The 47,932-nt window shown below is 73.8% G+C and carries 43 protein-coding genes and 1 pseudogene (1 of these 44 running past the window's edge); 11 read left to right on the top strand and 33 right to left on the bottom strand.

The features are described 5' to 3' along the window. Positions 1-125: 125 nt before the first annotated feature. Positions 126-1,589 (bottom strand): PLP-dependent aminotransferase family protein, encoded by a 1,464-nt coding sequence (locus tag AB0910_RS12285; RefSeq protein ID WP_366744472.1) that lies wholly within the window; start codon positions 1,587-1,589, stop codon positions 126-128. Here AB0910_RS12285 and AB0910_RS12280 point away from each other — a divergent pair. Together AB0910_RS12280 and AB0910_RS12275 are read left to right on the top strand one after the other, a co-directional pair. Further along, a complete protein-coding gene (locus tag AB0910_RS12280; RefSeq protein ID WP_366744471.1) occupies positions 1,588-2,484 on the top strand; it encodes a DMT family transporter in 897 nt (298 codons plus the stop codon). The genes AB0910_RS12285 and AB0910_RS12280 overlap by 2 nt on opposite strands. Before the next feature lie 169 nt (positions 2,485-2,653). Further along, positions 2,654-3,526 (top strand): 3-hydroxybutyryl-CoA dehydrogenase, encoded by an 873-nt coding sequence (locus tag AB0910_RS12275; protein WP_366744470.1) that lies wholly within the window; start codon positions 2,654-2,656, stop codon positions 3,524-3,526. A 61-nt stretch (positions 3,527-3,587) separates the two neighbouring features. Here AB0910_RS12275 and AB0910_RS12270 read toward each other — a convergent pair whose 3' ends face one another. The 10 genes and pseudogenes from AB0910_RS12270 to infC all read right to left on the bottom strand — a co-directional run bounded on the left by AB0910_RS12270 (position 3,588) and on the right by infC (position 14,512). Beyond that, complete coding sequence (locus tag AB0910_RS12270; RefSeq protein WP_366744469.1) at positions 3,588-4,898, bottom strand: amidohydrolase; 1,311 nt, start codon at positions 4,896-4,898, stop codon at positions 3,588-3,590. Positions 4,899-4,918: 20 nt separating this feature from the next. Next, a complete protein-coding gene (locus tag AB0910_RS12265) occupies positions 4,919-6,568 on the bottom strand; it encodes an AbgT family transporter (protein ID WP_366744468.1) in 1,650 nt (549 codons plus the stop codon). Positions 6,569-6,672: 104 nt separating this feature from the next. Beyond that, a pseudogene (locus AB0910_RS12260) lies at positions 6,673-6,944 on the bottom strand (hypothetical protein); the annotation flags it as partial. Between the two features lie 125 nt (positions 6,945-7,069). Continuing rightward, the gene (gene pheT / locus AB0910_RS12255) at positions 7,070-9,598 is read right to left on the bottom strand and encodes a phenylalanine--tRNA ligase subunit beta (protein ID WP_366744467.1); all 2,529 of its coding nucleotides are present in this window, start codon (positions 9,596-9,598) and stop codon (positions 7,070-7,072) included. After that, positions 9,598-10,728 carry a phenylalanine--tRNA ligase subunit alpha gene (pheS, locus tag AB0910_RS12250; RefSeq protein WP_366744466.1) on the bottom strand — a complete coding sequence of 377 codons (1,131 nt, stop codon included), beginning with the start codon at positions 10,726-10,728 and terminating at the stop codon, positions 9,598-9,600. Before pheS ends, pheT begins: the two co-directional genes overlap by 1 nt. A 147-nt stretch (positions 10,729-10,875) precedes the next feature. After that, positions 10,876-11,964: an ATP-binding protein gene (locus AB0910_RS12245; protein WP_366744465.1), complete on the bottom strand. Its 1,089-nt coding sequence runs from the start codon at positions 11,962-11,964 to the stop codon at positions 10,876-10,878. Positions 11,965-12,092: 128 nt separating this feature from the next. Further along, positions 12,093-12,920, bottom strand: a complete 828-nt coding sequence (locus tag AB0910_RS12240; RefSeq protein ID WP_366744464.1) for an RNA methyltransferase — start codon at positions 12,918-12,920, stop codon at positions 12,093-12,095. A 105-nt stretch (positions 12,921-13,025) separates the two neighbouring features. Beyond that, complete coding sequence (rplT, locus tag AB0910_RS12235; RefSeq protein ID WP_345645979.1) at positions 13,026-13,412, bottom strand: 50S ribosomal protein L20; 387 nt, start codon at positions 13,410-13,412, stop codon at positions 13,026-13,028. Positions 13,413-13,511: 99 nt separating this feature from the next. Further along, positions 13,512-13,706 (bottom strand): 50S ribosomal protein L35, encoded by a 195-nt coding sequence (gene rpmI / locus AB0910_RS12230; protein WP_345645982.1) that lies wholly within the window; start codon positions 13,704-13,706, stop codon positions 13,512-13,514. A 128-nt stretch (positions 13,707-13,834) separates the two neighbouring features. Next, positions 13,835-14,512, bottom strand: a complete 678-nt coding sequence (gene infC, locus AB0910_RS12225) for a translation initiation factor IF-3 (protein WP_366744463.1) — start codon at positions 14,510-14,512, stop codon at positions 13,835-13,837. A 326-nt stretch (positions 14,513-14,838) separates the two neighbouring features. On the opposite strand from infC, the gene AB0910_RS12220 reads away from it, so the two are divergent. After that, complete coding sequence (locus tag AB0910_RS12220) at positions 14,839-15,216, top strand: DUF1844 domain-containing protein (protein ID WP_345645988.1); 378 nt, start codon at positions 14,839-14,841, stop codon at positions 15,214-15,216. A gap of 30 nt (positions 15,217-15,246) precedes the next feature. On the opposite strand, the gene AB0910_RS12215 is transcribed toward AB0910_RS12220, so the two are convergent. The 3 genes from AB0910_RS12215 to AB0910_RS12205 form a co-directional block, all read right to left on the bottom strand. Next, positions 15,247-15,996, bottom strand: coding sequence for an SseB family protein (locus AB0910_RS12215; protein WP_366744462.1), 750 nt, complete (start codon positions 15,994-15,996; stop codon positions 15,247-15,249). A 163-nt stretch (positions 15,997-16,159) separates the two neighbouring features. Continuing rightward, a complete protein-coding gene (mycP, locus tag AB0910_RS12210; RefSeq protein WP_366744461.1) occupies positions 16,160-17,356 on the bottom strand; it encodes a type VII secretion-associated serine protease mycosin in 1,197 nt (398 codons plus the stop codon). Continuing rightward, positions 17,353-18,333 (bottom strand): hypothetical protein, encoded by a 981-nt coding sequence (locus AB0910_RS12205; protein ID WP_366744460.1) that lies wholly within the window; start codon positions 18,331-18,333, stop codon positions 17,353-17,355. The genes mycP and AB0910_RS12205 overlap by 4 nt, the downstream gene beginning before the upstream one ends. A gap of 260 nt (positions 18,334-18,593) precedes the next feature. Between AB0910_RS12205 and AB0910_RS12200 the strand changes: the two genes are divergently transcribed. Together AB0910_RS12200 and AB0910_RS12195 are read left to right on the top strand one after the other, a co-directional pair. Then, complete coding sequence (locus tag AB0910_RS12200) at positions 18,594-19,796, top strand: amino acid deaminase/aldolase (RefSeq protein ID WP_366744459.1); 1,203 nt, start codon at positions 18,594-18,596, stop codon at positions 19,794-19,796. A 176-nt stretch (positions 19,797-19,972) separates the two neighbouring features. After that, entirely contained in the window at positions 19,973-20,761 is a 789-nt protein-coding gene (locus AB0910_RS12195; protein WP_366744458.1) for an SAM-dependent methyltransferase, read from the top strand. 55 nt (positions 20,762-20,816) lie between these two features. On the opposite strand, the gene AB0910_RS12190 is transcribed toward AB0910_RS12195, so the two are convergent. The 3 genes from AB0910_RS12190 to AB0910_RS12180 form a co-directional block, all read right to left on the bottom strand. Beyond that, positions 20,817-21,632 (bottom strand): 3-oxoacyl-ACP reductase, encoded by an 816-nt coding sequence (locus AB0910_RS12190; RefSeq protein ID WP_366744457.1) that lies wholly within the window; start codon positions 21,630-21,632, stop codon positions 20,817-20,819. A 4-nt stretch (positions 21,633-21,636) separates the two neighbouring features. After that, positions 21,637-23,034, bottom strand: a complete 1,398-nt coding sequence (locus AB0910_RS12185) for an aldehyde dehydrogenase family protein (protein WP_366744456.1) — start codon at positions 23,032-23,034, stop codon at positions 21,637-21,639. A gap of 64 nt (positions 23,035-23,098) precedes the next feature. Then, positions 23,099-24,463 carry a glutamine synthetase family protein gene (locus AB0910_RS12180; protein WP_366744455.1) on the bottom strand — a complete coding sequence of 455 codons (1,365 nt, stop codon included), beginning with the start codon at positions 24,461-24,463 and terminating at the stop codon, positions 23,099-23,101. Positions 24,464-24,576: 113 nt separating this feature from the next. Between AB0910_RS12180 and AB0910_RS12175 the strand changes: the two genes are divergently transcribed. Together AB0910_RS12175 and AB0910_RS12170 are read left to right on the top strand one after the other, a co-directional pair. Next, the gene (locus AB0910_RS12175) at positions 24,577-25,440 is read left to right on the top strand and encodes an FCD domain-containing protein (RefSeq protein WP_366744454.1); all 864 of its coding nucleotides are present in this window, start codon (positions 24,577-24,579) and stop codon (positions 25,438-25,440) included. Next, positions 25,428-26,117, top strand: a complete 690-nt coding sequence (locus AB0910_RS12170; protein WP_366744453.1) for a gamma-glutamyl-gamma-aminobutyrate hydrolase family protein — start codon at positions 25,428-25,430, stop codon at positions 26,115-26,117. The genes AB0910_RS12175 and AB0910_RS12170 overlap by 13 nt, the downstream gene beginning before the upstream one ends. Positions 26,118-26,226: 109 nt before the next feature. On the opposite strand, the gene AB0910_RS12165 is transcribed toward AB0910_RS12170, so the two are convergent. The 4 genes from AB0910_RS12165 to AB0910_RS12150 form a co-directional block, all read right to left on the bottom strand. Next, positions 26,227-26,970, bottom strand: a complete 744-nt coding sequence (locus AB0910_RS12165; RefSeq protein ID WP_366744452.1) for a helical backbone metal receptor — start codon at positions 26,968-26,970, stop codon at positions 26,227-26,229. Between the two features lie 13 nt (positions 26,971-26,983). Next, a complete protein-coding gene (locus AB0910_RS12160) occupies positions 26,984-27,544 on the bottom strand; it encodes an XRE family transcriptional regulator (RefSeq protein ID WP_366744451.1) in 561 nt (186 codons plus the stop codon). A gap of 203 nt (positions 27,545-27,747) precedes the next feature. After that, entirely contained in the window at positions 27,748-30,390 is a 2,643-nt protein-coding gene (locus AB0910_RS12155) for an ABC transporter permease/substrate binding protein (protein WP_366744450.1), read from the bottom strand. Further along, on the bottom strand, positions 30,383-31,537 hold the full coding sequence (locus AB0910_RS12150) for a glycine betaine/L-proline ABC transporter ATP-binding protein (RefSeq protein WP_366744449.1): 1,155 nt from the start codon (positions 31,535-31,537) through the stop codon (positions 30,383-30,385). Before AB0910_RS12150 ends, AB0910_RS12155 begins: the two co-directional genes overlap by 8 nt. A gap of 245 nt (positions 31,538-31,782) precedes the next feature. On the opposite strand from AB0910_RS12150, the gene AB0910_RS12145 reads away from it, so the two are divergent. The 3 genes from AB0910_RS12145 (at position 31,783) to AB0910_RS12135 (ending at position 35,090) form a co-directional block, all read left to right on the top strand. After that, entirely contained in the window at positions 31,783-32,736 is a 954-nt protein-coding gene (locus tag AB0910_RS12145; RefSeq protein ID WP_366744448.1) for a 5'-3' exonuclease, read from the top strand. 56 nt (positions 32,737-32,792) lie between these two features. After that, entirely contained in the window at positions 32,793-33,641 is an 849-nt protein-coding gene (locus AB0910_RS12140; RefSeq protein WP_366744447.1) for a siderophore-interacting protein, read from the top strand. An 81-nt stretch (positions 33,642-33,722) separates the two neighbouring features. Next, on the top strand, positions 33,723-35,090 hold the full coding sequence (locus tag AB0910_RS12135; protein ID WP_366744446.1) for a deoxyribodipyrimidine photo-lyase: 1,368 nt from the start codon (positions 33,723-33,725) through the stop codon (positions 35,088-35,090). Between the two features lie 66 nt (positions 35,091-35,156). Here AB0910_RS12135 and AB0910_RS12130 read toward each other — a convergent pair whose 3' ends face one another. From AB0910_RS12130 to AB0910_RS12080, 11 genes are all read right to left on the bottom strand, one after another. Then, a complete protein-coding gene (locus tag AB0910_RS12130) occupies positions 35,157-37,994 on the bottom strand; it encodes a DEAD/DEAH box helicase (protein WP_366744445.1) in 2,838 nt (945 codons plus the stop codon). 130 nt (positions 37,995-38,124) lie between these two features. After that, positions 38,125-39,069 carry a twin-arginine translocase subunit TatC gene (tatC, locus tag AB0910_RS12125; RefSeq protein WP_366744444.1) on the bottom strand — a complete coding sequence of 315 codons (945 nt, stop codon included), beginning with the start codon at positions 39,067-39,069 and terminating at the stop codon, positions 38,125-38,127. Between the two features lie 73 nt (positions 39,070-39,142). Continuing rightward, entirely contained in the window at positions 39,143-39,418 is a 276-nt protein-coding gene (gene tatA, locus AB0910_RS12120) for a Sec-independent protein translocase subunit TatA (protein WP_366744443.1), read from the bottom strand. 261 nt (positions 39,419-39,679) lie between these two features. Continuing rightward, positions 39,680-39,877: a hypothetical protein gene (locus AB0910_RS12115; protein ID WP_366744442.1), complete on the bottom strand. Its 198-nt coding sequence runs from the start codon at positions 39,875-39,877 to the stop codon at positions 39,680-39,682. A 23-nt stretch (positions 39,878-39,900) separates the two neighbouring features. Then, positions 39,901-40,233: a hypothetical protein gene (locus AB0910_RS12110; protein WP_366744441.1), complete on the bottom strand. Its 333-nt coding sequence runs from the start codon at positions 40,231-40,233 to the stop codon at positions 39,901-39,903. A gap of 17 nt (positions 40,234-40,250) precedes the next feature. Continuing rightward, entirely contained in the window at positions 40,251-41,351 is a 1,101-nt protein-coding gene (locus AB0910_RS12105) for a WYL domain-containing protein (RefSeq protein ID WP_366744440.1), read from the bottom strand. Positions 41,352-41,367: 16 nt separating this feature from the next. Further along, complete coding sequence (locus AB0910_RS12100) at positions 41,368-42,324, bottom strand: WYL domain-containing protein (RefSeq protein ID WP_366744439.1); 957 nt, start codon at positions 42,322-42,324, stop codon at positions 41,368-41,370. Positions 42,325-42,436: 112 nt separating this feature from the next. After that, entirely contained in the window at positions 42,437-42,808 is a 372-nt protein-coding gene (locus tag AB0910_RS12095) for an FKBP-type peptidyl-prolyl cis-trans isomerase (protein WP_366744438.1), read from the bottom strand. Positions 42,809-42,859: 51 nt separating this feature from the next. Then, positions 42,860-43,846, bottom strand: coding sequence for an FKBP-type peptidyl-prolyl cis-trans isomerase (locus tag AB0910_RS12090; protein ID WP_366744437.1), 987 nt, complete (start codon positions 43,844-43,846; stop codon positions 42,860-42,862). A gap of 162 nt (positions 43,847-44,008) precedes the next feature. Continuing rightward, on the bottom strand, positions 44,009-45,370 hold the full coding sequence (gene pafA / locus AB0910_RS12085; RefSeq protein ID WP_366744436.1) for a Pup--protein ligase: 1,362 nt from the start codon (positions 45,368-45,370) through the stop codon (positions 44,009-44,011). 9 nt (positions 45,371-45,379) lie between these two features. After that, positions 45,380-46,642, bottom strand: coding sequence for an MFS transporter (locus AB0910_RS12080; RefSeq protein WP_366744435.1), 1,263 nt, complete (start codon positions 46,640-46,642; stop codon positions 45,380-45,382). A 114-nt stretch (positions 46,643-46,756) separates the two neighbouring features. Between AB0910_RS12080 and AB0910_RS12075 the strand changes: the two genes are divergently transcribed. After that, complete coding sequence (locus AB0910_RS12075; protein ID WP_366744434.1) at positions 46,757-47,767, top strand: LacI family DNA-binding transcriptional regulator; 1,011 nt, start codon at positions 46,757-46,759, stop codon at positions 47,765-47,767. 63 nt (positions 47,768-47,830) lie between these two features. Here the strand turns inward: AB0910_RS12075 and prcA are convergent, their stop codons facing one another. Further along, on the bottom strand, positions 47,831-47,932 hold the end of the coding sequence (prcA, locus tag AB0910_RS12070) for a proteasome subunit alpha (protein ID WP_366744433.1). The gene runs 684 nt beyond the window's last position; only the last 102 of its 786 coding nucleotides appear in the window; its start codon lies off the right edge, out of view — the gene reads right to left on this strand; it ends in the stop codon at positions 47,831-47,833.

Below are 47,932 nucleotides of genomic sequence, written 5' to 3'. Positions count from 1 at the left end.
GCAGGCGTGCGGGCTCGGCCGACCGGCGGGTCGCCGCCTCGGTCTGACGCCGCGCGCCGGGGCCACCGTCGCCCCGCGGCCCACCCCCCGGCCGTGGGCGCCCTCGACGGGCCCGGCGCCCGCGGTCAGGCGGCGGCCGCCTCCTCGTACGCCCGCCGGAGCCGCTCGACGCCCTCCGTGATCTCCGCGGTGCTCGACACGCCGGCGAAGCTGAGGCGGACGTGCGGGCCCGGCGGCTCCGTGCCGAAGTACGGGCGGCCGGGCGCGACGGCGACGCCCGCGCGCAGGGCGGCCGCTGCGAGGTCCTCCTCGGCGGTGCCCGCGGGCAGGCCGAGCCACAGGTGGTAGCCGCCGCACGGCACGTGCGGGAGCGCGAGTCCCGGCAGCTCCCTGCGCAGCGCCGCGGCCAGCGCCTGGCGGCGGGCGGCGAGTTCGGCGGCGACCGCCTTGAGGTGGCGGTGGAAGGCGGCGGCGCCGACGAGTTCGAGCGCCGCCTCCTGGAGCGGCCGCGGCACGAAGAAGGTGTCGACGACATGGAGGGCGCGCAGCCGCTCGCGCGCGGGCCCCCTGGCGGCGAGCGCCGCCACCCGCATGCTCGGCGAGGTGGCCTTCGTCAGAGAGTTGACGTGGACGACGACGCCGTCCGGGTCGTCGGCGGCGAGCGGGCGCGGCAGCGGGCCCGCGTCCCGGTGGGCGAGGCGGCGTACGAAGTCGTCCTCGACGACGAAGGCACCGTGCTCGCGCGCGACCCGCACCACCTCGGGGCGGCGGGCGGCGGAGAGCACCGCGCCCGTCGGGTTCTGGAACAGCGGCTGGCACACCAGCACCCGCGCGCCGCTGGCCCGGAACGCGTCGGCGAGCAGGTCGGGCCGCAGCCCCTCGGCGTCGACCGGCACCGGTACGGGCCGCAGCCCCGAGGCGCGGGCGGCGGCCAGCAGCCCCGGGTAGGTCGGGGACTCCACGAGGACGGGCGCGCCGGGCGGCGCGAGCGCCCGAAGCGCGGTGGTCAGCGCGGCCTGGCCGCCGGCGGTGACCAGCACGTCGGCGGCGGTCCAGGTGTCGCCGACGCCGCGGGCGAACCACTCGCGCAGCTCGGGCAGCCCGTCGGCCGGGGGCCTGCCCCAGGCTCCGGGGCGGCGGCCCGCGCGGGCGAGCGCGGCGGCCAGCGCCTGCTCGGGCTGGAGCGAGGGGTGCAGATAGCCGCTGTTGAACTCGATCACGCCGGGCGGCGGAGCGGCGAGCGTGGCCAGCACGCCCGAGGCGTCGACGGCGCGCGGCACGCCGTCCGCCGCGGCGTCGGCGCTGAGCGCGACCTCCTGCCATGAGGTGTCGCCCGGGCGCGGCGGTGCGGCCCGGCCCGGTGCGCGGAAGGCGCCCGCACCGGGCCGGGTGACGACAAGGCCCTCGGCGACCAGCCGGGCGAGCGCGCGGGAGACCGTGACGGGTGAGACGCGGTGGCGTTCCACCAGCTCCCTGCTGGACGGCAGCTTTCCCCCGATAGGATAGCGGTCGAGCTCCCGCCTGAGCGCAGCGGCCAGGGAATCCACGCTGCTGGGCTCGGCCGCTGCCGCACTGCTACGCTCATACATGACAGTAGAGAATAGCGCTATTGCCACGGCTCCGATATCGGTACGCGGCGGACTCCTCCAGGCGGCCGCCGGTGTCGCGACCTTCTCCCTCACCCTCCCGTCCACCGCCTGGGGCCTGGAGAGCTTCGGCCCCTGGACGCTCGCCGCGCTGCGGACGGTCCTCGCCGCGCTGATCGCGCTCGCCTTCCTCGCGGGGCGCAGGGTGCCGCTGCCCGTACGGCGGCACTGGGCGCCGCTCGCGGTGGTGGCGGGCGGCACGGTCATCGGCTTCCCGCTGCTCACCACGCTCGCGCTCGGCACGTCGAGCACCTCGCACGCGGCCGTGGTGGTGGGGCTGCTGCCACTGACGACCGCCGTGTACGGGGCGGTGCGCGGGCACCGCTCCCCCTCGCGGACCTTCTGGTACGGGGCGTTCGCGGGCGCCGCCGTGGTGATCGCCTTCGCGGTGCAGCAGAGCGGCGGCGGGTTCTCCACCGCCGACCTGTACCTCTTCTGCGCGCTGCTGGTCTGTGCGGCGGGCTACGCGGAGGGCGGCAGGCTGGCGCGCGAGCTGCCCGGCTGGCAGGTCGTGGGGTGGGCGCTCGCCGGCTCGCTGCCCCTGGCCGTCGCGGGCGGCGCGGTGGCGCTCGCGTACGAGCCGGTCCACCTGACGGCGCACGGCGTCGCAGGCGTGGTCTGGGTGGCCGCGGGCTCCACCTTCTGCGGCCTGTACGTCTGGTACCGGGGGATGGCGGCGATCGGGGTGGCGAGGGCCAGCCAGCTCCAGTTGGCGCAGCCGCTGCTGACGCTCGTCTGGTCGGTGCTGCTGCTGGGCGAGCACCTGGGCCCTGTCGCCGTCGTGGCCGCGGTGGCCGTGCTGGTCTGCATCACGGTCACCCAGCGGGCCCGCGCCTGACGGGCCGGGGGCCGCCGCGCACATGCCCGCGCCCGACGACCGGCGCATATGCGGCCGCGCGCGCCCCCTCCCCGAGCCGCCGCGCGCCGGAGTGCGGGGTAACGTCTCCGGGGCGCCCCCGGGCAGGACGCGGCGGGCGGCTCAGACACCGATCAGTGAGGGGCTCGACGTGACCGACACAACGACCGACATCTCCCGCGTCGGGGTGGTGGGCTGCGGGCAGATGGGGGCCGGCATCGCCGAGGTGGCCGCGCGCAGCGGCCTTGCGGTGATGGTCGCGGAGACCACGGGAGAGGCCCTGGAGATCGGCCGTACCCGGATCGTCTCGTCGCTCACGAAGGCCGCGGAGCGCGGCAAGATCACCGAGGCCCAGCGGGACGACACGCTGAGCCGCCTCACCTACACCACGGACCTCGGCGAGTTCGCCGACCGGGACCTGGTGATCGAGGCGGTGGTGGAGAACGAGCAGGTCAAGACGGAGATCTTCCGGGTGCTCGACCAGGTGGTGACGCGCCCGGACGCGATCCTCGCGTCGAACACGTCCTCCATCCCCCTGGTGCGCCTCGCCGTCGCGACCTCGCGCCCCGACCAGGTCATCGGCATCCACTTCTTCAACCCCGCGCCCGTGCAGCGCCTGGTCGAGCTGATCCCCGCGCTGACCACGTCGGACGAGACGCTGGCACGCGCCGAGGCGCTGGTCGGCGGCGTGCTCGGCAAGCACGCGATCCGCGCCCAGGACCGCTCGGGCTTCGTGGTGAACGCCCTGCTGATCCCGTATCTGCTGGCCGCGATCCGGATGTTCGAGTCGGGGACCGCCAGCCGCGAGGACATCGACAACGGCATGGAGCTCGGCTGCGCCCACCCCATGGGCCCCCTGAAGCTCAGCGACCTCATCGGCCTCGACACGGTCGCCTCGGTGGCGGACTCGATGTACACGGAGTTCAAGGAGCCGCTGTACGCCGCTCCCCCGCTGCTCCAGCGCATGGTCGACGCGGGCCGCCTCGGCCGCAAGACCAACTTCGGCTTCTACTCGTACACCTGAGGCGCCGCAGGGCCAGGCGGCCGCACGCCCGGGCCCTGGGCGCGCCGGGCCGCCGCTCCCCTCACCCGGCCAGCGCCCGGCGCACCAGGTTCTCCAGCAGGGCGACTCCCAGCGGCAGCGCCGCCTCGTCCAGGTCGAAGGCCGGGGTGTGGTGCGGGGCCGCGAGGTTCGCGCCGATGCCGATGTACGAGGCCGCGCCGCCGCGCTCCTGTACCCGGCGCATGAACGCGGTGGCGTCGTCGCTCGCCACGCCGTCCTCGGCGCGCGCGGCGACCAGCCGCAGCCCCTCGGCCGCTGCCGCCGCCTCGACCAGCTCGACGGCGGCGCGGTCGGCGCGCGCCGTGGTGACGCCGCCGATCAGGTCGACGTCCACGGTGAGGCCGTAGGTCGCGGCGGCGCCGTGCAGCGCGGTGCGCACCCGCGCCTCCAGGTCCTCGTTGACGGAGCCGTCGTCGGCCCTGGTCTCCAGCAGCATCTCGGCGCGGTCCGGCACGATGTTGCTCGACGTGCCGCCGCTGATCCGGCCGACCGCGACCCGTGTCTCGTGGCCGGGGACCCGGGGCACCGCGTGCACGGCGAGGGTGGCGGCCGCGGCGCCGAGCAGGGCGCTGCGCCCCTCGTGCGGGGCGAGCGAGGCGTGCGAGGCCACGCCGTGGAAGACGGCGCGCATCTTGGAGTTGGCGAGCAGCCCGTCGAGGGACGGGGCGAGCGTACCCGTGGGCAGGTTGAGCCCGAGGTGGGGCGCGATCAGCAGGTCGATGCCGTCGGCGGCGCCGGCGGGGACCATGGCGCGCGCTCCCCTGCCGCCCTCCTCGGCGGGCTGGAGCAGCAGGGTCACGGCACCGGCCGGGGGCGGGTCCGCGGTCAGGCGCTCGGCGAGTTCGACGGCCATGCCGACATGGCCGTCGTGCCCGCAGGCGTGCATCACTCCGTCGTGCGCGGACCTGAACCCCTCGCGGGCCGGGAGGTGGGATCCGGCGGCGGACTCGGTCAGCGGCAGCGCGTCCAGGTCGGCGCGCAGCCCGACATGGGGTCCCGGCGCGGCCGCGCGCCAGGTCGCGACGACGGCCGTGCTGCCGCCCTCCATCGCGGGCAGGAACCGCTCGTCCGCGCCCTCGGCCGCGGCCCGCCGGTAGGCGGCGTCGAGCTCGTCGCCCGACGGCACGCCGAGGCGGTGGCCGGGCGAGAGGGCGTCGGCGCCGGTGCGTACCTCCCAGCCGAGGTCGGCGAGCGCGCCGGCCACCCGGCTCGCCGTGCGGAACTCGGTGAAGCCGACCTCGGGGTGGCGGTGCAGGTCGCGCCGCCAGCGCACGGCCGTGGCGCCGGGCGTCGCCGCCGGGTCCGTGGCGGAGCGGTCGTCGTCGTGCGGCATGGCGTACGCCTTTCTCACGGTCACAGGTGCGTCGGGACGCCGGGGCCGAAGGGGATGCCCGCGAAGTAGAACAGGGCGAAGATCCCGGCCCACAGCACGGCGACCGGCACCACGAAGAGGCTGAGCCGCGCGAACAGGGCGCCCAGGGTGAAGCCGGGGTCGTACCCGCGCGCCGACAACTCCAGCATGTACACGTACGGGTTCAGCGGCGACACGGGATGGGTCACGGAGTCCCCGACCCGGTACGCGGCCTGCACGACGCCGGGGTGGAAGCCGAGCCCGACGAAGATCGGGACGAGGACGGGCGCGAGGACCGTCCACAGCGAGGCGCCGGAGAAGATCACCAGTGAGAGCAGCCCGCTGAACGCCATCATCAGCAACAGCGCCCAGAAACCGGTCACATGGGCGGCCCGCAGCCCGTCGGCGCCCCGCACCGCGAGGTAGTCGCCGAGGTGGCTCCAGTCGAAGAGGGCGATGAACTGCCCCGCGGTGAAGGCGATCACGATGTAGCCGAGCATCGACTGGAGCGCCTCCCCCATCATCCGGGGCACGTCGGCGGGCCGCCGCACCGTCCCCGCGGGGATGCCGTACGCGGTGCCGCAGACCAGGAACGACAGCATCACGAGCGGCACGATGCCGTCGAAGAACGGCGACTTCACCAGCGCGCCGCCCGGCCCCTGGAGCGGCCCGCCGGGCACGAGCCAGCAGCAGAAGGCGGCGGCGAGGAAGGCCGCGAGCGCGAGGGTGGCGACCAGGAGGCCGCGCCGCTGCTCGGGCGTGGCGGACGCGGCGGACACGGCGGACGCGGCGGGCTCGGCGGGCGGCGTCGCAGGCCCGGCGGACGCGGCGGCTCCCTGGGGCCCCACGCCCCCGGCCCCGGCCTCGTCCCGCTCGGACTCCGGTGCCCGGGGCGGCAGTTCCGGCAGAGTCGGCTCGACCCAGCGGACCAGGATGAAGCCGGTCAGCAGCGGCAGCACGAGCCCGGCCGCGGCCTGGAAGAAGTAGTTCATGACGACGGAGGTGGCGACGGGCACGCCGTGCGGGACCACGGACGCCGTGATCGTGGAGAGGTTCGCGTCCAGCGCCCCGATCAGCACGCCGGAGGCGTACCCCACCGAGGTGGAGGCGAAGCTGCCGATCATCCCGGCGATCGGGTGGCGGCCCACCGCGCGGAACGCCAGCGCGGCGAGCGGCGGCAGGATCACCATCGAGGCGTCGCCCATCACATGGCCCTGGGCCGCGATGCAGGTGACGGCGTACGGCATGAGGCCGCGCGGCACCTTCGTCAGGACCACGGCGACCACCGTGCCGAGGAACCCGGCGCGCTCCGCGACCCCGACGCCGAGCAGCACGGCGAGGACGACGCCGAGCGGCGGGAAGCCGATGAAGTTGGGGACCAGGGTGTCGAGGAGGTTCTGCAGGCCCGCCACGGACAGGATGTTGCGCACAGGCTCCGCCTTCGCAGTGCCCGGCACCTGGGCCGTGGCGTGGCAGGCGGCGAGGATCGCGGACGCGACGGCGAGCGCGATCAGCAGGTAGAGGAAGAGGAGGAACGGGTGCGGGATCCGGCGGCCGATCCGGTCCACGACGGCGAAGAAGCGGCCGAGCCGGGTGCCGTGCGCGGGCTCCCCGCGGCCGGTGGCCTTCTGGTCGGGCTGCGCGCTCGGCATCGGGGTCCTCGTCCTGTGGAGTCGGTCCCGCCGGTGGGGCGGAGGGGCGATGCCGAGCACATCAACCGATGATCGGCCCGTCAAGGGCCCGTCCCTTTCTCCCCTCATCGACCCGCCCTTTCTCCCCTCATCGAAGTGGGCGGCGAGGGCCGCCCGCCCGCCGCGGGGACCCGGCCCTCGGCGATCGGCCCCGGCACCCGGGCGAGCGGCACCCAGGAGCGGCGGGACGACTCGAAGGCGTCGGCCGGCTGCCCGATGAACGCGGCCTCGTGCGACCGGTACAGGTGGTGGCGCGCGTCGGACAGCCCGTTCGACAGCTCGACGGTCAGCGGGTGCCGCAGCGGCCCCGGCCGCCGGCCGGTCCCTCCTCCATCTCGCACACCGCGCCGACCTGCCCGATTGCCCCGCGGAGGCCCGCACGAGCCGGGGAGACGGCAGCGGGGCCGTCCCGCGTGGCAGGACCACGCGGGACGGCCCCGCTGCGCGGCGGGCGCGGCGCTCTCAGGCGCCGCGCAGCACGGCCCCGGTGCGCTCGGCGGCCAGCGCGACCGCCGCGTCGCGCGCCGCCGTCGCCTCCTCGACCGTCAGCGTGCGGTCGCCCGCGCGGAACCGCAGGGCGTACGCGAGCGAGGTGCGGCCCGCGCCGATCTGCTCGCCCTCGAAGACGTCGAACAGCCGGACCGACTCGAGCAGCATCCCCGCGCCCTCGCGCAGCGCACGCTCCACGTCCGCCGCCGGCACCCCGCGGTCGACGACGAGCGCGACGTCCTGCGTGGCGACGGGGAACGTCGAGATCCGCGGCGCGGTCAGCGGCCCCGTGCCGGCCCGCTCGACCAGGTCGAGGTCGATCTCGGCCGCACAGGTGCGCTCCGGCAGGCCGAGCGCCTTCACGGCCCGCGGGTGCAGCTCGCCCGCGTGGCCGACGAGCCTCTCCTCGCCGTCCACGGTCGCGAACAGCGCGGCGCAGCGTCCCGGGTGCCAGGGCTCGTACTGCCCGGCCCGCACGGTGAGTTCGACGCCCGCCTCGCGGGCCGCGGTGCGCGCGGCCTCGACGGCGTCCGCCCAGTCGGCCGGGCGCCCGCTCCCCCACCAGCCGGCCTGCTCGCGGGCGCCCGCGAGGACGACGGCGGCGTGCCGCGGCTGGTGCGGCAGCGCCGCGTCGAGCGCGGCGAGCTGCTCGTCCGCGGGCCTGCGGTCCACGGGCAGCCGCTCGGCCACGCGCTCCTCGCCTGTGGGCAGGAAGACGAGGCCCGTCTCGAACAGCGCGAGATCGTGCGAGCCGCGCCCGTCGTTGCGGCGCAGCGCGCCGAGCAGTCCGGGCAGCAGCGTGGTGCGCAGCCCGGGCTCCTCGTCGGAGAGCGGGTTGACGAGGGCGACCGTCTCGCGGCGGGCGTCGTCGGCGGGGACGCCGAGCCGGTCGAGCACGCCGTGCCCGATGAACGGGTAGTTCAGCGCCTCCACGTACCCGGCGCCCGCGAGCGCGCGGCCGACGCGGCGGTGGAGCCGCTGCCGCTCGGTCAGGCCCCGGCCCGAGGGCGGGGTGGGCAGCGTCGACGGGAGGTTCTCGTACCCTTCGAGCCGGATGACCTCCTCCGCGAGGTCGTTGGGCTCGCGCAGGTCGGGCCGCCAGGACGGCACGGTGACGATCAGCTCGTCCTGCCCGTACACGTCGCAGCCGACCTGCTGGAGCCTGCGCACGACGGTCTCCCTGCCGTACGCGACGCCCGCGACGCGGTCGCAGTGGTCGGCGGGCATGGCGACGGTGTGCGGCGCGGAGGGCGCGATGATCTCGGTGACGCCCGCCTCCGCCGAGCCGCCGGCGAGCAGCACCAGCAGGTCGACGGTGCGCTGCGCGGCCGCGGGGCCCGCCAGCGGGTCGACGGCGCGCTCGAAGCGCTTGGACGCCTCGGACGACAGCTTGTGGCGGCGTGCCGTGCGCGCGATGGAGACCGGGTCGAAGTGGGCGGCCTCGATGACCACGGCGGTGGTGCCGCTGGTCTCGCCGGTCTCCGCGTCGGTGGCCGTGTCGGCGATCTCGGTGTGCGCGCCGCCCATCACGCCGGCCAGGCCGATGGGGCCGCGGTCGTCGGTGATGACGAGGTCCTGCGCGTCGAGGGTGCGCTCGGTGCCGTCGAGGGTGGCGAGCTTCTCGCCGGGCGCGGCGCGGCGCACGCCGACGGGGCCTTCGAGCGTGCCGCGGTCGTAGGCGTGCAGCGGCTGGCCGAGTTCGAGCATCACGTAGTTGGTGATGTCGACGGCGAGCGAGATGGCGCGCATGCCGGCCTTCTGGAGGCGCCGCTGGAGCCAGATCGGCGAGCGGGCCTCGGGCTGGATGCCGGTGACCGTGCGCAGGGTGATCCGGTCGCAGCCGATCGGGTCGGCGACCTGCGCCGGGTAGCCGTACGAGTTGGGCGCGGGCACGTCGAGCAGCGCGGGGTCGCGCAGCGGGAGGCCGTAGGCGGTGGCGGTCTCGCGGGCGATGCCGCGCATCGAGAGGCAGTAGCCGCGGTCGGGTGTGACCGCGATGTCGAGGACCTCGTCGACGAGTTCGAGCAGCTCGATGGCGTCGGTGCCCGGCTCGTACTCCGGCGGCAGCACGATGATGCCGTGGGAGTTGTCGTCGCCCATGCCGAGTTCGTCGGCCGAGCAGATCATGCCGTGCGAGACCTTGCCGTACGTCGTGCGCGCGGCGATCTCGAAGCCGCCGGGCAGGACGGCGCCCGGCAGCACCACGACGACCTTGTCGCCGACGGCGAAGTTGCGGGCACCGCAGACGATCTCCTGGAGCTCGCCCGTCTGGTTGGCGCTCCCCACGTCGACGTGGCAGAAGCGGATCGGCTTCTTGAAGCCGTCGAGCTCCTCGATGGAGCGGACCTGCCCGACGACGAGCGGGCCCTTGAGGCCGGCGCCGAGCTGTTCGACCGTCTCGACCTCCAACCCCGCGGACACCAGTCTGGCCTGCACGTCGCGGCCGGTCTCGGTGGCGGGGAGCTCGACGTACTCCCGCAGCCAGGAAAGCGGGACCCGCATCAGATCTCCATCCCGAAGGGCCGGGTGAACCGGACGTCACCCTCGACCATGTCTCGCATGTCTTCGATGTTGTGGCGGAACATGAGCATCCGCTCGATGCCGAAGCCGAAGGCGAACCCGCTGTACTTCTGCGGGTCGACGCCGCACGCGGTCAGCACGTGGGGGTTGACCATGCCGCAGCCGCCCAGCTCGATCCAGCCCTCGCTGCCGCAGGTGCGGCAGGGCCTGTCGGGGTTGCCGACGGACGCGCCGCGGCACACGTAGCAGACCATGTCCATCTCGGCGGACGGCTCGGTGAACGGGAAGTAGTTCGGCCGCAGCCGGGTGCGCAGGTCGGCCCCGAACAGCGCCTGCACCATGTGGTCGAGGGTGCCCTTGAGGTCCGCCATGGTCAGGCCCTCGTCGACGGCGAGCAGCTCGATCTGGTGGAAGACCGGGGTGTGCGTGGCGTCCAGCTCGTCGGTGCGGTAGACCCGGCCGGGGCACACCACGTAGACCGGGGGCTTGCGCTCCAGCAGGGCGCGGGCCTGCACGGGCGAGGTGTGGGTGCGCAGCACCACGCCGGACTCGCCCTCGGCCGCCGCGCCGTCGGTGCCGCGCACGAAGAAGGTGTCCTGCATCTGGCGCGCCGGGTGGTCGGGCAGGAAGTTCAGCGCGTCGAAGTTGAACCACTCGGCCTCGGCCTCGGGGCCCTCGGCGATCTCGTACCCCATCGCGACGAAGACGTCAGCGACCCGCTCCATGAAGGTGGTCAGCGGGTGGCGGGCGCCTGCGGGCGTGCGGTCGTAGGGGAGGGTGACGTCGACCGCCTCCTCCACCAGGACCCGCGCGTCGCGCTCGGCCTCCAGCTCCGCCTGGCGGGCGGCGAGCGCCTTGTTCACGGCACCGCGCGCCTGGCCGACGCGCTTGCCCGCCTCTGCCTTGGCCTGCGGCGGGAGCGCGCCGATCTCGCGGTTGGCGAGGGCGAGCGGCGAGGTGCCCGAGGTGTGGGCGGTCTTCGCGTGGGCGAGCGCGTCAAGGTCGCCCGCGGCGGCGAAGGCGGCGAGCGCCTCGTCCCGCATGCGCTCGATCTCTTCCGGTTTCAGTGCCTCGACCTCGACTGGGTCGTACGACTTGTTGGGTGCCGACATCTCTTCCCGTGCTTCCGATTGGCTGGCGGAACGACCATGCCGGAACGACGCGGCGCGACCGCCCGATCGCTCCCGATCGCAGAGGGCGCGAAGGCGCCAGGGACCGAGTCTAAAGGTCCGGTGAAGGTGGCAGGGCCCGCGGGCCGCTCACGCCAGGAAGGCGGGCGTGCCCACGGGCAGGACAAATCGGAACTCGGCGCCGCCGCCAGGGCCCCTGCCGACGGTGATGGTGCCGCCGTGCGCCTCGACGATGCCCTTGACGATGTAGAGGCCGAGCCCGGTGCCGCCGCGCTTGCTGCCCCGCCAGAAGCGGGTGAAGACGCGGTTCATCGACTCCTCGGGGATGCCGGATCCTTCGTCGCACACGGTGACCGCCGTCCCCTTCTCCGTCGCCCCTGGGTGCTCGGCGCCCTCCGCCCCGCCGGTGCGCAGCTCGGCGGGCGCCACCTCGATCGTGACAGTCCCCCCGCCGTGCCGCACCGCGTTTTCCAGCAGGTTGCCGAGTATCTGGTCGATCTTGTCGGGGTCGGCCCACAGCTCGGGCAGCGGCTGCTGTATCCGCACGAGGAACCGGTCGGGCGGCTGGCCCGCGGCCGTGTACGCCTGGACGTGGCGCCCCACGGCGGCCGCGATGTCGACCGGCTGCCTGCGCACCTCCAGGCGGCCCGAGTCGATCCTGGAGATGTCGAGGAGCTCGGCGATCAGCCGGGTGACCCGGTCGGCGTCGGCGTCGACGGTCTCCAGCATGAGCCGCTTCTGGTCGTCGGTGAAGCGCTCCCACTTCGCGAGCAGGGTCGCGGTGAAGCCCTTCACCGAGGTGAGGGGCGAGCGCAGCTCGTGGGCGACGGTCGCGATCAGCTCCGCGTGGCTCAGCTCGGTGCGGCGCCGGGCCTCGGTGCCGCGGATGCAGATGACGACACGGCTGAGGGGCCCTGTGGGCCGGGTGCGCACGTACCGCGCGGAGACCAGCACCTCGGCACCGCCGGGCAGCAGCAGGTTGCGCTCCGGCTGCCCTGCCCGGATGGTGAGGCCGCCGTACGGGTCGGTCAGCGCCCACCAGCGGCGGCCCTTGAGGTCTTCGAGGGGCAGCGCCTGGTCGAGCGGCCTGCCGAGCGCGGTCTCGGCCGGCAGGCCGGTGATGCGCGCGGCCGCCGCGTTGAAGCGGACCACCCGTCCGCTCTCGTCGGCGACGACGAGTCCGTCGGGCAGGTCCTCGGGGTCCACCCCGCCAGTCATCCCCCTGTGCCCCTTCCCCGATTCGGCACGCGGGTGCCGAGGGCGCAAGAGTACTAGGGCCTGACTTTCCGTCGAAATGGTTCGGCGGCGCGCTTGCGCCCAGGGTGCGGCGGGGCGTAAGGCGCCTGCTACGGGGTGCGCTGGGCGCGCGCGGAGGCGTAGAGGCAGACTGCGGCCGCGGTGGCGAGGTTCAGGCTCTCGGCCCTGCCGTGGATCGGGACCCGCACCACGGCGTCGGTGAGGGCCCTGGTCTCCGCGGGCAGGCCCCAGGCCTCGTTGCCGAAGACCCAGGCGGTGGGGGCGCCCATGGTGCCCGCGTCGAGTTCGGTGTCGAGGTCGGCGTCGCCCGCCCCGTCGGCGGCGAGCACCCGCACCCCGGCGGCGCGCAGCCCGGCGACGGCGCGCTCCACGGGGACGCCGACGGCGACCGGCAGGTGGAAGAGGGAGCCGGCGGAGGCCCGTACGGCCTTCGGGTTGTACGGGTCGACCGAGGCATCCGTGAGGACCACCGCGTCGGCGCCGGCGGCGTCCGCGCAGCGCAGCACCGTCCCCGCGTTGCCGGGGTCGCGTACGTGGGCGAGCACGGCGACCAGGCGCGGCCCCGCGGCCAGGACGTCGTCGAAGGGCGTGTCGAGGAAGCGGCAGACGCCGAGCAGGCCCTGCGGGGTGACGGTGTCGGCGAGGTCGGCGACGACCGCGTCGGACGCGTGGTGGATCAGGGCGCCGGACGCACGGGCCGCGGCGACCAGGTCGGCGTGGCGGCAGGACGCGTCCGCGGTGACGAAGAGTTCGAGCAGGGTGGGGCGCCCGTCCGCGGTGTGCGCGACGGCCTCCCGTACGGCCTGCGGCCCCTCGGCGAGGAACCTGCGCTCCTTGGCGCGGAAGGAGCGCTTCGCGAGCCGCCGTGCGGCCGTGACGCGCGCGGAGCGCGGGGAGATCAGCTCGGGGGTGGCCATCGGCTGCGGCTTCTCACTTCTCGGTGCGTAAGGGGCGGGAACGCACGGGACCCGCAGGCGCGGTGCCTGCGGGTCCTGTGCGGTGAAGCGGGTGGCGCCGCCGGGTCAGGCGGCGGCCTTCGGCGCGTTGACGTCGCTCGGCAGGGCCTTCTGCGCGACCTCGACCAGCGCGGCGAACGCGTTGGCGTCGTTGACGGCGAGCTCCGCGAGGATCTTGCGGTCCACCTCGACGTTGGCGGCCTTCAGACCCTGGATGAAGCGGTTGTACGTCATGCCGTTGGCGCGGGCGGCGGCGTTGATGCGCTGGATCCACAGCTGCCGGAAGTCGCCCTTGCGCTTCTTGCGGTCGTTGTAGTTGTAGACGAGGGAGTGGGTGACCTGCTCCTTCGCCTTGCGGTACAGGCGCGAGCGCTGCCCGCGGTAACCGCTGGCCTGCTCCAGGATCGCCCGGCGCTTCTTGTGGGCGTTGATTGCCCGCTTGACGCGTGCCACGTGTCAACTCCTTGTAGCGGGGCCGCGGTCACTGCACACGGCCCGAAAGTGGTGGGTCCCGGTGGTCCGAGGCGCGGTCCCCTGGCGGGGACCGCGGCCTCACATGCCGAGAAGCTTCTTGATCTTCTTGGTGTCCGCCGGGGCCATCTCGGCGTTGCCGCTGAGACGACGCGTCACCCGGGACGACTTGTGCTCCATCAGGTGGCGCTTGCCGGCCCGCTCGCGCAGCACCTTGCCGGAGCCGGTGACCTTGAAGCGCTTGCTGGCACCCTTGTGCGTCTTGTTCTTCGGCATGCGCCGTTGTCTCCTCGTCAGTGGCGCCTCCCGGCCGGCGGCGTGCCGGCGCGCGGAAGCGTCATTCTTCGGTATGGGGCTCCGGGAGGAACCCGGAGCCGGAGGCAGCCCTGTGGAGCGGCCGCGGATCACGCCTCGGCGGATCCCTCGGCGTCCTCGTCGGCCTCCGCGGTGAGCTGGCCACCACCCTGGCGTTCGGCCTTGCGGGCGGCCTGCGCCTCCCTGGCCTCCGCCATGGCCTCGGTCTTCTTCTTGTGCGGGCCAAGCACCATGATCATGTTGCGGCCGTCCTGCTTCGGGTTGGACTCGATGAAACCGAGCTCCTCGACGTCCGAAGCGAGACGCTGGAGCAGTCGGAAGCCGAGCTCCGGCCTGGACTGCTCGCGACCACGGAACATGATCGTGATCTTGACCTTGTCGCCCTGCTTGAGGAACCGCACCACGTGACCCTTTTTGGTGTCGTAGTCGTGCGGGTCGATCTTCGGCCGGAGCTTCATCTCCTTGATGACCGTGTGCGCCTGGTTCTTGCGCGCCTCACGGGCCTTCATGGCCGACTCGTACTTGAACTTCCCGTAGTCCATGAGCTTGCACACGGGCGGCCGGGCGTTCGCCGCGACCTCGACGAGGTCGAGGTCGTACTCCTGGGCCAGTTCCAGGGCCTTGGCAAGCGGCACGATGCCGACCTGCTCGCCGCTGGGACCGACGAGTCGTACTTCGGGAACGCGAATCCGGTCGTTGATGCGGGGCTCGGCGCTGATGGATCCTCCTCGGTTAGGACTGACCGGCTGTCTGGCAGACAGCCGCATCACTTGGTGCGTGTGTGGACCAACCGCGGCGGAACACGAAAAATGCCCCGGACGGACACAGGCGGGAGCTCCAAGGAATACCGGAGCACCGCCGCGTCGCCGCGGGGCGCATCGGGCGGCTCCATCGTCCGTACGGAACGATGGGGACCGCCTGACCGGTGACCCGCCGCCTCGGGGGCGGCCAGGTGGGAGATCGGAGCCTCCACTTGTGGGCCGGAGGCATGCGCTCCCGGCCGGTCGTCACACAAGGTTAGCACTCCGCGCGCGTACCGGGCGAACCGGCCGCTCGTCGAGAGGCGCGCCGGGGAGCGCCTAGGGTGTGCGGCATGAGTGACGCGACGCCCGCAGCCGGTCAGGCTGCCCCCGAGCAGCCCGACTACGACGCCCTGACCCGCGACATCGCGGAGGTCCCGGCCGTCGAGGTGATCGTCACGGTGGCGGTCAACCTGATGAGCGCGGCCGCGGTGAAGCTCGGGCTGACCGAGGAGGGCGAGGCCCACAAGGACCTCGACGAGGCACGCAAGCTGATCCACTCCCTGGCGGGGCTGCTGGACGCGAGCGCGACGGAGATCAGCTCCTTCCACGCCTCGCCGCTGCGGGACGGCCTGAAGTCGCTCCAGCTGGCGTTCCGCGAGGCCTCCGTCGTCAAGGACCAGCCGGGCCAGGGGCCGGGCGAGAAGTACACGGGCCCCGTCTACGGCTGAGGGCCCCGGCCGCGCACCGGCCGGGGCGGCTCACGCGCCGCGTACGTGGAGGGGCTCGCCCGGCGGGGCCGCGCCGGGCGGCAGCAGGGCCAGGTCGAGGCCGCGCACCAGGCGGGCCCGCAGCGTCTCGTCGGCCGCGAGCGCCTCGGCGACGGAGCGCGCGGCCGCCGCGGGGTCGCGAGCCCCGGGGTCGAGGACGAGTGCGAGCAGGCCGTCCGCGCTGCCGGGCCCGAGGTGGGCGCTGAGCACGGCGGGTTCGGCCGCGACGACCCGGCGCACGGCGCCGGTGACCGCGGGGTCGGCCAGCGGGTCGCCCGAGCCTCCTCCCTCGGCGAGCGCCCGCAGTGCGGGGCCCGTCAGCTCGTAGGGCACAGGTCCTGCGAGGTCGAGCACCACCGTGTCGGCCCGCTCGTGCGCCGCCGCCTGCAGCGCCTGGTGCAGGGGCACGGCGACGGGCCGTGCCGCGGGGTCCCAGGCGGCGAGCGCCGCCGTCGAGGTGAACGCCGGCAGGGCCCGCCGGTCGCCCGCGGTGAGCGTCGGCACTGCCATGTCGCTGGTCTTCTCCCTGCGCAGGCCCGTCGGGTCGCCCGGGCCGCCCTCCTCGGCCTCGCCGAGCACCGCGACCACCGGCACGAGGAGCCTGGCCGTGCGCAGCGCGGCGAGCACCCGGGGCTCCGCCGACCTGTCGGCGGACCAGGCGGTGAGCGCCGCGGCGAGTTCGGGTGCCGCGCTGCCGTCGTCGTCGGCGAAACCGGGGTCAGGGATGTTCTTCAGGGCCACGCCCCGAGCTTAGAAGGACCGCGCGCCGGGCCAGGAGGGACCCCGCCCCGGCTTCGAGGACCCGGCCGTTTCAGGTACGCGCCCCAGGCGAGGAGGATCCGGCCGAGGACCGCGCCCCGGCCTGGGGCACCTGGTGCCGGTCAGGAGTCGCGTCCTGCTGCCGTCAGGCCCGGGCGCGCGCCGCGCGGCGGCGGCCCGTGCCCCACGCCGCGCCCGCGGCGAGCAGCAGCAGGCCGCCCGCGCCGCCCGCGAGCGGGGCGGGCCAGGCCGCGGGGCCCGTGGAGTGCGGCGTGTCGCCCGGCCCGTGGCCGAAGTAGCGCCTGGTGTACCCGGCGGGGGCGCCGTGCGGATCCGCGGCGGCGATCCGGTCGGCGTCGGAGAGCGCGGCCGCCGGATCGATCACGCCGTATCCGGTCGCGTCGTCCCTGCCGCCCGCCGAGGCCGCGTCCTTCGGAGTGTCGGCCGTCTTCTCCAGGAGCGTCTTGATCTGCGCCGGGGTGAGGTCCGGGTGCGCGGCGCGCAGGAGGGCGACGGTGCCGGAGACGAACGCGGCGGCGGCGCTGGTGCCCCAGCCCTCGTAGTAGTGGCGGTCGGGGTCCGCTATCACCACGTCGACCCCGGGCGCGCCGACGTCCGCGTACCAGCGGCGGGTGGAGAAGTCGGCGGGCGTGCCGTAGCGGTCGACGGCGGCCGCCGCGATCACGCCGGGGTAGGCCGCAGGGTAGGAGATGTGGTCGCCCTTCTGGCCGCCGTTGCCCGCGGAGGCGACGACGGGCACGCCCTTGGCGAGCGCGTACTGCACGGCCTCGTCCTCGGCGCGCTCGGGGTGGGCGGCGGCGCTGTCGTCGCCGAGGGAGAGGTTGATGACGTCCGCGCCGTGGTCGACGGCCCAGCGGATGCCGTCGGCGAGGGCGTCGCCGCGGCTGGTGCGGGCGCGGTCCCTGGCCGGGTCGGTGCCTTCGAGGATCACCCGCACCGGGAGGATCTTCGCCTCGGGCGCGAGGCCGAGCACGCCGTCCCCGCCACCCGGCCCGTGCCCGTGGCCCGCGATGATGCTCGCCATGGCGGTGCCGTGGCGGGCCCAGGAGCGGTCGCCGCTGCGGGCGCCGAAGCCGATGAGGTCTTTGCCCGCGAGCACCTGTCCCGTGAGGTCGGGGTGGGTGGCGTCGACGCCGGTGTCGAGGACGGCGACGGTGACGCCCCGCCCCTTGGTGGTCTGCCACGCCTGCTGCGCGTGCAGCTGGGTGAGCGCCCACTGCTGGTCGCGGATGGTGTCGGCGCTCGCGGGCCACGCGGGCACCAGCAGCAGGAGGGAGACGGCGGCGAGCGTCGCTGCGGTGTGCCGCCGCGGCCGCCTCACCCTCCCTCCATGGGGCTCGGGGCGGCGAGGGCGCGTACGGTGTGGCCGACGCGGTCGGCCAGGCCCTTCGCCTCGTAGCCGAGCCCGGCCTGCCCCGCGGGGCTGGTGTCGTGCGCCCCCTCGGCGGCGGCCGCGGGCTCGGGGGCCGTGACGGCGCGCCCGTCGGCGAAGCCGGTCACCGCGTAGACGACGACCGGCGCCTGGGCGAGCACGTCGATGCTCCACGTGGCGCGCTGCGGGCCGCCGAAGGACGCGGCGGCAGTGCCGGGCACCGGGTAGGCGGCGGGCAGCAGCCGCGGATCGGCCGCGAGGCGCCGCTGGCTGAAGGCGGTGCGCAGGGTGGCGGTGCCGGCGAGGCCGGCCCGGGTGAAGACCAGGCCCACGGTGGTGACGTCGCTCGACGTGGCGTCGCGGTAGGTGGCCCGTACGACGCGCAGGCACCCCGCGGCGCGCAGGGCGGTGACCAGGTCCGGGTCGAGGGCGGCGGCGCAGCCGCTGTCGGGGGCGACGCCGAGCCTGGTCCAGGTGCGGTCGGCGCCGTCGGGTCCCGCGCCCGTGCCGTCCACGACGGGCGGGAAGAGGGTGTCGACCGGTGTGGTGTGCCACAGCTGCCTGGCCGTGTCGAAGCGGTCGGCCGCCGCGTGCGCGGGGTCCTGGTCGAGCAGCCAGCTCCCGGTGACCGCGCCGCCGATCAGGCCGAGCCCGAGGACGAGGAGCGCGACGGTGAGGGCGGTGCGCCGGGTGCGCCGCCGCGGTCCCTGCGCAGGCGCCGGGGGCCGCGGGTACGTGCCGTGCGGGGGCAGGGGCGGGAGCGGCGGCAGCGCCGGCGGCCGGACCGGCGGCGCGAGGGTGTACGAGGCCGGTGCGGCCGCGGGGCGGCCCGGCACCGCGCGGGTCCCTGCGGGCGGCGCGGCGGGCCGCGGTGGCACCGGAGCCGCGGGCCGCGGTGCGCCGGAGCCCTGCGCCTCGATGGTCATCCGCCCTCCGGGTCCTGGTCTCGCCGCCTGTCCTGGCGGGGCACGCGTGTCCGGCCGCGGTGCGGATCACCGTACGGGACAGGCGCGTTCGCCTGAAGTCCGGACGTCACTCTACGGGTTCGCCGGGGCCCGCGGTCCCGCCGCGTGCAGGTCCCGTACGGTGGCGGGCGCGCGCCGTGCGCGCCCCGCCGCCCGCGGCCCGCCGCCGGTGGGGCGCGCACGTCTACCGCCCGGTAATCAGCTCTGGCAAGCTCGGTCCCATGACTCCCCTCGCCTCCGACAGGGCACGGTACGACCGGGCCACCGCGCACCTCGAAGCGCCCCTCGCCGTCGTGGACCTGGACGCCTTCGACGCCAACGCCGACGACCTCGTCCGCAGGGCGGGCGGCAAGCCGATCCGGGTGGCGAGCAAGTCCGTCAGGTGCCGTGCCCTCCTGGAGCGGGTCATGGCCAGGGACGGCTTCCGCGGCCTGATGTCGTTCACGCTGGCCGAATCGCTGTGGCTGGCGCGCGCGGGCTTCGACGACGTGCTGCTCGCCTACCCGTCGGCCGACCGGGCCGCGTACGCGGAGCTCGCCGCGGACCCGAAGCTGGCGGGCGCGGTCACGGTGATGGTGGACGACCCGGCGCAGCTCGACCTGATCGACGCGGCCCGCGACGGGGGTCGGGAGGAGATCCGGGTCTGCCTCGAACTGGACACGTCACTGCGGATGCTGGGCGGCAGGGTGCGGATCGGCCCGCTGCGCTCACCGCTGCACGACCCCGCCCAACTGGCCGAGCTGGCCAGGTCGGTGGCGCGCAGGCCCGGGTTCAGGGTGGTGGGCCTGATGGCGTACGAGGGCCATGTGGCGGGCGTGGGCGACGCGGTCGCCGGCCGGCCGCTGCGCTCGCGGGCGATCCGCCTGATGCAGGCGGCGGCGCGCAGGGAACTGGCGGGCAGGCGCGCGGCGGCGGTGCGCGCGGTCCGTGCGGTGGCGCCCGGTCTCGCATTCGTCAACGGCGGCGGCACGGGCAGCGTGCAGCACACGGCGGCCGAGGACGCGGTCACGGAGATCGCCGCGGGCTCGGGGCTGTACCAGCCGCGCCTGTTCGACAACTACACGTCGTTCTCCGGCCGTCCGGCCGCGCTGTTCGGCCAGCCCGTGGTGCGCAGGCCCGGCGTGGGCGTGGTGACGGTGCTGGGTGGCGGCTATCCGGCGTCCGGCGTCGCGGGCGCCGACCGGCTGCCGGTGCCGTACCTGCCCGAGGGGCTGCGCTACGACGCGCAGGAGGGCCCGGGCGAGGTGCAGACGCCGCTGCTCGGCTCGGCCGCCGACGACCTGCTGATCGGCGACACGGTGTGGTTCCGGCACGCGAAGGCCGGGGAGATGTGCGAGCGGTTCGCCGAGCTGCACCTGATCGAGGGCGACCGGGTCGTGGCGACGGTGCCGACGTACCGCGGCGAGGGGCGCACGTTCCTGTAGGTGCACGCCGCGCCGCCGGGGTGTCCCGCGACGCCCCGGCCCCCGCGCGGCAGATGACGGTTCGTCCGGTTCCGTTCCCGCGCGTGTCGCGGCGGCGGGCGCCGGTGTGGCAAGGTCCCTGCGTACGGCTGCCGTACGGCAGGACGACGACGGCCGGACCCCGAGGAGGCCCTCCGATGGCATCAGGCAAGCCCGCTCCGCGCATCGACACCAGCAGGCCGCACCCTGCGCGGATCTACGACTTCCTGCTCGGGGGAAAGGACAACTACCCGGTGGACCAGGCTGTGGCCGAGCGGCTGCCGGTCGAGGCGCGCAACGGAGCCGCCGCGAACCGGGCGTTCATGCGCAGGGGCATCGCGTGGACGGCCCGCGCGGGCATCGACCAGTTCCTCGACGTGGGCACGGGCATCCCGACCGAGCCGAACCTCCACCAGATCGCCCAGGACGTGGACCCCACGTGCCGGATCGTGTACGTCGACAACGACCCGATCGTGCTGCGGCACGCGGAGGCGCTGCTCGTCAGCAGGCCCGAGGGGCGCACTGCCTATGTGCAGGCGGACGTCCTCGATCCCGAGACCATCCTCGAACAGGCCCGCGAGACGCTGGACTTCGGCAGGCCCGTCGCGCTGTCGCTGATCGCGCTGCTGCACTTCGTGCCGGACGACCGCGACCCGTACGGCATCGTCAGGACGCTGCTCGCGCCCCTCGCGCCCGGCAGCTGCCTGATCCTGTCCCACCTGAGCATGGACCTCCTCACGCCCGAGCAGGACCGCACGGAGGAGTACCGCACGGCGGGGATCGACCTGCGGCCGCGCACGCACGCGGAGGTGCTGCGGTTCTTCGACGGGCTCGACCTGGTGGAGCCGGGGGTCGTGCCGTGCTGGCACAAGGGCTCGCCGCGCCCGGCCGACGCGGACCTGCCGGGCGCCGAATCCGCCTATGCCGGGGTGGGGTTCGTACGCTGACCGGGTGCGGCGCGCCGCCGCACCCGGCCCTCCGCGGGGCGCCGGGCCGCGTCGCCTACAGCGGTGTCACGTAGGCGCCGGAGATCCCGCCGTCCACCAGGAAGTCCGACGCGTTGACGAACGAGGCGTCGTCGCTCGCGAGGAACGCGACGGCCGCGGCGATCTCGGTGGCCTCTGCGAACCGGCCGAGCGGGATGTGCACGAGCCTGCGGGCGGCGCGCTCCGGGTCCTTCGCGAACAGCTCGCGCAGCAGCGGGGTGTTGACGGGCCCCGGGCACAGCGCGTTGACCCGGATGCCCTCCCTGGCGAACTGCACGCCGAGTTCGCGGGAGAGCGCGAGCACGCCGCCCTTGGACGCGGTGTAGGAGATCTGGGAGGTCGCCGCGCCCATCCTGGCCACGAAGGACGCGGTGTTGATGATGGAGCCGCGGCCCTGGCGGCGCATGTAAGGGATGGCGGCCTTGCAGCAGAGGTAGACCGACGTGAGGTTGACCTCCTGCACCCGGCGCCACGCGTCGAGGCCGGTGTCGAGGATGGAGTCGTCGTCGGGCGGTGAGATGCCCGCGTTGTTGAAGGCCACGTCGACGCTGCCGTACGTGTCGTGCGCGGCCTGGAACACCGCCTCGACCTGCTCGGGGTCGGTGACGTCGACCCGCACGAAGAGGCCGCCCGCCTCGTCGGCCGCGGCCCTCCCCGTGGTCTCGTCGATGTCCGCGCAGACGACGTGGGCGCCCTCGGAGGCGAGCCTGCGCACGGTGGCGAGGCCGATGCCGCTGCCCGCTCCCGTGACGACGGCGGTGCGGCCGACGAGGCGGCGGCAGACGGGGGCACCGCCTGCCTGGTCCTGGGGCGCGGGGGTGGGTGTGCTCATGCGGTCAGTCCTCCGTGCTGATGAAGACGTTCTTGGTCTCGGTGAAGGCGGCGAGCGCGCCGGGGCCGAGCTCGCGGCCGATGCCGGAGCGCTTGTAACCGCCGAAGGGGGTCCAGTAGCGCACGCTGCTGTGGGAGTTGACGGAGAGGTTCCCGGCGGCGACGGCGCGCGAGACGCGCAGCGCCCGGCCCACGTCCCGGGTCCACAGGGAGCCCGAGAGGCCGTAGGGGGTGGCGTTGGCGAGCCGTACGGCGTCCTCCTCGTCGGTGAACGGGAGGACGGCGGCGACCGGTCCGAAGACTTCCTCGGTGGCGGCGGGGGCGTCGGGCGCGAGTCCTGTGAGGACCGTCGGCGGGTACCAGAAGCCGGGGCCCTCGGGGGCGCCGCCGCGCAGCGCGGGGGCGTCGTCGGGAACGTAGGACCGGACGCGCTCGCGGTGGGCGGCGGAGATCAGCGGGCCCATGTCGGTCGCCTCGTCGGCCGGGTCGCCGACGGTGACGGCGGCGATCGCGGGTTCGAGCAGGGCGAGGAAGCGGTCGTACACGTCGCGCTGGACGAGGATGCGGGTGCGGGCGCAGCAGTCCTGGCCCGCGTTGTCGAGGAAGGACATCGGGGCAGCGGCCGCGGCCCGTTCGAGGTCCGCGTCGGCGAAGACGATGTTGGGGCTCTTGCCGCCGAGTTCGAGGGTGACCCGCTTCACGGCGGTGGCGCACTTCGCCATGATCGAGGTCCCGACGGCGGTCGACCCGGTGAAGACGATCTTCGCGACGCCCGGGTGGGTCACCAGCGCGTCGCCCGTGACGGGGCCGGCGCCGGGCAGCACCTGGAAGAGGCCCTCGGGCAGGCCGGCCTCCAGGGCGAGTTCGGCGAGCCGCAGGGCGGTCAGCGGCGTGGTCTCGGCCGGCTTGAGGAGGACCGCGTTGCCCGCGGCGAGCGCGGGCGCCGAGCCCCAGGCCGCGATGGGCATCGGGAAGTTCCAGGGCGCGATCACGCCGACCACGCCGAGGGGTTCGAGGAAGGTGACGTCGATGCCGCCGGGCGCGGGGATCTGCGCCCCGGTGAGGCGCTCCACTCCCCCGGCGGCGTAGTCGAGGAGGTCGCGGACGTTGCCGGCCTCCCAGCGCGCGTTGCCGATGGTGTGCCCGGCCTCGCGGACTTCGAGCCTCGCCAGCTCCTCGATGTGGCCGTCCACGACGGCCGCGAAGCGGCGCAGCAGCCTGGCGCGGTCGGCGGGCGCGGCGGCCGCCCAGCCGCGCTGGGCCGCGGCGGCCGTGCGCACGGCCGCGTCGACCTGGTCCTCGGTGGTGGCGGGGACGGTGGCGACGGCCGCGCCGGTCGCCGGGTCGAGTACGCGGTGCTCCGCGGGGTGCGGCGCTCCGGTGGTGTGGTGGTGCCCTGGCATGCGGCCTGGTCCTTACGTGAGCGGGCGGGCGGGACGTGCGCGGTACGGGCGTACGGGACGTGCGCTAGAGGCGTTCGAAGGAGCGGCGCAGCTCCCAGTCGGTGACGGCGGCGTCGAAGGCCGCGAGTTCGACGCGGGCCATGTTGGCGTAGTGGTCGACGACCTCGTCGCCGAACGCGGCGCGCGCGAGCGCGCTGCCCTGCCACACCTCGGCGGCCTCGCGCAGCGTGGCGGGGACGTGCGCGTAGTCGCCCTCGTAGGCGTTGCCCGCGCAGGGGGCCGGGAGTTCGAGCTCCCGCTCGACACCGTGCAGGCCGGCGGCGACCAGGCCGGCGACGGCCAGGTAGGGGTTGACGTCGCCGCCTGGCACCCGGTTCTCGAAGCGCAGCGAGGGGCCGTGCCCGACGACCCGCAGCGCGCAGCTGCGGTTGTCGTGGCCCCAGGCGACGGCCGTCGGCGCGAAGGACCCCGGCTGGTAGCGCTTGTACGAGTTGATGTTCGGCGCGTACAGCAGCGCGAAGTCCCGCAGCGCGGCGAGCTGTCCCGCGAGGAAGTGCCGCATCAGCGCCGACATGCCCCCGGGTCCTTCGCCCGCCATCGCGGGGCGGCCCGCGGCGTCGCGCAGGGAGAGGTGGATGTGGCAGGAGTTGCCCTCGCGCTCGTCGTACTTCGCCATGAAGGTGAGCGAGACGCCCTCCTGCGCGGCGATCTCCTTGGCGCCGGTCTTGTAGACGGCGTGGTGGTCGCAGGTGGTCAGGGCCTCGTCGTACTTGAAGGCGATCTCGTGCTGGCCGGGGTTGCACTCGCCCTTCGCCGACTCGACGGTCAGGCCTGCGCCCGCCATCTCGTTGCGGATGCGGCGCAGCAGGGGCTCGACGCGGCCGGTGCCGAGGACGGAGTAGTCGATGTTGTACTGGTTGGCCGGGGTGAGGCCGCGGTAGGCCGCGTCCCAAGCCTGCTCGTAGGTGTCCTTGAAGACCATGAACTCCAGCTCCGTACCGACGTGCGCGGTGAGCCCGCGCTCCGCGAGGCGGTCGAGCTGGCGGCGCAGGATCTGCCGGGGCGCGGCGGCGACGGGCGTGCCGTCGGCCCAGGCCAGGTCGGCCAGGAGCAGCGCGGTGCCGGGGTGCCAGGGCACGCGGCGCAGGCTCGCGGGGTCGGGCCGCAGCGCGAAGTCGCCGTAGCCGCGGTCCCAGGACGCCATCGCGTAGCCGTCGACGGGGTTCATCTCGGTGTCGACGGCGAGGAGGTAGTTGCACCCCTCGGCTCCGTGGTCGAGGACGTCGGAGAGGAAGAAGGGCGCGGCGAAGCGCTTGCCCTGGAGCCTGCCCTGCATGTCGGGGAAGGCGAGGACGACGGTGTCCACCTCGCCCGCGCCGACGAGGCGCGCGAGGTCGCCGGTGGCGAGCGGGGGTGTGCGGTCTGCCACGGGGGTATGGCCTCCTTCGGTCAGCCGGAAGCCTTAAGGTATAACCGCTTACCTTTGAGAGGGAAGCACGAGGGACGACGGGCCGTGGCCGCGGCCCTGCGAGGGGAAGGCACATGGCTCACGCGCCGCAGGACGGCGTGCGCCCCGCCGCGGGGGCGGACGCGCTGGCGCCGGTGCTGCGGCCGGTGCACGCGGGCAACGGCTTCGAGGAGGCGCTCGAACAGATCCTCCAGGTGCTCAGGCTCGGCCTCGTACCGCCCGGCGGGCGGCTGCCCGCCGAGCGCGAGCTCGCGGGCCGGCTCGGCGTCAGCCGGGTCACGCTGCGCGAGGTGCTGAAGGTGCTCGCGGACCACGGCGAGGTGGAGAGCAGGCGGGGGCGGTACGGCGGGACGTTCGTGCGCCCGCGCCCCGCACCCGGCGCGGTACCGCACGCGGGCGGCGCAGAGCTGCGGCGCCGGGTGGCGCGCGCCGACCTCGACGACGTGCTGCGCTTCCGCGAGGTGCTGGAGTCGGGCGCCGCCGGGCTCTGCGCGGAGCAGGGCCTGGCCGACGGCGCGGCCGAGCGGCTGCGCGCCGCGCTCGCCGCGACGCACGAGGCGCCGCTCGGCGACTACCGCAGGCGGGACACGCTGCTGCACCTCGCCCTCGCCGAGCTCGCGGGCTCCCCCTCGCTCACGGCGCAGTACGCGGGGGTGCGCGCCCGGGTGAACGGCCTGCTGGACTGCATCCCCCTGCTGGTGCGCAATCTGGAGCACTCCCAGCGCCAGCACGCGGCGCTGGTCGGCGCGGTGCTCGACCGGGAGGCGGACGCGGCGCGCGAGATCGCGCGCGAGCACTGCGCGGGGACGGCGGCGCTGCTGCGCGGCTTCCTCGCCGACGGCGGCACCGTCGATGCACTGGACCACGAATGGTACGAACACAGACCTTTGGCCGGTCGTCGGCCCGGACTCGGGGAGGAGACGCGATGGCGCCGCTGATCGGCATCAGCACCTACTGGGAGGACCCGGCCGCCTGGGGGCCCTGGCGGATGCGGGCCGCGCTGCTGCCGGCCGGCTACTCCGGCCTCGTCCAGCGCGCCGGCGGCCTCGCCGTGATGCTGCCGCCGGGCGACCCGGGGACGGCTGCGTCCGTGGTGGCGCGGCTCGACGGCGTGGTGATCGCCGGCGGCTCCGACGTGGAGCCGGTGCGGTACGGGGCGGGGCCGCACCCGCGGACCGGGCCGCCCGCACGCGAGCGCGACGCCTGGGAGTTGGCGCTGATCGGCGCGGCGCTCGACGCGGACACCCCGCTGCTCGGCATCTGCCGGGGGCTGCAACTGCTGAACGTCGCGCGCGGCGGCACGCTCGTCCAGCACATCGAGGGCCATGTCGGCGAGGTGGCAGGGCAGTTCGGCGCGCATCCCGTGACGCCGCTGCCGGGGACGCGCTATGCGGGACTGGTGCCGGAGGAGTGCACCGTGCCGAGCCAGCACCACCAGTCGGTGGACCGCCTCGGCGACGGCCTGACCGTCTCGGCCGTGGCCCCGGACGGCACGGTGGAGGCGGTCGAACTGGCGGGCAGGCGCTGGGTGCTCGGCGTCCAGTGGCACCCCGAGATGGCGGACGACACCCGCGTCATGGCCGACTTCGTCCGCGCGGCGGCGGCCACCGCCTGAGCCGTACAGAGCCACCGCCCGAGGCGTACGGACACCGTCTGAGGCGTACACCCCCGGCGCAGGCGCCCGCACGCACCGGCGCACCCGCGCGGCCCCCCAGCCGCTGCCCTCAGCGCGGCCGCAGGGGTGAGCGCAGCGCCGCGGCGAGCGAGGCCGGTGCCTGTTCGAGGGACGGGCCGTACCAGGTGAGCATGCGGCCTTCGACCAGCGCGGCGGAAAGGCCGGGGAACGCCTCGGGGCCGTCGTCGGCCGTGAAGCGGTACGGCTCGTCGGGCAGGACGGCCAGCTCGGCGCCGGCCGCCCGCAGCTCGTCGAGCGGCACGCGCGGATAGCGCTCGGCGTGCCCCGCGTACACGTTGCGCACTCCGAGCCGGGACAGCAGGTCGCCGGCGAAGGTGTCCCGGCCGAGCACCATCCACGGCCTGCGCCACACCGGGACGACCGCGCGCGTCCGGCCGCCCGCAGGGGGCGGCACGGCGGCCCAGGCGGCGCGTGCCCGGTCGAGCCAGGGCGGCGGCGCCGCGAGGCCGCAGCCGCCGACCAGGACGCGGGTCAGCTCGGCGAACGCCTGCCCGAGCGTCCTGACCTCGGTGACGAGCACCTCGGCTCCGCCCGCGCGGAGCGCTTCGAGGTCGGCGGGGCGGTTCTCCTCCTCGTTGGCGACGACCAGGTCGGGGCGGAGCGCGAGGACGGCGGCCGTGTCGGGGCTCTTCGTGCCGCCGATCCTGGCCACGTCGAGGCCCGCGGGGCGCACGCACCAGTCGGTCGCGCCCACCAGTAGCCCGGGGGCGCTCACCGCGACGGCCTCGGTCAGCGAGGGGACGAGGGAGACGACCCGGGGGCGGGCGGCCACGGCGGCGCCCCGCTCAGCGGTCCCGGTCGAAGGTCGCGTCGATGTGCTCGGCGACGGCGACGACCAGGATGCGCGTGCCGGGCTCCGTGGTGCGCCAGCGGTGCCTGACCCCGCCGGAGAGGTAGAGCGTGTCGCCGCGCTCCAGCAGGTAGGAGCGGCCCTCGGCCTCGACCTCGACCGCACCGTCGGCGATGTACATGATCTCGTCGTTGCGGTGCTGGTACTCGCGCCCCGTGTCCTGCTCGCCGCTGTACTCCTTGGCGGCGAGCTGGTGGCCGCCGCGCACCACCCGCCGGATGCCGGGGGCCGAGGCCCCGGCGCCGCAGTCGCCGCGTACGACGTCGACGGTGCGGGCGGAGTCCGCCGCGGCGCGCAGCGCGGCGGGCGTGGTCTCCAGGGCGTCCGCGACCCGTTCGAGTGAGCGGGTGCTCGGCCGGGCACGCTCGTTCTCGATCTGGCTGAGGAAGGGCACCGACAGGCCGCTGCGCGCGGCGACCGCCGCCAGCGTGAACCCGAGCGACCTGCGCCGCCTGCGGACGGCCGCGCCCACTCTCAGCGCTTCCTTGTCGTCCATGTCTGGGCTCCCTCCCGGCCGGACCGCCATCTTCTCAGAGGTCACGCCCTGACAAGACTTGTCGTTTCCGAGCCGAGAGGGAACCGGAAAGGGGGTGAGCCCCGTCACAACGGGTGCTCACCCCTCGACGCAGCGTTTCCGGCCGCCGCTCACCGTGCCGGGCGACGGGCCTCCCGGGTGCGCCGGGAGGCCCGCACACCGTGCTACATCGGGGCCATCCTGTCCACGATGCCGGGGTTCTTGGCCATCCACGCCTTGACGGCGTCCTCCTCGTGGCCGGTCCCCGCCTTCTTGATCTGGCTCTCCAGACCGCCCAGCTCCGCGTCCGACATGTGGAAGTCCTTCAGCCACTTGGTCAGCTGCGGGTACTGCTGGGGGAACTTCTTGCTGGCCACAGTGGTCAGCTTGTCACCGGTGCCGAACGCCTTCTGCGGGTCGGCGAGCTTGGTCAGCTTGTACGTGCTGTACGCCCAGTGCGGGGACCACAGCACGACGGCGACCGGCTTCTTCTGTGCGTAGTCGCGCTTGAGCTCGGCGAGCATGCCGGGCGTCGAGCCGTCGACGACCTTGTACTCCTTGTCGACGCCGTACGTCGGCAGGACCTTGTGCTTGAGGAGGTTCATCTCCTCGGTGCCCGGCTCGATCCCGATGATCCGGTTGCCGAACTCCTTGCCCTTGCCCTTGAGGTCGCTGTACGACTTCACGCCCTTGACGTAGCTGGGCACCGCGACCTCCAGGGAGGTCGGCCCGTACCAGTACCCGATCTTGGTCAGGTCCTTGTGGTACTTGTCCCAGTACGGCTTCTGCGTGTACGGCAGCCAGCCGTCGAACTGCACGTCGAGCTGGCCTCTGGCGAGCGCCGTGTACATCGGGCCCACGTCGAACTGCTTGAGGTTCATCGTGTAGCCGCGCTTGGCCAGCACCTCCTTCCAGAGGTAGGTGGCCGCGACGTCCTCGTCCCAGGGGAACCAGGCGACGTTCAGCGGGCGGCCGGCCTCCTTGGCGACGGCCGCCGCGACCGCCTTGTTCTGCTGGGGCACGGGGGCCCACTTGTCGACCACGCCCGGGTTGGCCTTGAGCCAGGCCTTGACCGCCTCGGGCTCGTGGCCGGTGCCGTACTTCTGGATCTCCGCCTCGAGGCTGCTGAGCTGGGTCTCGCTCATGTGGAAGTTCTTCAGCCAGCCGGCCACGGCCGGGTTGTCGGCGGTGAAGCCCTTGCGGGCGAGCGCGTGGATGCTGTCGCCCTTGCCCCAGGCGTTCTTGGGGTCGGCGAGCTTGGTGAGCTTGTACGTGCTGTACGCCCAGTGCGGGGACCACAACACGACGGCCACCGGCTTCTTCTGCGCGTAGTCGCGCTTCAGCTCGGAGAGCATGCTCGGCGTGGAGCCGTCGGTGACGGTGTACTCCTTGTCGAGGCCGTACGCCTTGAGCACCTTCGTCTTGAGCAGGCCCATCTCACCGGCGCTCGGCTCGATACCGATGATCCGGCCGCCGAACTCCTTGCTCTTGCCCTTCAGGTCCGCCATGGACTTGACGCCCTTGACGTACGACGGGACGGAGACCTCGAGCGAGGTCTGGTCGTACCACTTGCCCATGTCCTCCAGCTTGCTGCCGTACTTCTTCCAGTAGGCGGCGTGCGTGGTGGGCAGCCAGGAGTCGGTCTGCAGGTCGATCTGGCCGTTGGCCTGGCCCTGGTAGAGCGCGCCGGCGTCGTACTGCTTGACGTCGGCCTTGTAGCCGCGCTCCTGGAGCATCTCCTGCCACAGGTACGTGGTGGCGATGCCCTCGTCCCACGGGATGTATCCGATGCTGACGGACTTGCCGTGGCCGACGTCCCGCGTGTCGGCGACCTTGGCGGTGCCGGAGTCGGAGCCGCCGAAGAGGCCGATGCCACCTGCGGCGAGCGCCAGGACCACGACGCCGACGAGCGCCACGACGGGCTGCGGCCGGTGGTTCCAGACCTTGAGCCCCGCGACCCCGCTGGCCATCTCCCGCGCCTTGGCGAGGGTGCGGCGGCCGAGCGGCGAGACCTGCTGGCCCAGCGCGCCGGTCATCCGGTCGAGGTAGATCGCCACGATGACGATGGAGATGCCGGCCTCGAAGCCGAGGCCGATGTTGACGTTGCCGATGGCCTGGAAGACGTCGCCGCCGAGGCCGCCGCCGCCGACCATGCCTGCGATGACCACCATGGAGAGCGCGAGCATCACGTTCTGGGTGACACCGGCCATGATCGTCTGCATGGCGAGGGGCAGCTGCACCCGCAGCAGCGTCTGGCGCGGGGGCGTGCCGAACGCGTCGGCGGCCTCGACCAGCTCCTCGTCGACCTGGCGGATGCCCAGCTCGGTCATGCGCACGCCGGGCGGCAGGGCGAAGACGATCGTCGCGATGATGCCGGGCACGACGCCGACGCCGAAGAAGATGACGCCGGGGATCAGGTAGACCATGGCGGGCATGGTCTGCATGAAGTCCAGGATCGGCCGGAACACCGAGCTGACGGTCTTGGACCTGGCGGCCCAGATGCCGAGCGGCACGCCGATCACCAGGGTCAGGACCGTGGCGACCAGGACGAGCGACAGCGTCTGCATCGAGTGGTCCCACAACTCGATGGAGTCGATCAGTGCGAAGCCGATGAAGGCGAGCACACCTGCGGACAGGCTCCGCAGCCACCAGGCGATGACGGCGAAGATGCCCGCGAGCAGCAGCGGCTGCGGGGCCGACAGGACGTCGAATATCCAGTCGTAGAGGTGGTTGACGAGCCAGGACACCGCGTCGAACAGCCAGGACAGGTTGTCCTGGAGCCAGTTCACCGCGCTGTCGACCCAGTCGCCCAGCGGGATCCTAGGCACTGGCCACCGCCTTGCCCGTGGCGGAGTCCGCGTCGGCGGCGGCGCCCTCGGCGCCCGCCCCCTCGTCGGAGTCCGGCGGGGTCATGGGCTCGCCGAGCACGGCGAGCAGCCGGGACCGCGGCACGACGCCGACGAGCCCGCCGTCCTCGCCGGTGACGGCGACCGGGGCCGCGCTGGTCGAGCAGGGCGTGAACAGCTCGATGATCGGCGTGTCCTCGGAGACCGTGGCGGGCGCGGCGGCGAGAACGTCCTCGGCGGTGCGCAGCTCCTTGCCGGAGTCCGTACGGGTGCCGAAGGCGGCCTCGGGGTCGGCCATGATGGCGCCCGCGGTCAGCACGCGGGAGCGGTCGACGTCCTGGGTGAAGGACGCGACGTAGTCGTTGGCCGGGGTGACCAGGATGTCCTGCCCGGTGCCGAGCTGAACGATCTTCCCGTCGCGCATCACGGCGATCCGGTCGCCGAGGCGCATGGCCTCGTTCAGATCGTGCGTGATGAAGACGATGGTCTTCTTCAGCCTCTTCTGGAGCGTCAGGAGCTGGTCCTGCATGTCACGGCGGATCAGCGGGTCGAGGGCGCTGAACGACTCGTCCATGAGGAGCAGGTCCGCGTCGGTGGCGAGCGCGCGGGCGAGGCCCACGCGCTGCTGCATGCCGCCGGACAGCTCGTCGGGCCAGGAGTCCTCCCAGCCGCCGAGCCCCGCGAGCTCCAGGGACTCGCGGGCCTTCGCCTCGCGCTGCTTGCGCGGCACGCCCTGGACCTCCAGGCCGTAGGCCGCGTTCTCCAGCACGCTGCGGTGCGGGAAGAGGGCGAAGTGCTGGAAGACCATGCTGATCTTGGTCGACCTGACGGAGCGCAACCCCTCCTTGGACAGGGCGGTGAGGTCCTGCCCGTCGAAGAGGACCCGCCCGTCGGTCGGTTCGAGCAGGCCGTTCAGCATGCGCAGCAAGGTGGACTTGCCGGAGCCCGACAAGCCCATCACCACGAAGATCTGCCCCGGCTCGACTGTGAAGGATGCGTCGATGACGGCGGCCGTCGTTCCGTCCGCGCGAAGCTCCTCGCGGTCCGCGCCTTCGCGGAGCTTCGTCACGGCCTCATCGGGTCGTCTGCCGAACACTTTGTACAAGTGCTCGGCTTGCAGCCTGGACACATAAACCTCACGGGTCGAACCGGAAAACGGCCCGCCACCCCCGCCGGGCGAGCCGTGGAGCGGCACGGGGTCTGCCCGCTTCGCCGGCCGTCCGGCCGCCTTGGGCCGGAGGCTGGTCCGCTCCGGCTGCGCGCCTGCCCTCACTTGTACAGACCAAACAATTATGTGATTTACATCATACTAATCGGGCGCCTCGCTCTTGCACGCGGGACATCCCGGGTGTTCACGGTCAACCCCGGCTGTCGGTGCCGTACGGCATCATCGGCGGCGTGACGCGACGCCTGATGCTCCTCGACACCGCCTCCCTCTACTTCCGCGCGTACTACGGCGTGCCCGACTCCGTGCGCGCCCCCGACGGCACCCCGGTCAACGCCGTGCGCGGCCTGCTCGACTTCATCGCACGGCTGGTCCAGGACCACCGGCCGGACGCGCTCGTGGCCTGCATGGACGCCGACTGGCGCCCGCAGTGGCGGGTCGAGCTCATCCCTTCCTACAAGGCGCACCGGGTCGCAGCCGAGGCCCCGGTCGGCGGCGAAGGCACCGATGTCGAGGAAGTTCCCGACACGCTCTCGCCGCAGGTCCCGGTCATCGAGGACGTGCTGGACGCGCTGGGCATCGCGCGCGCCGGCGCCGCGGACTACGAGGCGGACGACGTGATCGGTACGTTCACCGCGCGGGCGACGGGCCCCGTCGACATCGTCACCGGCGACCGCGACCTCTACCAGCTGGTCGACGACGCCCGCGGGGTGCGCGTCCTCTACCCCCTCAAGGGTGTCGGCACGCTCCAGCTCACCGACGAGGCGGTGCTGCGGGAGAAGTACGGGGTCTCCGGCGCGCGCTACGCGGACCTGGCGCTGCTGCGCGGCGACCCGAGCGACGGGCTGCCCGGCGTGCCCGGCATCGGCGAGAAGACCGCGGCCAAGCTGCTCCACGCCCACGGCGACCTCGCGGGGATCCTCGCCGCCGCGGACGACCCGCACAGCGGGCTCACGCCCGCCCAGCGCAAGCGCATCGGCGAGGCGCGCCCCTATCTGGCGGTCGCGCCGCGGGTCGTGCGGGTCGCCTCCGACGTGCCGCTGCCCGCGGTGGACACCGCGCTGCCCGCCGCGCCGCGCGACCCGGAAGCGCTGGACGCCCTGGCGCGCCGGTGGGGGCTCGGCGGATCGCTGACACGGCTCCTCTCCACGCTCGCCCGCTGAGGTGTTAACTTAGGTAAGCCTAATCTGATAGCCCACAACGATCAGGGGAGTTGGCCGTGGCGGAGGAACCGCGCCGCAAGGCACCGACGGTCCGCGAGGCGCGCGTGCTGCGCACCGAGCGCATCACTCCGCACATGGTGCGGGTCGTGCTCGGCGGAGAAGGGCTGGCCGCCGTCGAGTGCGGCGAGTTCACCGACCACTACGTGAAGGTGGTCTTCGGCGCCCCGGGCGTCGCCTACCCCGAGCCCTACGACATGGAGCGCATCCGCGCGGAGTTCCCGCGCGAGCAGTGGCCCACGACGCGCACGTACACGGTGCGCGCCTTCGACCGGGACGCGCTGGAGATGACGATCGACTTCGTCGTCCACGGCGACGAGGGGCTCGCCGGCCCCTGGGCCGCCGGTGCACAACCCGGCGAGACGCTCCGCTTCCTCGGCCCCGGCGGCGGCTACGCGCCGTCCGCGGACGCCGACTGGCACCTGCTCGCCGGCGACGAGAGCGCGCTCCCCGCGATCGCCGCCTCCCTCGAACGGGTCCCCGCGGGGGCCCCGGTGCACGCGTTCGTGGAGATCGAGGGCCCCGAGGAGGAGCAGAAGATCGCCTGCCCCGACGGCGTCGAGGTGACCTGGCTGCACCGCGCAGGCCGCCCGGTCGGCGAGGCACTGGTCGCCGCGGTGCGCGCGCTGGACTTCCCCGAGGGTGCCGTGCACGCGTTCGTCCACGGCGAGGCCGGCTTCGTGAAGGAGCTGCGCCGCCATCTGCGCCACGACCGCAAGGTGCCCGTCGAGCGCCTGTCCCTCTCCGGGTACTGGCGGCACGGCCACGACGACGAGGCGTGGCGCGCCGTCAAGCGCGAGTGGAACGCCCAGGTGGAGCGCGAGCAGGAGGGCCAGGTCCCGGCCTGAGCCCGACCCGCCCGCGCGGCCGCGCCGCGCGGGCGGCCCGAGGTCCGCGCTCCGGGGCCGCGCCCCGCGAGAATGCGCGGCATGACCGTTGCCGTCGCCCTCTTCACCTCCGACCTGCGCGTCCACGACCAGCCCGTGCTGCATGCCGCGCTGCGAGCCGCAGACCAGGTGGTCCCGCTGTTCGTGCGCGACGACGGCATCCACCGCGCCGGGTTCGACGCGCCGAACCGGCGGGCGTTCCTCGCCGACTGCCTCGCCTCGCTCGACGCCGAGCTGCGCGAGCGGGGCGGCCGCCTCGTCGTCCGTACGGGTGAAACCGTCGACCAGGTCTGCCGGGTGGTGCGGGAGACCGGCGCGCACGAGGTGCATGTCGCCGCCGGGGTCAGCGGGTACGCGCTGGGCCGTGAGCAGCGGCTGCGCGAGGCGCTCACCGGCCTGCGGTGCGCGCTGCACGCCCACGACGCCGTGGTCACGGCCCTGCCGCCGGGCCGTGTCACCCCCGCTTCCGGCGACCACTTCGCCGTCTTCACCCCCTACTTCAGGCGCTGGCAGCAGGAGGGCGTACGCACGGCACACGGCGCGCCCAGGTCCGTGGACGTCCCGCGGGTGAAGGGCGAGAAGCCGCCCCGCAGGTCCGACGTCGCCGGCGTCTCCCCAGAAGTGCCCGAGGGCGGCGAGACGGCGGCACGCAAGCGGCTCACGGCCTGGCTGCGCTCCGGCATCGCGGAGTACGAGGACCGCCACGACGACCTCGCGGGCGACGCCACGTCACGGCTCTCGCCCTACCTCCACTTCGGCTGCCTCTCCGCGGCGGAGCTGGTGCAGCGGGCCGGCCGCAAGGGCGGCGCGGGCGCCGAGGCCTTCGTACGGCAGCTCGCCTGGCGCGACTTCCACCACCAGGTGCTCGCCGCACGGCCCGCGGCCTCCTGGTCCGACTACCGGGACAGGGGCGACCGCTGGTCCACGGGGGCCGCGACGGACCGGGCGGTCGAGGCGTGGCGACAGGGCCGCACGGGCTATCCGGTGGTGGACGCGGCGATGCGGCAGCTGCGCCACGAGGGCTGGATGCACAACAGGGCGCGCCTGCTCGTCGCGAGTTTCCTCACCAAGACGCTCTACGCGGACTGGCGTCTCGGCGCCGAGCACTTCCTCAGCCTGCTCGTCGACGGCGACCTCGCGAACAACCAGCTCAACTGGCAGTGGGCCGCGGGCACCGGCACCGACACCCGCCCCAACCGGGTGCTCAACCCGCTCACCCAGGCCAGGCGGTTCGACCCGCGGGGCGCCTATGTGCGGCGCTGGGTGCCCGAACTCGCCGATGTGGCGGGCGCTGCCGTGCACCGGCCCTGGCGCCTGCCCGAGGCAGAGCGCGCCGCGCTCGACTATCCGGAGCCGGTGGTGGACCTGGCGGCCGGCCGCGACCGCTTCCTGCGGGCCAGGGGTGCCTGAGCGCGGCGGCCCGTGCGGCCCCGGTGCGCCGGGTCGCGCCCGCCGCCGCACCGGGGCAGGCACCGCTCAGCCCACCGAGCTGTACGCCACCACGCCGCGCCGCATGCCCTCGATCGCCCGGCGCGCGTTGCGCGCGACCGTGGACCCGTCGGACGACGGGACCGCCGCGATCTGACCCAGCACGTCGATCACCTGCTTGCACCAGCGCACGAAGTCGCCCGCCGGCATCTCCGCCTCCCGCAGCACCTCGTCGAGGCCACGGCCGGACGCCCACATGTACGCGGCCCAGGCGAAGCCCAGGTCCGGCTCGCGCTGGCCGACGCCCTCCGCCTGGTTGATGCGGAACTCGTCCTCCAGCGCGTCGAGCCTGCCCCAGGTCCTGACCATTTCGGCGAGCGCCGTCTTGGCCGGGCCCGAGGGCGTCTTCGGCACCACCGCGTCCTCGGTCTGCCGGGACTCGAAGACCAGCGCCGACACGCACGCGGCGAGCTCGGCGGGCCCGAGCCCCTCCCACACGCCCTCGCGCAGGCACTCGCTCGCGAGCAGGTCGAGCTCGCCGTAGAGGCGCGCGAGCCGCTTGCCGTGCGAGGTGACCTCGTCGCCGCGCAGGTAGTCGAGCTCGGTGAGCAGCCCGACGATCCGGTCGAAGGTCCGCGCGATGGTGTTCGTACGCCCCTCGATCCGGCGTTCCAGCTGCCGCGTGTCCCGGGTCAGCCGGTGGTAGCGCTCGGCCCACCGCGCGTGGTCCTCGCGCTCGCTGCACCCGTGGCACGGGTGGGCGCGCAGCGCCGTGCGCAGCCGGGCGATCTCCCGGTCGTCGGCGGCCGCCGCGCGCTGCTTGCGGTGCCGCTCGGGCGCGATGTGGCCGGCCTTCGTGCGCAGCGCCGACGCCAGGTCGCGGCGCGACTGGGGCGAGCGCGCGTTGAACGACTTCGGAATGCGCATCCGTTCGAGGGGCTCGACCGGCACCGGGAAGTCGATCGCGCCGAGCCGCTTGACCTGCCGCTCGGCGGTCAGCACCAGCGGCCGCGGGCCCTCGTGGTACTCCACGCCCGCGTGTCCGCGGTGCCCGCCCGCACGGCCGGCGGGCACGCCCGGGTCGAGCACCAGGGCGAGACCGGCGAACTTGCCGGTCGGCACGTGGATCACGTCGCCCGGCCTGAGCTTCTCCAGCGAGGCGGCCGCCTGCGCCCTGCGCTGCGCCGCGCCCTGCTTCGCCAGCTCGTTCTCCCGGTCCTTGAGCTCCCTGCGCAGCCGCGCGTACTCCTCGAAGTCGCCGAGGTGGCAGGTCATGCCCTCGCGGTAGCCCGCGAGGCCCTCCTCGTTGCGCTGGACCTGCCGGGAGATCCCGACGACCGACCGGTCCGCCTGGAACTGCGCGAAGGACGTCTCCAGCAGCTCGCGCGACCGGTGGCGCCCGAACTGCCCCACCAGATTGACCGCCATGTTGTACGAGGGCCGGAAGCTGGAGCGCAGCGGGTACGTGCGGGTGCCCGCGAGCCCGGCGAGGGCACCCGGGTCCATCCCACGCTGCCACAGCACCACCGCATGGCCCTCGACGTCGATGCCGCGCCGCCCCGCACGCCCGGTGAGCTGGGTGTACTCCCCCGGCGTGATGTCGGCGTGCTGCTCGCCGTTCCACTTGACGAGCTTCTCAAGGATCACCGTGCGCGCGGGCATGTTGATCCCGAGCGCCAGCGTCTCGGTGGCGAAGACCGCCTTGACCAGGCCCCGGACGAACAGCTCCTCCACGACCTCCTTGAACGTCGGCAGCATGCCGGCGTGGTGGGCCGCGATGCCCCGTTCGAGCCCTTCGAGCCACTCGTAGTAGCCGAGGACGTGCAGGTCCTCGGTGGGGATGGAGGACGTGCGCTGCTCGACGATCTCGCGGACCTCGGCGCGCGCGGCCTCCCCGTTGAGCCGCAGGCCCGCGTAGAGGCACTGCTGCACGGCGGCCTCGCAGCCGGCCCGGCTGAAGATGAACGTGATCGCGGGCAGCAGGCCCTCGGCGTCCAGCCGGTCGATCACCTCGGGCCGCGACGGCGTCCAGATCCGGCTGCGCTGTCTTCGCTCGCGCTCGCGGTCGGCCTCGCGGACCATCCTGCCGCGCCTGCGGTCGCGCGGGTTGTACGTGCGCTGGTTCTCCATCCGCGCCATGCGGACCAGGTCGGGGTTGACCTCGCGCTTGGCCTCGCCGCGGCCGCCGTGGTCGGTCTCCTCCTCGAAGAGGTCGTACATCCTGCGGCCCGCGAGGACGTGCTGCCACAGCGGCACGGGCCGGTGCTCGGAGACGATGACCGCGGTGTCGCCGCGCACGGTGTCCAGCCAGTCGCCGAACTCCTCGGCGTTGGAGACGGTCGCGGAGAGCGAGACCAGCGTGACCGACTCCGGCAGGTGGATGATCACCTCTTCCCAGACCGCGCCGCGGAACCGGTCGGAGAGGTAGTGCACCTCGTCCATGACGACATAGCCGAGTCCGGTGAGCGCCTGGGAGCCCGCGTAGAGCATGTTGCGCAGGACCTCGGTGGTCATGACGACCACCGGCGCGTCGGCGTTGACGCTGTTGTCGCCGGTCAGCAGGCCGACCTTGTCGGCGCCGTACCGGGCGGCGAGGTCCGCGTACTTCTGGTTGGACAGCGCCTTGATGGGCGTCGTGTAGAAGCACTTGCGGCCCTCTCTGAGGGCCAGGTGCACGGCGAACTCGCCGACGATGGTCTTGCCCGAGCCGGTCGGCGCGGCGACCAGCACCCCCTTTCCCGACTCAAGGGCCTCGCACGCCTCGATCTGGAAGGGGTCGAGGCCGAACTCGTACATCTCACGGAAGGGGGCGAGCGCGGTGGCCTGCACGGCGTTGCGGATGCGGGCGGCCGCATAGCGCTCGGCGGGAGAAAGGTCCTCTGTCATCTCGCCCACGAGCCTACCCGCCACCTCGGACACTCACCTCGGTCTTTCGCCCCGGTACCCGGTGCCCGGTACGCCCCCGGCTCCCCGCACACGGCGTGCGGGGAGCCGGGGGCCGGACGGCGCTGGCGGGTCAGGTCACGTCGTCGAAGCCGTTGACCCGGTGCCCCTCGGACTGCTCCGGCAGAGCGGGGGCGGAGGCGACCGGCTCGACGGGCTCGACGCGCTGCGGGGCCAGGTCGAGGTCGGAGGCCTCGTCGTCGTCGGGGCCGCCCTCGTCGCGCAGCCGCTTGCGCCGGTCGTTGAGGTAGGCGACGAAGCAGGCGGCGAAGTAGAGGATCCAGATGGGCGCGGCCAGGGCCAGCATCGACAGCGGGTCGGTGCTGGGGGTGGCCACCGCGGCGAACACCGTGATCCCCATGATCATCAGCCGCCACCAGCCGAGCATCCGCTGCGCGCTGAGGATCCCGACGAAGTTCAGCATCACCAGCAGGAGCGGCATCTCGAAGGAGAGGCCGAAGACGAGGACCATGCGGGTGACGAGGTCGAGCAGGTCGTCGAGGGGCAGCAGGTTGGCGATGTTGTTCGGCGTGAAGTCGAGGAGGACCTTGGCCGTGGTCGGCAGCACCTCGTAGGCGAAGAAGGCGCCGAAGAAGAACAGCGGCACGCCGCTGCCGACGAAGATGAGGGCGTACTTCTTCTCGTGCCGGTGCAGGCCGGGGGCGATGAACGCCCACAGCTGGTACAGCCAGATCGGCGAGGCGCACACGACGCCCGCCATCAGGGTGACCTTCAGGGCCAGCGAGAACGGGCCGAGCAGGCCGTTCATCGTGATGTTGGCGCAGGGCTGGCCCTTGTGGTGGGCGAGCGAGGTGAAGTCACCCGAGCACCCGACGGACTGGAGGACCGGGTGGGTGAAGAAGTTGATGATGTCGTTGTAGAAGAACCCGGCGACACAGGCGACGACGACGATCGCCAGGAGGCCCTTCGCCAACCTGTTGCGCAGCTCTCTCAGGTGCTCCACGAGGGGCATGCGACCCTCGGGGTCCTTCTGCTGCTTGCGGGCAGAGCTGGCCAACCCACTTCCTCATCTCGTGCGGCGGACACACGCCGGCAGGCGGCGCCGCTCCTGGCCCTTGGTGCGGTACGGCTCAGCGCTGGGTGGTGTCCGAGGGCTCGGTGACCGGGCGGGCGGTCGTCACGTCGCCGGGCGCGGCCTTGATGGTGCGCTGGGCCTCGGCGTCGTGCGGCGGGTCGGCGGGGGCGCTCTGGCCCTGGTCCGACTTCATCGCCTTCGCCTCGCTCTTGAGGATGCGGGCGGACTTGCCGAGCGAACGCGCCATGTCCGGAAGCTTCTTCGCACCGAACAGCAGGACGATCACGACGAGGATGAGAATGATCTCGGGGGCGCCGAGCCTTCCGAACATAATGGTTACCTTCTCACCGAGGCGGCATGGGGGGCCTGCGTCACACAGGGCGGACGGGTGCCCGACCGGTGTCCTACGCAAGGATCGTAACGCCCGGGGATGAACCCCGGGCAATCCCTGTGCGTACTTCCGCACGCGGCCCAATGCCTCGCTCGCTGGGCCACGGACGCCAGCGTACCCGCCGAACACGCATTCCAGGAGGGGGCGGAGAAATGCGGGCCGCCGCGGGATCCCCGTGCGGCGCCCGGGCCGCGCGCCGGCCTATCGCAGCGCCTCGCCCGACGCGGCCATCCGCTCGGCGGCCCGTTCGAGGTCCGTGGCCGCCCGGTTGATCCGGTCGGTGGTGTGGGCCACTTGGCGGCCGAGCCGCTCGGTTTCGAGGAAGACGCGGACGGCGAGCACACCGAGCACGGCGGTCCCGCAGAACCCGAGGGCGATCGCGAGCATGGGCCAGAGCATGGGCGAGAGCCTAGTGCCTCAGGTCACCCGGCGGCGCCGCCGGGCGCACGCCCCGCGGTGCCCGCGACGCTGTGCAGGCGGAGCGTCCTGACGCCGCCCTCGCTGAGCAGTTCCACGATCCGCTCCCCCGCCGGCTTGCGGACCGAGGCCTCGCAGTCCGGGCAGGTGAAGGAGTAGGACGTGGTGCGCCTGCTGGCTCCTATGGCCAGCAGGAAGGCGTCGGCCGGCAGTTCGAAGCCGGCCCGGCACTCGGGGCAGGCGGCCTTGAAGCGCACGGGTGCGACGGCGGTGAGCTCGTCCTCAGGCGCGTGGTCGGCAGGACCGGGCGTGTCGGACCCGTCGGGCGTGGGGGGCATGGTTCCCGGGTCTCCTTCTACTCGCGGCCTTGGAGGCCTGCGCGGTCCGCGGGCGCGTGGGGGGTGCCCTGCGGGTGGGCGGCGTGCGGCCGTGCGGCGGCGTCTTCGGGGGCCTCTCCGTCCTCGTACGGGCGGACGCCGGTGTCTTTGGTGCCGCCCGCACCCTCGTACGCGGCCAGCGCGTCGCGCGCCGCCTGCCGTGCGCTCTCGGCGAGGTCGGGCGGCGAGACGATGCGGCCCTCGCCGCCGAGCCGCAGCGCGAGGCGGCGCAGCGAGGCGGGCGCGGGGGTGCGCAGCGTGATGCGCAGGCCGCCGTCCGGCAGCTCGTCGGCGCTGTCGTGCGGGTAGTACTCGGCGACCCAGCGCCCGCCCGGGCCCACCTCCACGACGACCTCGGGGTCGTCGGCGGACGGCTGGACGAGCCCCTCCGACAGGTCGCGCGGCTCGATGGCGGGCGGCGCCGCGGGCTCGTCGAGCAGTTTGATCTCGGCGACGCGGTCGAGCCGGAAGGTGCGCCGGGCCTCGGAGAGGTGGCACCAGCCCTCCAGGTAGGTGTGGCCGACGGCGAACAGCCTGATCGGGTCCACCTCCCGCTCGGTCAGCTCGTCGCGCGCGGGCGAGTAGTAGCGCAGCCAGAGCCTGCGCCGTTCGGAGATGGCCCGGTCGACGTCGGCGAAGACCCCGCCCTCGGACTCGAAGGTGACGGAGAGCCGGGAGCTGGCGCCCGCGGCCTCGCCCGCCGCGGCCTCCAGCTTGGCGGTGGCGCGCAGCAGCGCCTCCCGGTCGCCGTCGCGCAGCCCCGGCAGGGTCGCGACGGCGCGGGCGGCGACGAGCAGCGCGGTGGCCTCGTCGGCGGCGATCCGCAGCGGCTCCGCGACGTCGTCGGGGTTGTGCCACCAGATGCGGTCGCCGTCGGTGTCGATGTCGAGGAGGTCGCCGCCGCGGAAGCTGGTGCCGCACATGGGCAGCACGTCCAGGTCGGCGATGAGCTCGTCCTCGCTGATGCCGAAGGCCCTGGCCACGTCGGAGACATGGGCGCCAGGACGCTCGCGCAGATAGGTCACGAGCGAGAGCATGCGTCTGGTGCGGTCGATGGCGTTGCCGTTGGCGGTGGCCATGGTGCGTGTCCCCTTCTCAGCCCGCGGCCACGGCGCGCAGCCGGTCCACGACGTCGGCCCGCAGATCGGCGGGTTCCCTGACGACCACGTCGGGGCCGAACTCGACGAGCCACGCGTCGAGGCCGTGCCCGTAGGGGATCTCCAGCTCGTCCCAGCCGTCGCCGAGCTCGCGGGAGGAGAGCGCCTTGGCGCGCAGCGGGTAGCCGGCCCCGGCCCGCAGCCTGATCAGGGCCGAGCGGGTCGCGGTCTCGCCCGCCCAGGTCTCGACGGTCTCCCGGACGGTGGAGACGTCGGGCACGGGCGCCGTGAAGGAGCCGCTGCGCGTCCTGACGCGCCCGCTGATCCGGGAGAGCCGGAAGACGCGCTCGGCGCCGCGGTCGCGGTCATGGCCCGCCAGGTACCAGTGGCCGCGCCAGCACTCCAGCGTCCAGGGCTCGACCTGCCGCTGCTCGGGGCGGGCGGCGCTGGCCTTGCGGTAGTCGAAGGAGACGGGCCTGCGGTCGCGACAGGCGAGCATCAGCGGCTCGAAGGCGGCCTCGTGCACGGGGATGCGGGGTTCGAGGGCGCTGTGGTGCGCCTCGTAGCTGTCCTCGGCCTCCGGCATGCCGGCGGCGCGCAGCTTGTGCAGGGCGCCGCTCGCCGCGCCCGCGAGGCGCGCCTGCTGCCAGACGCGTGCGGCGACGCCGAGCGCCGCGGCCTCCTCGGCGTCCAGGGTGATGGCGGGCAGCCGGTTGCTGTCGCGGCGAGCGAGGTAGCCGGTCTCCCCGTCGAGCCCCTCGACAGTCTCGATGACGAGGCCGAGTTCGCGCAGGTCGTCCTTGTCCCGCTCGAACATCCGGTTGAAGCCGTCGTCGGTGCCCGCTTCCAGGTACGCCTCGATGGAGCCGCGCAGCTCGCGCTTGCTGAGGGGGCGTCGGGTCCCGAGCAGACACAGCGCCAGGTTCATCAGCCGCTCTGCCTTGGCAATGGCCATCGACGCCCCTCCGTGTGGTGCCTGTGCTGGTCGACGGTACCGCCCCCGGGCGGACCTGGAAAAGCTGAGGGCCCGCGCCGACCGGCACGGGCCCTCTCGCGAACGGAAATGATCAGACCGCGACCAGGTCGCAGACGAAGATCAGCGTCTCGCCTGGGGCGATGCGGCCGCCCGCGCCCTGGTCCCCGTAGGCGAGGTGCGCGGGGATGATCAGCTGGCGGCGCCCGCCGACCTTCATGCCCTGCACGCCCTTGTCCCAGCCGGAGATGACCTGGCCGACACCGAGCTGGAACCTGAGCGGGGTGCCGCGGTTCCAGGACGAGTCGAACTCCTCACCGGTGGAGAACGCCACGCCCACGTAGTGGACGGCGACGGTGTCGCCGGCCTTCGCCTCGGCGCCCTCGCCCTCCCAGAGGTCCTTGATCTCCAGGTCGGCGGGCGGCTCGCCGCCGGGGAAGTCGACCTCGGGCTTCTCGTTCTTCACTGCACTGCTCCTCGCGGGTTGTACGCGTTGCTCTGGTGAACCGCCCAAGTCTTACACTGCGCCGAGGATGTCCACGACGAAGACCAGGGTCGAGTTCTTGGGCAGGTCCGGGCTCGGTGACTGGTTGCCGTAGCCGAGGCTCGGCGGGATCACCAGCAGGACGCGGCTGCCGACCTTCTGGCCGACGATGCCCTGGTCCCAGCCCTTGATGACGGCGCCGGTGCCGATGGCCGTGGTCAGCGGCACCCCGCTGTTGAAGGAGCTGTCGAACGCCTTGGCGGGCGACTTTCCCTCGTTGGGCTTCCAGGCGGCGCCGGTGTACTGCATCACCACGGTCTGGCCGCTCTTGACGGTCGCGCCCTTGCCGGGGATGAGCGTCTTCTTGACGAGGTCCTTCGGCGGGTCGGACTTCGGCACCTGGATGGTGGCAGGGGCCGCGGCGTCGGCCTTGATCTGCGGCAAGTCCTTCGGAACGGCCGACTGGGAGCCGCTGACCTGCTTGGGCAGGGTCTTCTGGATGTCCAGGACGAACACGAGCGTGTCGCTGCCCTTGACGCCGAGCTGCTGGTTGCCCTGGCTGCCGAAGCCGGCCGTCGGCGGGGCGACCACCAGGACGCGGCTGCCGACCTTCTGGCCGACGACGGCCTGGGAGAACGCGGGGATGATCTGCGGGGAGCCCGCCGGGATCACCTGGGGGGACGCGCCCTTGTCGTACGAGCTGCCGAGGTCCTTGCCGCCCCACACCTTGGCGGTGAAGCCGGCGACCACGAGCTGGTCCTTCTTGATGGCCGGGCCGCTGCCCTGGGACAGGGAGTGGACGACGAACTTGTCGGTCGGCTTCCCCTTCGGGACGCTGATGTCGGCCTTCTTGCCTGACGCGCCGCTGACGGACGGCATCGGGTCGGCCGAGCCGACCGGCGTCGGGGGTTTCGCGGGTGCGGACGCGCTCGGACTCGGCGCGGCCGAAGACGCCGCGTCGTCCTTCTTGTTGTCACCGCTGCAGGCTGCGGTCAGCACCAAGGCCGGCACGATCAGCAAGGCTGCAAGACTGCGTCGCACAGTGGGTCCTCGTGGGGTAGGCGTTAGATCGGTGGCCGCCACTCTACGACTCTTCCCCCACCCGTCACCCTCGTCGCACGGCGTGGGCCCCGTACGCACTCGTACGGGGCCCACGGCCGGGAGGGACTCACGCGCGCCCCGTCACATCCCCGCGATGAGCTTCTCCACCCGGTCGTCGACCGACCGGAACGGGTCCTTGCACAGGACGGTGCGCTGCGCCTGGTCGTTCAGCTTGAGGTGGACCCAGTCGACGGTGAAGTCGCGCCGCTGCTCCTGGGCCCTGCGGATGAAGTCGCCGCGCAGCCGCGCCCTCGTGGTCTGCGGCGGCACCGACTTGCCCTCGAAGATCCGCAGGTCGTTCGCGACGCGCGCGGCCTGGCCCTTCTTCTCCAGCAGGTAGTAGAGGCCGCGGCGGCGGTGGATGTCGTGGTACGCGAGGTCTATCTGCGCGACCCGGGGGTGCGACATGGTCATGTTGTGCTTCTCGCGGTACCGCTCGATGAGCTTGTACTTCATGACCCAGTCGATCTCGGTGGCGATCTTGTCGAGGTCCTCGGTCTCGATCGCGTCGAGGGTGCGGCCCCACAGTTCGAGCACGCGGTCGACGGTGCCGGTGCGGATGTCGCGGCGCTCGACGAAGTCGACGGCCTTCTCGTAGTACTCGCGCTGGATCTCCAGGGCTGACGCCTCGCGCCCGCTGGCGAGGCGCACCTTGCGGCGCCCCGTGATGTCGTGGCTGACCTCGCGGATGGCCCTGATCGGGTTCTCCAGGGTGAGGTCGCGCATCACGGTGCCCGCCTCGATCATCCGCAGCACCAGATCGGTGGCGCCGACCTTGAGCAGGGTCGTCGTCTCCGACATGTTGGAGTCGCCGACGATCACGTGGAGCCTGCGGTAGCGCTCGGCGTCCGCGTGCGGCTCGTCCCTGGTGTTGATGATCGGCCGGGAGCGGGTCGTCGCCGAGCTGACCCCTTCCCAGATGTGCTCGGCGCGCTGGCTGACGCAGTAGACGGCGCCGCGTGGCGTCTGGAGCACCTTGCCCGCGCCGCACAGCAGCTGGCGCGTGACGAGGAACGGAATGAGGATGTCCGCGAGACGCGAGAACTCGCCGTGGCGCGCCACCAGATAGTTCTCGTGGCAGCCGTAGGAGTTTCCGGCCGAATCCGTATTGTTCTTGAACAGGTAGACGTCGCCCGCGATTCCCTCCTCGTGGAGGCGGCGTTCCGCGTCGACGAGCAGGCCCTCCAGAATGCGCTCACCGGCCTTGTCGTGCGTGACCAGCTCGGTCACGTTGTCGCATTCCGGGGTGGCGTATTCCGGATGCGAGCCCACGTCGAGGTAGAGACGGGCGCCGTTGCGCAGGAAGACATTGCTGCTGCGGCCCCATGACACGACACGGCGGAAGAGGTAGCGCGCCACTTCGTCAGGTGACAGTCGGCGCTGTCCCCTGAACGTGCACGTGACGCCGTACTCGTTCTCCAGCCCGAAAATGCGGCGGTCCATGTCTGAACATTACGCCTGATGGCCTGAGCTGAAACCGTGTTCGGGCGCGTCACTTCGATCATTTTCCGCGGGGGCCCGCCCGCTCCCGGGGCCCGCGGGGACGGCGAGGGCCCGCCGGGTGGCGGCCAGCACGAGCAGGGCGGCGAGCCCGGCGGCCCCCGCGACCGCGAAGGCTGCGGAGGTGCCGGCGTGCTGGGCCACGGGGCCCGCCACGGCGGTGCCGAGCGCGGAGCCCACGCCGAAGGTCGTCACGAGCCAGGAGAACGCCTCCGTGACGGTGCCCCGCGGGGCCTGCCGGTCCACCACGACGAAGGCGCAGGCGAGCGAGGGCGCGAGGAAGACGCCCGAGAGCACGGAGAGCAGCACCATGGCGACGGTGCCAGGGGTGAGGGCGAGCGGCAGGTAGCAGACCGCGAGGAGCGCCACGACGGCGAGGAGCCTGCGCTCGGGGACGCCGGTCCAGTCGCGTGCCCCGTAGACGGCGCCGCCGAGCAGGGCGCCGAGGCCGAGTGCGGCCATCAGCCAGCCGTACACGGAGTCGCCGCCTGCGCCGTCCGCGTAGGCGACGCCCGCGACGGTGATCGAGCCGAGCGCGGCCCCGACGAAGAGGAAGGCGCCGAGCAGCGCGAGCAGGCCGGGCGAGCGCAGGGCGCCGAGCCAGTGTGCCTCGCGGTCGGCGGAGCGCCAGGCCCGGGAGGGTCCGGAGACGACCACGGAGAGCGCGCCGAGCACGCCGACCGCGTTGACCACGAGCAGCGCGGCCGCCGGGGACGCGACCGCCACGAGGGCGGTGACCAGCAGCGGCCCCACGGTGAACATGACCTCCTGGGCCACCGCGTCCAGCGCGTACGCCCGGTGGACGCGGTCCGTCCTGCCGAGCACGCCGGGCCACAGGGCGCGCAGCCCGCCCTCCAGGGGCGGTGTGCACAGGCCCGCGACGGCGACCGCGGCGAACGCCGACGCCGGCGTCCCGGTGCCCGCGGCGACGAGCAGCGCCATGCCGAGCGCCGAGACGACGGCCGCGGGCAGCTGGACGCGGGGCTGGCCGCGCAGGTCGACGGCGCGGCCGAGCAGCGGCTGGCCCACGGCGTTGGCGAGGCCGTAGACGGCGGCCAGGGCGCCGGCGAGGCTGTAGCTGCCGCCGTCGGCCCGGGCGAACAGCACGACGGCGATCGGCGCCGTGGCGTTGGGCAGCCTGCCCACCAGCGTGCCGGTGAGCAGCCGCGCCGCGTGCGGCGCCCGCAGCAGCTCCAGATATCCGGTGGCTCCCACGCCTGTGCCTCCCTGGTCGGGTGATCCCCGTGAAGTGTTACGTATAACTTCGTGAGGTCATACGTACCATGAGCCCGAGCGCCGGGTCCACCGGCGCACCCGTGAGGAGTTCGGATGAGCGGCCCGGCCACGCGTCCCACCAGCAGGGACGTCGCACGGTCCGCCGGCGTCTCGCAGGCCACGGTCTCCCTGGTGCTGGGCGGCAAGTGGCACGGCCGGGTGTCCGAGCGGACCGCGGGCCAGGTGAGAGAGGCCGCCGACGCGCTCGGCTACCGGCCGAACCTCGCGGCGCGCAACCTGCGCCTCGGCTCGACGCGTACGGCCCTGCTGGTCGTGCCCGCCCTCACCAACGAGTTCTTCGCGCGCGTCTACACCGGGGCGGCTGCCGTCGCCGCCGAGCACGGCTTCGGCGTGGTGCTCTACCCCTCCCCCGCCGGGGTGGGCCCGGCGACCAGCCCCTTCGACCCGGGGCGCACGGCGCTCGACGGCGTGATCGCCTCCTCGATGGCGGTGGACGCGCCCGCCGCCATCCACGGCAGCCTGCTGCCGCTCGTCATGCTGGACAGCGACCCCTCGGCCCCCGGCGCGGCGGCCGTCGTCAACCTGGCCATTGCGGACGGCATGCGCGGCGTCGCCGCCCATGTGCTGGAGCTCGGCCACCGCGAGCTGCTGCACCTGGGCTCAGCGGTGCCGTCCTGGACCTTCGACGTGCGGGCGGAGGCGCTCGCGGGCGCGGTGCGCGGCGCGGGCGCCCGGCTGCGCACGGTGCGGGCCCCGCTGTCCGTGCCGGACGCGCGGGAGGCCGTCACGGCCGCGCTCACCGGTCCGGGGCCCCGCCCCACCGCGGTCGTCTGCGACGACGACGTGCTGGCCGCGGGCGCCTGCAAGGCGCTGCGCCGCCTCGGCCTGCGGGTACCCGAGGACGTCTCCGTCACCGGCTTCGACGACCTGGCGCTCGCCACGGCGGTGGAGCCCGAGCTGACGACCGTGCGGCTGCCCGCGGAGCGCGTGGGCGAGCGGGGCATGGCGGCGCTGCTCGCCGTACTCGACGGCCGGGACCCGGCCCCTGGCGAGCTCGGGGTCGAGCTGGTGGTGCGGGGGTCCACGGCGCCCGCGCCGCGCTGATCCTGACGCGCCGGTGCCCCGGCCGCAGGAGCGGCCGGGGCACCGGGCGTGGCGTGCTGCGGCTCAGGCGTCCGAGCCGGTACCCGGGTCCTCGGACGGCGCCACCGGGGGCTCGTCGGACGGGGAGTCGGTGGGCTCGGCCGCGGCGCCCTCCGTCTCCAGCAG

The sequence above is a fragment of the Streptomyces sp. NPDC047002 genome, from assembly GCF_040704505.1.
GTDB lineage: Bacteria > Actinomycetota > Actinomycetes > Streptomycetales > Streptomycetaceae > Streptomyces.
This window is presented reverse-complemented; position numbering and strand designations above follow the sequence as displayed.

Coding starts and splice junctions, on each gene's coding strand:
- AB0910_RS12280 (WP_366744471.1), top strand. CDS start 1,588: ATGACAGTAGAGAATAGCGCTATTGCCACGGCTCCGATATCGGTACGC.
- AB0910_RS12160 (WP_366744451.1), bottom strand. CDS start 27,544: ATGGACGACAAGGAAGCGCTGAGAGTGGGCGCGGCCGTCCGCAGGCGG.
- tatA (WP_366744443.1), bottom strand. CDS start 39,418: ATGTTCGGAAGGCTCGGCGCCCCCGAGATCATTCTCATCCTCGTCGTG.
- AB0910_RS12100 (WP_366744439.1), bottom strand. CDS start 42,324: ATGGCCATTGCCAAGGCAGAGCGGCTGATGAACCTGGCGCTGTGTCTG.
- infC (WP_366744463.1), bottom strand. CDS start 14,512: ATGCGGCTGTCTGCCAGACAGCCGGTCAGTCCTAACCGAGGAGGATCC.
- AB0910_RS12110 (WP_366744441.1), bottom strand. CDS start 40,233: ATGCCCCCCACGCCCGACGGGTCCGACACGCCCGGTCCTGCCGACCAC.
- AB0910_RS12135 (WP_366744446.1), top strand. CDS start 33,723: ATGACCGTTGCCGTCGCCCTCTTCACCTCCGACCTGCGCGTCCACGAC.
- rpmI (WP_345645982.1), bottom strand. CDS start 13,706: ATGCCGAAGAACAAGACGCACAAGGGTGCCAGCAAGCGCTTCAAGGTC.
- AB0910_RS12170 (WP_366744453.1), top strand. CDS start 25,428: ATGGCGCCGCTGATCGGCATCAGCACCTACTGGGAGGACCCGGCCGCC.
- AB0910_RS12115 (WP_366744442.1), bottom strand. CDS start 39,877: ATGCTCTGGCCCATGCTCGCGATCGCCCTCGGGTTCTGCGGGACCGCC.
- AB0910_RS12105 (WP_366744440.1), bottom strand. CDS start 41,351: ATGGCCACCGCCAACGGCAACGCCATCGACCGCACCAGACGCATGCTC.
- AB0910_RS12240 (WP_366744464.1), bottom strand. CDS start 12,920: ATGGCCACCCCCGAGCTGATCTCCCCGCGCTCCGCGCGCGTCACGGCC.
- pheS (WP_366744466.1), bottom strand. CDS start 10,728: ATGTCGGCACCCAACAAGTCGTACGACCCAGTCGAGGTCGAGGCACTG.
- AB0910_RS12285 (WP_366744472.1), bottom strand. CDS start 1,589: ATGTATGAGCGTAGCAGTGCGGCAGCGGCCGAGCCCAGCAGCGTGGAT.
- AB0910_RS12185 (WP_366744456.1), bottom strand. CDS start 23,034: ATGCCAGGGCACCACCACACCACCGGAGCGCCGCACCCCGCGGAGCAC.
- AB0910_RS12195 (WP_366744458.1), top strand. CDS start 19,973: ATGGCATCAGGCAAGCCCGCTCCGCGCATCGACACCAGCAGGCCGCAC.
- AB0910_RS12270 (WP_366744469.1), bottom strand. CDS start 4,898: ATGCCGCACGACGACGACCGCTCCGCCACGGACCCGGCGGCGACGCCC.
- AB0910_RS12200 (WP_366744459.1), top strand. CDS start 18,594: ATGACTCCCCTCGCCTCCGACAGGGCACGGTACGACCGGGCCACCGCG.
- AB0910_RS12190 (WP_366744457.1), bottom strand. CDS start 21,632: ATGAGCACACCCACCCCCGCGCCCCAGGACCAGGCAGGCGGTGCCCCC.
- pheT (WP_366744467.1), bottom strand. CDS start 9,598: ATGCGGGTCCCGCTTTCCTGGCTGCGGGAGTACGTCGAGCTCCCCGCC.
- AB0910_RS12130 (WP_366744445.1), bottom strand. CDS start 37,994: ATGACAGAGGACCTTTCTCCCGCCGAGCGCTATGCGGCCGCCCGCATC.
- AB0910_RS12245 (WP_366744465.1), bottom strand. CDS start 11,964: ATGACTGGCGGGGTGGACCCCGAGGACCTGCCCGACGGACTCGTCGTC.
- AB0910_RS12220 (WP_345645988.1), top strand. CDS start 14,839: ATGAGTGACGCGACGCCCGCAGCCGGTCAGGCTGCCCCCGAGCAGCCC.
- pafA (WP_366744436.1), bottom strand. CDS start 45,370: ATGGACCGCCGCATTTTCGGGCTGGAGAACGAGTACGGCGTCACGTGC.
- AB0910_RS12175 (WP_366744454.1), top strand. CDS start 24,577: ATGGCTCACGCGCCGCAGGACGGCGTGCGCCCCGCCGCGGGGGCGGAC.
- AB0910_RS12075 (WP_366744434.1), top strand. CDS start 46,757: ATGAGCGGCCCGGCCACGCGTCCCACCAGCAGGGACGTCGCACGGTCC.
- AB0910_RS12265 (WP_366744468.1), bottom strand. CDS start 6,568: ATGCCGAGCGCGCAGCCCGACCAGAAGGCCACCGGCCGCGGGGAGCCC.
- AB0910_RS12205 (WP_366744460.1), bottom strand. CDS start 18,333: ATGACCATCGAGGCGCAGGGCTCCGGCGCACCGCGGCCCGCGGCTCCG.